The 56700-nt window shown below is 61.2% G+C and carries 51 protein-coding genes and 1 pseudogene (1 of these 52 only partly in view); 20 read left to right on the top strand and 32 right to left on the bottom strand.

Going from position 1 to position 56700, the window contains the following annotated elements; all coding sequences use genetic code 11:
* Together J1G35_RS18025 and glyA are read left to right on the top strand one after the other, a co-directional pair.
* Nucleotides 1-3090: the 3' portion of a bifunctional diguanylate cyclase/phosphodiesterase gene (locus tag J1G35_RS18025; RefSeq protein WP_223015610.1), read on the top strand. 762 nt of this gene lie to the left of the window's left edge; the window shows 3090 of its 3852 coding nt (coding positions 763-3852); its start codon lies beyond the left edge, outside the window; the stop codon is at nucleotides 3088-3090.
* 230 nt (nucleotides 3091-3320) lie between these two features.
* A complete protein-coding gene (glyA, locus tag J1G35_RS18020) occupies nucleotides 3321-4574 on the top strand; it encodes a serine hydroxymethyltransferase (protein WP_053137906.1) in 1254 nt (417 codons plus the stop codon).
* Between the two features lie 126 nt (nucleotides 4575-4700).
* Here the strand turns inward: glyA and yjiA are convergent, their stop codons facing one another.
* From yjiA to J1G35_RS18005, 3 genes are all read right to left on the bottom strand, one after another.
* A complete protein-coding gene (gene yjiA, locus J1G35_RS18015; protein ID WP_223015609.1) occupies nucleotides 4701-5660 on the bottom strand; it encodes a GTPase in 960 nt (319 codons plus the stop codon).
* A gap of 135 nt (nucleotides 5661-5795) precedes the next feature.
* Nucleotides 5796-5993: a YbdD/YjiX family protein gene (locus J1G35_RS18010; RefSeq protein ID WP_003176208.1), complete on the bottom strand. Its 198-nt coding sequence runs from the start codon at nucleotides 5991-5993 to the stop codon at nucleotides 5796-5798.
* Between the two features lie 15 nt (nucleotides 5994-6008).
* On the bottom strand, nucleotides 6009-8075 hold the full coding sequence (locus J1G35_RS18005; RefSeq protein WP_053137912.1) for a carbon starvation CstA family protein: 2067 nt from the start codon (nucleotides 8073-8075) through the stop codon (nucleotides 6009-6011).
* A 174-nt stretch (nucleotides 8076-8249) separates the two neighbouring features.
* Here J1G35_RS18005 and J1G35_RS18000 point away from each other — a divergent pair, with 174 nt between their 5' ends.
* Entirely contained in the window at nucleotides 8250-8618 is a 369-nt protein-coding gene (locus tag J1G35_RS18000; protein WP_053137915.1) for a PilZ domain-containing protein, read from the top strand.
* 4 nt (nucleotides 8619-8622) lie between these two features.
* Here the strand turns inward: J1G35_RS18000 and J1G35_RS17995 are convergent, their stop codons facing one another.
* Genes J1G35_RS17995 through katB form a run of 4 tightly spaced genes read right to left on the bottom strand, consistent with a single transcriptional unit; the run spans nucleotide 8623 to nucleotide 12903 of the window.
* Entirely contained in the window at nucleotides 8623-9348 is a 726-nt protein-coding gene (locus J1G35_RS17995) for a hypothetical protein (RefSeq protein ID WP_223015608.1), read from the bottom strand.
* Between the two features lie 16 nt (nucleotides 9349-9364).
* The gene (gene radA, locus J1G35_RS17990; protein ID WP_053137919.1) at nucleotides 9365-10732 is read right to left on the bottom strand and encodes a DNA repair protein RadA; all 1368 of its coding nucleotides are present in this window, start codon (nucleotides 10730-10732) and stop codon (nucleotides 9365-9367) included.
* A gap of 35 nt (nucleotides 10733-10767) precedes the next feature.
* Entirely contained in the window at nucleotides 10768-11307 is a 540-nt protein-coding gene (locus J1G35_RS17985) for an ankyrin repeat domain-containing protein (RefSeq protein WP_053137922.1), read from the bottom strand.
* Nucleotides 11308-11361: 54 nt separating this feature from the next.
* Complete coding sequence (gene katB, locus J1G35_RS17980; protein ID WP_223015607.1) at nucleotides 11362-12903, bottom strand: catalase KatB; 1542 nt, start codon at nucleotides 12901-12903, stop codon at nucleotides 11362-11364.
* 287 nt (nucleotides 12904-13190) lie between these two features.
* Here katB and mscL point away from each other — a divergent pair, with 287 nt between their 5' ends.
* Nucleotides 13191-13607, top strand: a complete 417-nt coding sequence (gene mscL, locus J1G35_RS17975; protein WP_053137928.1) for a large-conductance mechanosensitive channel protein MscL — start codon at nucleotides 13191-13193, stop codon at nucleotides 13605-13607.
* Between the two features lie 44 nt (nucleotides 13608-13651).
* Here mscL and J1G35_RS17970 read toward each other — a convergent pair whose 3' ends face one another.
* Nucleotides 13652-14428 (bottom strand): ferredoxin--NADP reductase, encoded by a 777-nt coding sequence (locus J1G35_RS17970; RefSeq protein WP_223015606.1) that lies wholly within the window; start codon nucleotides 14426-14428, stop codon nucleotides 13652-13654.
* Nucleotides 14429-14812: 384 nt separating this feature from the next.
* On the opposite strand from J1G35_RS17970, the gene J1G35_RS17965 reads away from it, so the two are divergent.
* A complete protein-coding gene (locus J1G35_RS17965) occupies nucleotides 14813-15523 on the top strand; it encodes a LuxR family transcriptional regulator (RefSeq protein WP_053137933.1) in 711 nt (236 codons plus the stop codon).
* Between the two features lie 164 nt (nucleotides 15524-15687).
* Nucleotides 15688-16812: a class I SAM-dependent methyltransferase gene (locus J1G35_RS17960; RefSeq protein WP_223015605.1), complete on the top strand. Its 1125-nt coding sequence runs from the start codon at nucleotides 15688-15690 to the stop codon at nucleotides 16810-16812.
* Between the two features lie 66 nt (nucleotides 16813-16878).
* Here the strand turns inward: J1G35_RS17960 and J1G35_RS17955 are convergent, their stop codons facing one another.
* Genes J1G35_RS17955 through J1G35_RS17945 form a run of 3 tightly spaced genes read right to left on the bottom strand, consistent with a single transcriptional unit; the run spans nucleotide 16879 to nucleotide 19507 of the window.
* Nucleotides 16879-17046 carry a DUF2474 domain-containing protein gene (locus tag J1G35_RS17955; protein WP_010562540.1) on the bottom strand — a complete coding sequence of 56 codons (168 nt, stop codon included), beginning with the start codon at nucleotides 17044-17046 and terminating at the stop codon, nucleotides 16879-16881.
* Between the two features lie 12 nt (nucleotides 17047-17058).
* Nucleotides 17059-18066, bottom strand: coding sequence for a cytochrome d ubiquinol oxidase subunit II (gene cydB / locus J1G35_RS17950; protein ID WP_053137939.1), 1008 nt, complete (start codon nucleotides 18064-18066; stop codon nucleotides 17059-17061).
* Nucleotide 18067: 1 nt separating this feature from the next.
* Complete coding sequence (locus J1G35_RS17945; RefSeq protein WP_223015604.1) at nucleotides 18068-19507, bottom strand: cytochrome ubiquinol oxidase subunit I; 1440 nt, start codon at nucleotides 19505-19507, stop codon at nucleotides 18068-18070.
* A gap of 318 nt (nucleotides 19508-19825) precedes the next feature.
* Here J1G35_RS17945 and J1G35_RS17940 point away from each other — a divergent pair, with 318 nt between their 5' ends.
* The gene (locus J1G35_RS17940) at nucleotides 19826-21073 is read left to right on the top strand and encodes an MFS transporter (RefSeq protein ID WP_053137944.1); all 1248 of its coding nucleotides are present in this window, start codon (nucleotides 19826-19828) and stop codon (nucleotides 21071-21073) included.
* Between the two features lie 75 nt (nucleotides 21074-21148).
* Here the strand turns inward: J1G35_RS17940 and J1G35_RS17935 are convergent, their stop codons facing one another.
* The 4 genes from J1G35_RS17935 to J1G35_RS17920 form a co-directional block, all read right to left on the bottom strand.
* Entirely contained in the window at nucleotides 21149-23332 is a 2184-nt protein-coding gene (locus tag J1G35_RS17935) for a xanthine dehydrogenase family protein molybdopterin-binding subunit (RefSeq protein ID WP_053137948.1), read from the bottom strand.
* Entirely contained in the window at nucleotides 23329-24318 is a 990-nt protein-coding gene (locus tag J1G35_RS17930; protein WP_223015603.1) for a xanthine dehydrogenase family protein subunit M, read from the bottom strand. Before J1G35_RS17930 ends, J1G35_RS17935 begins: the two co-directional genes overlap by 4 nt.
* A complete protein-coding gene (locus J1G35_RS17925; protein ID WP_053137953.1) occupies nucleotides 24315-24839 on the bottom strand; it encodes a (2Fe-2S)-binding protein in 525 nt (174 codons plus the stop codon). The genes J1G35_RS17930 and J1G35_RS17925 overlap by 4 nt, the downstream gene beginning before the upstream one ends.
* Nucleotides 24840-24935: 96 nt before the next feature.
* Nucleotides 24936-25382 (bottom strand): DUF4879 domain-containing protein, encoded by a 447-nt coding sequence (locus J1G35_RS17920; RefSeq protein WP_053137956.1) that lies wholly within the window; start codon nucleotides 25380-25382, stop codon nucleotides 24936-24938.
* A 188-nt stretch (nucleotides 25383-25570) separates the two neighbouring features.
* On the opposite strand from J1G35_RS17920, the gene J1G35_RS17915 reads away from it, so the two are divergent.
* Both J1G35_RS17915 and trmA read left to right on the top strand, forming a co-directional pair.
* Nucleotides 25571-26866: an NCS2 family permease gene (locus J1G35_RS17915; protein WP_053137959.1), complete on the top strand. Its 1296-nt coding sequence runs from the start codon at nucleotides 25571-25573 to the stop codon at nucleotides 26864-26866.
* Entirely contained in the window at nucleotides 26863-27942 is a 1080-nt protein-coding gene (gene trmA / locus J1G35_RS17910; RefSeq protein WP_223015602.1) for a tRNA (uridine(54)-C5)-methyltransferase TrmA, read from the top strand. The genes J1G35_RS17915 and trmA overlap by 4 nt, the downstream gene beginning before the upstream one ends.
* On the opposite strand, the gene J1G35_RS17905 is transcribed toward trmA, so the two are convergent.
* From J1G35_RS17905 to J1G35_RS17865, 9 genes are all read right to left on the bottom strand, one after another.
* Nucleotides 27939-28388 (bottom strand): DUF2442 domain-containing protein, encoded by a 450-nt coding sequence (locus tag J1G35_RS17905; RefSeq protein ID WP_223015601.1) that lies wholly within the window; start codon nucleotides 28386-28388, stop codon nucleotides 27939-27941. The two genes, trmA and J1G35_RS17905, sit on opposite strands and share 4 nt — an antisense overlap.
* Entirely contained in the window at nucleotides 28385-28813 is a 429-nt protein-coding gene (locus J1G35_RS17900; RefSeq protein WP_223015600.1) for a DUF4160 domain-containing protein, read from the bottom strand. Before J1G35_RS17900 ends, J1G35_RS17905 begins: the two co-directional genes overlap by 4 nt.
* Nucleotides 28814-28949: 136 nt before the next feature.
* Nucleotides 28950-30278 carry a TolC family outer membrane protein gene (locus tag J1G35_RS17895; RefSeq protein ID WP_223015599.1) on the bottom strand — a complete coding sequence of 443 codons (1329 nt, stop codon included), beginning with the start codon at nucleotides 30276-30278 and terminating at the stop codon, nucleotides 28950-28952.
* Nucleotides 30275-31594 (bottom strand): HlyD family type I secretion periplasmic adaptor subunit, encoded by a 1320-nt coding sequence (locus J1G35_RS17890; protein WP_223015598.1) that lies wholly within the window; start codon nucleotides 31592-31594, stop codon nucleotides 30275-30277. Before J1G35_RS17890 ends, J1G35_RS17895 begins: the two co-directional genes overlap by 4 nt.
* Entirely contained in the window at nucleotides 31591-33327 is a 1737-nt protein-coding gene (locus J1G35_RS17885; protein ID WP_223015597.1) for a type I secretion system permease/ATPase, read from the bottom strand. The genes J1G35_RS17890 and J1G35_RS17885 overlap by 4 nt, the downstream gene beginning before the upstream one ends.
* 174 nt (nucleotides 33328-33501) lie before the next feature.
* On the bottom strand, nucleotides 33502-34125 hold the full coding sequence (locus tag J1G35_RS17880) for a heme acquisition protein HasA (RefSeq protein WP_223015596.1): 624 nt from the start codon (nucleotides 34123-34125) through the stop codon (nucleotides 33502-33504).
* A 103-nt stretch (nucleotides 34126-34228) separates the two neighbouring features.
* On the bottom strand, nucleotides 34229-36979 hold the full coding sequence (locus J1G35_RS17875; RefSeq protein WP_223015595.1) for a TonB-dependent receptor: 2751 nt from the start codon (nucleotides 36977-36979) through the stop codon (nucleotides 34229-34231).
* A gap of 151 nt (nucleotides 36980-37130) precedes the next feature.
* Nucleotides 37131-38129: a FecR family protein gene (locus J1G35_RS17870; protein WP_053137986.1), complete on the bottom strand. Its 999-nt coding sequence runs from the start codon at nucleotides 38127-38129 to the stop codon at nucleotides 37131-37133.
* Between the two features lie 63 nt (nucleotides 38130-38192).
* Nucleotides 38193-38714 carry an RNA polymerase sigma factor gene (locus tag J1G35_RS17865; protein ID WP_053137989.1) on the bottom strand — a complete coding sequence of 174 codons (522 nt, stop codon included), beginning with the start codon at nucleotides 38712-38714 and terminating at the stop codon, nucleotides 38193-38195.
* A 207-nt stretch (nucleotides 38715-38921) separates the two neighbouring features.
* Between J1G35_RS17865 and aroQ the strand changes: the two genes are divergently transcribed.
* Together aroQ and J1G35_RS17855 are read left to right on the top strand one after the other, a co-directional pair.
* Nucleotides 38922-39371: a type II 3-dehydroquinate dehydratase gene (gene aroQ / locus J1G35_RS17860; RefSeq protein WP_053137992.1), complete on the top strand. Its 450-nt coding sequence runs from the start codon at nucleotides 38922-38924 to the stop codon at nucleotides 39369-39371.
* Nucleotides 39368-40216, top strand: coding sequence for a shikimate dehydrogenase (locus J1G35_RS17855; RefSeq protein ID WP_053137994.1), 849 nt, complete (start codon nucleotides 39368-39370; stop codon nucleotides 40214-40216). Before aroQ ends, J1G35_RS17855 begins: the two co-directional genes overlap by 4 nt.
* 48 nt (nucleotides 40217-40264) lie before the next feature.
* Here J1G35_RS17855 and J1G35_RS17850 read toward each other — a convergent pair whose 3' ends face one another.
* On the bottom strand, nucleotides 40265-40930 hold the full coding sequence (locus tag J1G35_RS17850) for a TetR/AcrR family transcriptional regulator (protein WP_053137997.1): 666 nt from the start codon (nucleotides 40928-40930) through the stop codon (nucleotides 40265-40267).
* A gap of 80 nt (nucleotides 40931-41010) precedes the next feature.
* Nucleotides 41011-42912, bottom strand: a complete 1902-nt coding sequence (gene quiC, locus J1G35_RS17845) for a 3-dehydroshikimate dehydratase QuiC (protein ID WP_223015594.1) — start codon at nucleotides 42910-42912, stop codon at nucleotides 41011-41013.
* A gap of 223 nt (nucleotides 42913-43135) precedes the next feature.
* Here quiC and J1G35_RS17840 point away from each other — a divergent pair, with 223 nt between their 5' ends.
* Nucleotides 43136-44470, top strand: coding sequence for an MFS transporter (locus tag J1G35_RS17840; RefSeq protein ID WP_053138003.1), 1335 nt, complete (start codon nucleotides 43136-43138; stop codon nucleotides 44468-44470).
* On the opposite strand, the gene J1G35_RS17835 is transcribed toward J1G35_RS17840, so the two are convergent.
* A complete protein-coding gene (locus J1G35_RS17835) occupies nucleotides 44471-45349 on the bottom strand; it encodes a DMT family transporter (RefSeq protein WP_053138005.1) in 879 nt (292 codons plus the stop codon). It lies immediately after the preceding gene.
* A 199-nt stretch (nucleotides 45350-45548) separates the two neighbouring features.
* Between J1G35_RS17835 and J1G35_RS17830 the strand changes: the two genes are divergently transcribed.
* The 4 genes and pseudogenes from J1G35_RS17830 to J1G35_RS17820 all read left to right on the top strand — a co-directional run bounded on the left by J1G35_RS17830 (nucleotide 45549) and on the right by J1G35_RS17820 (nucleotide 47987).
* Nucleotides 45549-45962, top strand: a complete 414-nt coding sequence (locus tag J1G35_RS17830; protein WP_223015593.1) for a membrane lipoprotein lipid attachment site-containing protein — start codon at nucleotides 45549-45551, stop codon at nucleotides 45960-45962.
* A gap of 23 nt (nucleotides 45963-45985) precedes the next feature.
* Nucleotides 45986-46090: pseudogene (locus tag J1G35_RS30975) on the top strand (outer membrane lipoprotein carrier protein LolA); the annotation flags it as partial.
* A gap of 25 nt (nucleotides 46091-46115) precedes the next feature.
* A complete protein-coding gene (locus J1G35_RS17825) occupies nucleotides 46116-47003 on the top strand; it encodes a neutral zinc metallopeptidase (RefSeq protein WP_223015592.1) in 888 nt (295 codons plus the stop codon).
* The gene (locus J1G35_RS17820; protein ID WP_223015591.1) at nucleotides 47004-47987 is read left to right on the top strand and encodes an alpha/beta hydrolase; all 984 of its coding nucleotides are present in this window, start codon (nucleotides 47004-47006) and stop codon (nucleotides 47985-47987) included. It abuts the gene before it with no gap.
* Nucleotides 47988-48030: 43 nt separating this feature from the next.
* Here J1G35_RS17820 and J1G35_RS17815 read toward each other — a convergent pair whose 3' ends face one another.
* From J1G35_RS17815 to J1G35_RS17805, 3 genes are all read right to left on the bottom strand, one after another.
* The gene (locus J1G35_RS17815) at nucleotides 48031-48618 is read right to left on the bottom strand and encodes an HAD family hydrolase (RefSeq protein ID WP_223015590.1); all 588 of its coding nucleotides are present in this window, start codon (nucleotides 48616-48618) and stop codon (nucleotides 48031-48033) included.
* Nucleotides 48615-49484, bottom strand: coding sequence for an acyl-CoA thioesterase II (tesB, locus tag J1G35_RS17810; RefSeq protein ID WP_223015589.1), 870 nt, complete (start codon nucleotides 49482-49484; stop codon nucleotides 48615-48617). Before tesB ends, J1G35_RS17815 begins: the two co-directional genes overlap by 4 nt.
* A 160-nt stretch (nucleotides 49485-49644) precedes the next feature.
* Nucleotides 49645-50214, bottom strand: a complete 570-nt coding sequence (locus J1G35_RS17805) for a GNAT family N-acetyltransferase (protein ID WP_053138018.1) — start codon at nucleotides 50212-50214, stop codon at nucleotides 49645-49647.
* A 75-nt stretch (nucleotides 50215-50289) separates the two neighbouring features.
* Between J1G35_RS17805 and J1G35_RS17800 the strand changes: the two genes are divergently transcribed.
* Both J1G35_RS17800 and J1G35_RS17795 read left to right on the top strand, forming a co-directional pair.
* The gene (locus J1G35_RS17800; protein WP_223015588.1) at nucleotides 50290-51210 is read left to right on the top strand and encodes a histone deacetylase; all 921 of its coding nucleotides are present in this window, start codon (nucleotides 50290-50292) and stop codon (nucleotides 51208-51210) included.
* Nucleotides 51211-51381: 171 nt separating this feature from the next.
* Nucleotides 51382-52608, top strand: a complete 1227-nt coding sequence (locus J1G35_RS17795) for a TIGR03862 family flavoprotein (protein ID WP_223015587.1) — start codon at nucleotides 51382-51384, stop codon at nucleotides 52606-52608.
* A 137-nt stretch (nucleotides 52609-52745) separates the two neighbouring features.
* On the opposite strand, the gene J1G35_RS17790 is transcribed toward J1G35_RS17795, so the two are convergent.
* Both J1G35_RS17790 and yedA read right to left on the bottom strand, forming a co-directional pair.
* Entirely contained in the window at nucleotides 52746-54083 is a 1338-nt protein-coding gene (locus tag J1G35_RS17790) for a DEAD/DEAH box helicase (RefSeq protein ID WP_053138025.1), read from the bottom strand.
* 48 nt (nucleotides 54084-54131) lie between these two features.
* Nucleotides 54132-55028, bottom strand: a complete 897-nt coding sequence (gene yedA / locus J1G35_RS17785; RefSeq protein ID WP_223015586.1) for a drug/metabolite exporter YedA — start codon at nucleotides 55026-55028, stop codon at nucleotides 54132-54134.
* 161 nt (nucleotides 55029-55189) lie between these two features.
* On the opposite strand from yedA, the gene J1G35_RS17780 reads away from it, so the two are divergent.
* Together J1G35_RS17780 and J1G35_RS17775 are read left to right on the top strand one after the other, a co-directional pair.
* The gene (locus J1G35_RS17780; protein WP_053138029.1) at nucleotides 55190-55645 is read left to right on the top strand and encodes an Lrp/AsnC family transcriptional regulator; all 456 of its coding nucleotides are present in this window, start codon (nucleotides 55190-55192) and stop codon (nucleotides 55643-55645) included.
* On the top strand, nucleotides 55635-56333 hold the full coding sequence (locus J1G35_RS17775) for a cyclase family protein (RefSeq protein ID WP_223015585.1): 699 nt from the start codon (nucleotides 55635-55637) through the stop codon (nucleotides 56331-56333). Before J1G35_RS17780 ends, J1G35_RS17775 begins: the two co-directional genes overlap by 11 nt.
* The last annotated feature ends 367 nt before the right edge of the window (nucleotides 56334-56700 follow it).

The following is a 56700-nucleotide window of genomic DNA, read 5'->3' as shown; positions in this document are numbered from 1 at the left end:
CTGGAACAACTGCTGCCCGCGTTTATCGGTAAATGCCTGCTGGGCCTGGCCTTCTCGTTGATCCCGGTGATCGTGCTGCTGAATATGCGTCGCCGTCAGCGCCAGGTGCATGAAGGCCGGCGCCGCTACCAGGATATTTTCGAAGGCACCGGCGTGGCCCTGTGCGTACTTGATCTGTCGGGCCTGAATGCGTTTTTTGCCAAGGTGCACTTGCACACCCGCGAGCAACTTCACGACTGGCTGCAAAACGCCCCCGAGGAATGCCAGCGGTTGCTCACCGAACTGCGCATCACCGAGATCAACCAGGTGGCAGTGCGCCTGCTCAGAGTGGGCTCCTGCGAGGAGGCTTGGGAACGGCTGATCAGTGATTGCCCGCGCAACACCACATCCATCGGGCATCAGATACTCGAAGCGGTGCTGACCCAACAAAACCAGCTTGAGTTGGAAATCCAGCTCAAGGATGCAGCCGGCAACGAGCAATACCTGTGGCTGGTAATGCGCCTGCCGGAGCAGCAGGACGACTTCAAGGCGGTGATCCTCAGCATCAGCGATATCACCAGCCGCAAGCTGATCGAGCTGTCGTTGGTAGAACGCGAGGGTTTCTGGTCGGATGTGGTGCGTACGGTGCCCGACCACCTGTATGTGCAGGATGTGATCAGCCAGCGCATGATCTTCAGCAACCACCATCTGGGTCACACCCTCGGTTATACCAAGGCCGAACTGCAGCAAATGGGCGAGTACTTCTGGGAAATCCTGCTACACCCCGAAGATGCCGAGCATTACCACGATTTGCGCCAGCAGCAACGTCATGTCGGCTACACCACCCAGCTGCACTGCCAGTTGCGCTTTCGCCATCGCAATAACCAATGGCGGCGCTTTGATATTCGCGAGCAAGCCCTGGCGCGGGACAAGACTGCGCAAGTCACGCGCATCATCGGTGTGGCCAAGGACATCACCGACCAGATCGAAGCCAGCGAGTCCCTGCGCGACAGCGAGAAGCGCTATCGCATGCTGGCCGAAAGCATCAGCGACGTGATCTGCTCCACCGACAGCCAACTGGCCCTGAACTACGTCAGCCCGTCGGTCAACGCCGTGCTGGGTTACGACGTGGACTGGGTATTCAAGAACGGCTGGCAATCGATCATCGCCAACCCTCAGCAATTGACCGGTATTTATAGCCTGGTGGAACAGGTCAGCCGCGCACTGGGCGATCCCGAGGCGCTGAATAAACTGCGCGATCAAGTGCAGACCCAATTGTTCCTGTTCGACTGCCTGCGCGCCGATGGCCGCAAGGTGCCGATCGAGTTGCGCCTGGTACTGGTGTGGGATGAGCACGGCGCCTTCGAAGGCATCCTCGGCGTGGGCCGCGACATCAGCCAGCAACGCCGCGCCGAAAAAGACCTGCGCATGGCCGCCACCGTATTCGAGCACTCCACGTCGGCGATCCTGATCACCGACCCCGCCGGTTACATCGTGCAGGCCAACGAGGCCTTCAGCCGGGTCAGCGGTTATGCAGTGGCGGATGTACTCGACCAGTTGCCAAACATGCTGACCGTCGACGAACAACAGGAAGCGCACCTGCGCTACGTGCTCAAGCAACTGCACCAGCACAGCACCTGGGAAGGCGAAGTGTGGCTCAAGCGCCGCAACGGCGAGCATTACCCGGCCTGGGTGGGTATTACGGCGGTGTTCGACGACGAAGGCGACCTGGCCAGCTATGTTTGTTTCTTCAGTGATATCAGCGAGCGCAAGGCCAGCGAACAGCGCATCCACCGCCTGGCCTATTACGACGCCCTGACCCACCTGCCCAACCGCACCTTGTTCCAGGACCGCCTGCACACCGCGTTGCAGTCGGCCGAACGGCAGAAGTCGTGGGTGGTGCTGATGTTCCTCGACCTTGATCGCTTCAAGCCGATCAACGACTCCCTGGGCCACGCCGCCGGCGACCGCATGCTCAAGGAAATGGCCACCCGCCTGCTCGGTTGCGTGGCCGAAGACGACACCGTGGCGCGCATGGGCGGTGACGAGTTCACCTTGCTGCTGCAACCGCGGGTCAGCCGCGAAATGGCGCTGAACCGCGCGATTCATGTGGCCGAGCAGATCCTTGCGAGCCTGGTGAAGCCGTTTGTGCTGGAGGGTCGCGAGTTCTTTGTGACCGCCAGTATCGGCATCGCCCTCAGCCCCCAGGATGGCAACGAGCTGAGCCAGCTGATGAAGAACGCCGACACCGCGATGTATCACGCCAAGGAGCGTGGCAAGAACAACTTCCAGTTCTACCAGGCCGACATGAACGCCAGTGCCCTGGAACGCCTGGAGCTGGAAAGCGACCTGCGCCACGCGCTGGAGCAGGACGAATTCGTGCTCTATTACCAGCCGCAGTTCAGCGGCGACGGCAAACGCCTGACCGGCGCCGAAGCCCTGCTGCGCTGGCGCCATCCACGTCGTGGGCTGGTGCCGCCGGGGGACTTCATTCCAGTGCTCGAAGAGTTGGGCCTGGTCGTGGACGTGGGCGACTGGGTGATCAGCGAAGCCTGCCGCCAGCTCAAGACCTGGCACCAGAACAAGGTGCGGGTGCCGAAAGTCTCGGTGAACATCTCCGCGCGGCAGTTCTCCGATGGTCAACTGGGCACGCGCATCGCCACCATCCTCAAGGACACCGGCCTGCCGCCGGCGTGCCTGGAACTGGAGCTGACCGAAAGTATCCTGATGCGCGAAGTCAACGAAGCACTGCATATACTCGACAGCCTGAAAAACCTGGGCCTGAGCATTGCGGTGGACGACTTCGGCACCGGCTATTCGTCGCTCAATTACCTCAAGCAATTCCCCATCGACGTGCTGAAAATCGACCGCACCTTCGTCGATGGCTTGCCCTCCGGCGAGCAGGACGCGCAAATCGCCCGCGCCATTATCGCCATGGCCCACAGCCTCAATCTGGCGGTGATCGCCGAAGGTGTGGAAACCCATGAGCAATTGGACTTCCTGCGCGAGCATGGTTGCGATGAAGTGCAGGGTTATCTGTTCGGGCGGCCGATGCCGGCGAATCGGTTCGAGGCGCAGTTCAGCAATGATGCCCTCTTCATGTTCGACTGAGATTTTGTGGTGAAGCCACTGGCCTCATCGGGGGCAAGCCCCCTCCCTCATTTGAATGTATCCACAAGTCAAAAGGTGGGAGGGGGCTTGCTCCCGATGAGGCCAGTGGCTTCACCACCCATCCCGAGATGAGCCCCACTTGTCCGCGACATGATGTCCTTTCATATGCCATCTAAAACCCATTGGGTTAGAATGCCCTCCTTTTCTGCCCCCGATCCTTGAGGACCGCCATGTTCAGCCGTGATTTGACTATTGCCAAGTACGACGCCGATCTCTTCGCCGCCATGGAGCAAGAAGCCGTGCGCCAGGAAGAGCACATTGAGCTGATCGCTTCGGAAAACTACACCAGCCCTGCGGTGATGGAGGCTCAAGGTTCGGTTCTGACCAACAAGTACGCCGAAGGCTACCCAGGCAAGCGCTACTACGGTGGCTGCGAGTACGTCGACGTGGTTGAGCAACTGGCCATCGACCGTGCAAAAGAACTGTTCGGTGCCGATTACGCCAACGTCCAGCCACACGCCGGCTCCCAAGCCAACAGCGCCGTCTACCTGGCCCTGCTGCAAGGCGGCGACACCATCCTGGGCATGAGCCTGGCCCACGGCGGTCACCTGACCCACGGTGCCAGCGTTTCCTCCTCCGGCAAGCTGTACAACGCCGTTCAATACGGCATCGATGCCAACGGCCTGATCGACTACGACGAAGTCGAGCGCCTGGCGGTTGAACACAAGCCAAAAATGATCGTGGCCGGTTTCTCTGCCTACTCGCAGATCCTGGACTTCCCACGCTTTCGCGCGATCGCTGACAAGGTGGGCGCATACCTGTTCGTCGACATGGCTCACGTGGCCGGTCTGGTCGCCGCTGGCGTCTACCCGAACCCGGTGCCTTTCGCTGACGTGGTCACCACCACCACCCACAAGACCCTGCGCGGTCCACGTGGCGGCCTGATCCTGGCTCGCGCCAACGCCGAGATCGAGAAGAAGCTGAACTCCGCCGTATTCCCGGGCGCCCAGGGTGGCCCACTGGAGCACGTGATCGCCGCTAAAGCGATCTGCTTCAAGGAAGCACTGCAACCTGAGTTCAAGACCTACCAGCAACAAGTGGTGAAAAACGCCCAGACCATGGCCAGCGTGTTCATCGAGCGCGGCTTTGACGTAGTGTCCGGCGGTACTGAAAACCACCTGTTCCTGCTGTCCCTGATCAAGCAGGACATTTCCGGTAAAGATGCTGACGCTGCCCTGGGCAAAGCCTTCATCACCGTGAACAAAAACTCCGTGCCGAACGACCCACGTTCGCCGTTCGTCACCTCGGGCCTGCGCTTCGGCACCCCGGCTGTGACCACTCGTGGCTTTAAAGAAGCAGAGTGCAAGGAACTGGCCGGCTGGATCTGCGACATCCTGGCAGACCTGAACAACGAAGCCGTGATCGACGCGGTACGTGAGAAGGTCAAGGCCATCTGCAAAAAACTGCCGGTATACGGCGCGTAATACAAAAAAGCCCACTGTAGGAGCGAGCTTGCTCGCGAAAAACGTCAACGATAACGCGTGCATCTTGGGTGCACGCGTTGCCTGTGAGTTCTTCGCGAGCAAGCTCGCTCCTACAGGTGGGCTTTTTTATGCCTGATAGACCCGCTCAAAGCCTTCTCGGATCTTGTCCTCCGGCAACTCATCGGCAATAAACACGATCACACTCTCCCGCGCCTCGCCTTCGGCCCACTCGGTATCCCAGTCGAAACCATAGAGCTTGAGCACGCCTTGGAACACCATGCGGCGGTCTTCGCCGGCGATGTTGAGCACGCCTTTGTAGCGCAGCAGCTGCTTGCCATGGTCTTCCAGCAGTTCGTTCATGAACTCACTGAGACGGTCGATATCCAGCGGCTGGTCGGTGCGCAGCACCAGGCTGGATATACGGTCGATGGACGGCGCCTTGCTCACCGGGCGCAGGCTCATGCCCGCGTTGAGGTTGAAACCACGCACGTCGAGCAGTTCGGCCAAATCAATCTTGCCGTGCTCGACCACGCGAATCGGCGCGCGGCGGTTGATGCGTGTCAGGCGCTCACTGAGTGCCTCGAAGGTGGCGTCATCCACCAGGTCACGCTTGCTCACCAGCAGGCGGTCGGCGAAACCGATCTGCGCCTGGGCGATGGTCTGGGTCAGGTGGTGCTCGGCGTGGGCCGCGTCCACCAGGGTGATGATGCCGTCGAGGATGTAGCGTTCGCGCAGTTCCTCATCGATGAAAAAGGTCTGGGCCACCGGCGCCGGGTCGGCCAGGCCAGTGCACTCGATCACCAGGCGGTCGAAGGCGATCTCGCCACTGTCCAGGCGCTCTAGCAGCAGATACAGGGCTTTGGTGAGGTCGGTATGGATGGTGCAGCACACACAGCCGTTGGACAGGGTCATGACTTGCACCGGTTCTGCGCCCAACAACTGGGTGTCGATACCGGCATCGCTGAATTCGTTTTCGATCACGGCGATTTTCAAGCCGTGTTCGGCCTTGAGCAGATGGCGCAACAAAGTGGTCTTGCCGGCGCCGAGGAAGCCACTGAGGACGGTGACTGGAATGGGAGAGGACAAAGAAATTCTCCTTGAAGGAACACAGAAACAAATGTGGGAGGGGGCTTGCCCCCGATAGCAGTGTGTCAGGCACTGATCTGTCACTGACACACCGCTATCGGGAGCAAGCCCCCTCCCACAGGGAGTTGCGTTAAATCAACAGCACTTGGGCCCACCCTTGCCGCCGTATCGGGCCTCCTGGCGTTCCCGGAAGAACGCCTTGTAGTCCATCATCGGCTTGTCCGGGTGCTTGGTTTGCATATGCTCGACGTACGTGTCGTAGTCGGGCATGCCGACCATCAGGCGCGCGGCCTGACCGAGGTATTTACCGAGGCGACTGATGTCATTGAACATGTTTGCAATCCTCGGTTATGCGTCCGGTACGGCCTGGAACGGGGCTTCTTTATCCGTACGTTCTTTGTTGCCCCAGGCGGCGACGCCGACCTTGAGCGCATAGAACAGGATGCTGAACACCACGAACAGGAACAGCACCGTCAACGTTGCGTTGGTGTAGGCGTTCCAGATCACATGTTGCATCTGGTCCACGCTCTTGGCCGGGGCCAGGATCTGGCCGTTCGCCAGGGCATCGCTGTACTTCTTCGCCAGGGACAGGAAGCCGATCGCCGGGTTGGCGTCGAACAGCTTGATGAAGCCTGCGGTGGTGGTGCAGATCAGCAGCCATACCGCCGGCAGCATGGTCACCCAGATGTAGCGTTGGCGTTTCATTTTGATCAGCACAACCGTAGCGAGCATCAGCGCGATACCGGCCAGCATCTGGTTGGAGATACCGAACAGCGGCCACAAGGTATTGATACCGCCCAATGGATCGATAACGCCCTGGTACAGCAGGTAACCCCACATGGCCACGCAACCGGCGGTCGCGATCAGGTTGGCGGTCCAGGACTCAGTGCGCTTGAGCGCCGGTACAAAGGAGCCGAGCAAATCCTGAAGCATGAAGCGACCGGCACGGGTTCCCGCATCGACGGCAGTCAGGATAAACAGCGCTTCGAACAGGATCGCAAAGTGGTACCAGAACGCCATGGTGTTTTCACCCGGCAGCACACTGTGCAGGATCTGCGCGATACCCACCGCCAACGTCGGCGCACCACCGGCACGCGCCAGGATGGTGGTTTCACCGATGTCATGGGCCACGGCCGACAGCGCCTCAGGGGTAATTGCAAAGCCCCAGCTGCTGACGGTTTGCGCCACGGTGACCACGTCGGTGCCGACAATTGCCGCCGGGCTGTTCATGGCGAAGTACACGCCTGGCTCGATCACCGAAGCGGCAACCATCGCCATGATCGCCACGAAGGACTCCATCAGCATGCCGCCGTAACCGATGTAACGGGCGTGGCTTTCGCTGGCCAGCAGCTTGGGCGTGGTGCCCGAGGAGATCAGCGCGTGGAAGCCCGAGACTGCGCCACAGGCAATGGTGATGAACAGGAACGGGAACAGGCCGCCCTTCCATACCGGGCCGGTACCATCGATGAACTGGGTCAACGCCGGCATTTTCAGGTCGGGCATGGTGACCAGGATGCCAATCGCCAGGGCGATGATGGTGCCGATTTTCAAGAAGGTAGAGAGGTAGTCACGGGGCGCGAGGATCAGCCACACCGGCAGCACCGCTGCCACGAAACCGTAGCCGATCAGCATCCAGGTGATCTGGATCCCGGTGAACGTGAAGGCCTTGGCCCAGACCGGATCAGCGGCAATCTGCCCGCCCAGCCAGATCGAACCGAGCAGCAACAGCACGCCGATGATGGAAATTTCACCAATGCGGCCCGGGCGGATGTAGCGCATATAGATGCCCATGAACATCGCGATCGGGATGGTCGCCATCACCGTGAAGATGCCCCATGGGCTCTCGGCCAGGGCCTTGACCACGATCAGCGCCAGCACCGCGAGGATGATGATCATGATCAGGAAGCAGCCGAACAGCGCGATGGTCCCCGGGATACGGCCCATCTCTTCGCGGACCATATCCCCCAGGGAACGGCCATTACGACGAGTGGACAGGAACAGGACCATGAAGTCCTGCACCGCACCGGCCAGCACCACGCCGGCAATCAGCCAGAGCGTGCCGGGCAGGTAGCCCATTTGCGCCGCCAGTACCGGGCCGACCAGAGGGCCTGCACCGGCAATCGCCGCAAAGTGGTGACCGAAAAGGATGTGTTTGTTGGTCGGCACATAGTCCAGACCGTCATTATTGACCACTGCGGGGGTGGCCCGCCGTGGATCGAGTTGCATCACATTGTTAGCGATGAACAGGCTGTAGTAGCGGTAAGCAACCAGATAGATGGCCACGGCCGCGACCACGATCCACAAGGCGTTGATCGCCTCGCCGCGGCGCAAGGCCACTACGCCCAGGGCGCACGCTCCTACGATTGCCAGCACCAGCCAGGGTAAGTGGCGTAGCAGGCTATTATTATTTTTCATTTTTATATTCCAGCCAGGGTGGACAGAAAGGACAGCCATCCGGAGTTTAGCGCTACTGGCCCTAAAGGCCACCCCCCTACGTTGGTCTAGAGCCTTGCAGGGGCAAAAAAAGCAGAAAAAATCGCCCAATGATGGCGCAGGGCTACAATCCTGTTATCCACAGAGGGTTTCACCATGACCGAGCAAGCGTCTGATCGTCGCCGTTTTCGCCGGATCGCCTTTGATGCCAAGACCGAACTTCGGCAAAACGGCAACGAATGGCCAGTGCAATTGGTGGATTTGTCGCTCAAGGGCCTGTTGGCGCAACGGCCTGAAGAGTGGAAGGGAAATAAGGCGCTGCCCTTTGACGTCGATATTCGTCTGGATCCAAAGGCCCATATAAAGATGCAGGTGAAGCTGACCCACGAGGATCCTGGCCAGTTGGGTTTCGTATGCCAATACATCGACCTGGACTCGATCAGCCACTTGCGGCGGCTGATCGAGCTGAACCTAGGCGATCAGGAAGAACTGGATCGGGAGCTGGCGGCGTTGCTGGAAGTGTGATGGCTCAGGGGAACGCGGTACGTGCGGGAAATTCGCTTTCCGTGTCCCAGTAGCCCTTCTTCTGACTTGAGGCGCTGTGCCACTGCCCGTCGACAAACCGATAAGTCTGATAACGGGTGGCAAAGTCGTCCTCGCCGTCGCCGTCCATAAATGACGACACCTGCAGCAGTTCATCCGCGCCGCCACTGGCTGGCGTTGCGATCATCCACGCAGCCTTGCCGGTGTGAGCCAGGGTCAGCACCTGGACTTTGCCGTCGGCCCCCTGGTAACTCAACGGTTTGAGCTGCTGCTTGCCAGGCAGCAACAGCTGCGTGGCAGGCCCGCTGTAGCTGCCCATGGGAGCGGTCTGGTCGATGGTCAAAAAATACACAGGTTCGGGCAGCCCTTTGAGTGGGCCGTTCTTGACCTCGGCCAACGGGTAGCCGAGGTCTTCGTGAGCTATCACCTCGCCAGAGGCCGACACCCAGCGCACCTGGGCTTCGAGCAGCGGGTTGTCGACCAAGTCGCCGGGCTCGTCGAACGAGTCTTCATCCAGCCCACTGCCCCAACTGTCCTTGTGCAGTTGGGGGCTGATGCGCTGGTCTTCGAGCACCTGCAGCACACTGCCATCTGGCGTCACCAGCGTTTGCGCCAGGCGGTAGCCCGTTGGCAGCTCAGCCCAGGCCATGGCGGGCAAGCCGGCCAAGGCGATAAACAGGGCGACTACACCCCAGCGATTCGATCGTTGCATGGCGTCCATCCCTGAGTTATTCGAAAAGTGCATCCAACGCCTGTTCCAGGCGCGTGACCCCAATCACCTGCAATCCTGGCGGCATTTCCTTCGGCGCATTGCCCTTGGGCACGATCGCGCGCTTGAAACCATGCTTGGCCGCTTCCTTTAAGCGTTCCTGGCCGCTGGGCACCGGGCGCACTTCGCCCGACAGGCCTACCTCACCGAACACCAGCAGGTCGTGGGGCAATGGCCGGTTGCGCAGGCTGGACATCACTGCCGCCATCAACGCCAGGTCGGACGCGGTTTCCAGCACCTTGACCCCGCCCACCACGTTGAGGAACACGTCCTGGTCGTGGGTCGGGATGCCACCGTGACGGTGCAGCACCGCCAGCAGCATCGCCAGGCGGTTCTGATCCAGGCCAAGCGTGACGCGGCGCGGGTTGGCCAAATGGCTGTCATCCACCAGCGCCTGGACTTCCACCAGCATCGGCCGGGTGCCTTCCCACGTCGCCATGACCACACTGCCTGGGACTTCTTCCTGGGCACGGGTCAGGAAAATCGCCGATGGGTTGGAGACTTCTTTCAGCCCTCGGTCAGTCATGGCGAACACACCCAGTTCGTTCACCGCGCCGAAGCGGTTCTTCACCGCCCGCAGCAAGCGCAAACGACCATCGGACTCGCCTTCGAAATACAGCACGGTGTCGACCATATGCTCCAACACCCGTGGCCCGGCCAGCGCGCCCTCTTTGGTGACGTGGCCGACCAGGAAGATCGCCGTGCCGCTCTGCTTGGCGTAGCGCACCAGCAACGCCGCACTTTCGCGCACCTGGGACACACCGCCCGGCGCCGACTGCAATTGCTCGGTGAAAATCGTCTGGATCGAGTCGATCACCATGACCTTGGGTTTTTCGATCCGGGCCGTGGCGATGATGCTTTCGATGCAGGTTTCGGTCATGACCCGCAGTTGGTCCTGGGGCAAGCCGAGGCGGCGCGCGCGCATGGCCACCTGTTGCTGAGATTCTTCGCCGGTGACGTACAGCGCCGGCATGCGGCTGGCGATGCTGCACAGGGTTTGCAGCAGAATCGTCGATTTGCCGATGCCGGGGTCGCCGCCAATCAACACCACCGAGCCGTCCACCAGGCCGCCACCCAGAACCCGATCCAGCTCGCCGGAAGCCGTCGAGAAACGCGGGATCTCTTCAACGCTGACTTCGGCCAGGGTCTTGATCTGCGCCTGCTGCCCGGTCCAACCGGCACGCCCGGTAGGGGCAGCGGCGCCGCCGCTTTCGATCATGGTTTCAGTCAGGGTATTCCACGCACCACACTCGGTGCATTGGCCGGCCCACTTGGGAAAGGTCGCGCCGCACTCCGTGCAGCCGTACATGCGCTTGGCCTTTGCCATTTGAGAACCTCCAACCGAAAAACCGCGATGATAGCTCAGCGCGACGCCGGGGTCCGGATTTCACCGCTGGCCAATCGTGAAGCACTATTGCCGACCGGGTCTTCGGCGTTGAGATCGGCGCCCTTGGCCTTGAGTTCGTCGAGCAACTCGATGCGCTTGAACAGCCCGGCATACATGGCCGCCGTCTGACCGGCACCGTTACGCTGGTCGGGGTTGCAGTCGGTCGCCAGCAGGCGCTGGGCGATTTTCAGTTCACCCTTGAAGATCGCGCCCATCAACGCGGTGTTGCCGCGCTTGTCCTGCACGCAGGCGTCGGCACCGGCGGCGAGCAAACGCTCCACGTAAGCGCTTTCGCCATGGTAAGCAGCGAGGATCAGCGCGGTGTAACCCTTATCGTCCTGGGTGTTGAGGGAGAAACCGGAGTCGATAAAGGTGTTGAGCATGTCGAGGTCGCCACGGCGGGCGGCGTCGAAGTAATAATCCTGGAGCTGCGCCTTGAGTGCGACCGGGTCGGGCGACTCGGCATGGGCGACAAAGGCCAGCATGGCCATCAGTAAGCCGATAGAAATACGCATGGGTTCTCTCCTGCCAGAGGTCGACGCCCGCATGGGCGTCGACCAAAACCAACATCAGTCAGTGAGTTTTTCGGCCAGCGCCTTCACGCGCGCCAGATCACCCTTGGCGACCTTGGCCACGCCGGTGCCGTATTCCGGATCAGCCTTGTAGAGGAACGACAGGATGATGTGCTTGCTCTCGTCATCGGTCGTGGCCAGGGAGCCGCCGAAGTTGTCGATCAAGTCCTGGCGCTCTTTCTTGCTGTAGGAGCGATACAGATCGCCGGCCTGCTTGAAGTTCTGCTCACGCTGGATCTTCGCCTGCTGGGTGCTGCCCGACAGTGCCGTCTGGCTGTAGCGCGCGGTTTGCGGCTCTTCACGGTTTTCCAGGCGGCTTGGCTGGTAGTTCACGCCGCTGGTGGTCTTGCCGAAGTTCAGCGCGCCGTCCTGGTTCCCGTTGTTGACGGTCACCCGTGGGGCGTTGATCGGCAATTGCAGGGCATTGGCGCCCAGGCGATACATCTGCGTGTCGGCATACGAGAACACCCGGCCTTGCAGCAGGCGGTCTTCCGACGGCTCGATACCCGGTACCAGGTTGGCCGGGGCCATGGCCACTTGCTCGGTTTCCTGGAAGACATTCGCCGGGTTGCGGTTCAGCACCATCTGCCCGACTTTGCGCTCGGGCACATTCGGCCAGATCTTGGTGGCGTCCAGCGGGTCGAAATCAAACTTGGCCAAGTCTTCTGGCTTGAGTACCTGCACATACAGGTCCCACTTGGGGAAATCGCCCTTGTTGATATGGGTGACCAAGTCGTTGGTCATATGGCTGTAGTCACGCCCCTGCACTTCGGTGACTTGCTTGGGGTCGAGGTTCTTGATGCCTTGCAGGCTCTTCCAGTGGAACTTGACGTAATGCACTTCGCCCTTGGCGTTGATCAACTTGTAGGCATGTACGCCATTGCCGTCCATTTCCCGGTAACTGGCCGGGGTGCCAGAGTCGGAATACAACTCGGTAAGTGTGCGAGTGGCCTCGGGAACATGAGAGAAGAAGTCGAAGCGACGGGAGTCATCGTCCAGGTTGGTGCGCGGGTCCGGCTTGAAGGCGTGGACCATGTCCGGGAACTTGATGGCATCGCGAATGAAGAACGTCGGGAAGTTGTTGCCCACCAAGTCCCAGTTGCCATCGGCGGTATAGAACTTGGTGGCGAAGCCGCGCGGATCACGCAGGGTTTCCGGGGAATGGTTGCCGTGCACCACGGCCGAGAAGCGCACGAACACCGGGGTGGCTTCGCCTGCCGCAAAGACCTTGGCCTTGGTCAGGTCGCTGAGGTTGTCGGTGACGGTAAAGGTGCCATGGGCGCCGGTGCCACGGGCATGCACCACGCGCTCAGGGATGCGCTCACGGTCGAAGCGCTGCAGCTTCTGGATCAGTTGCACGTCCTGCAACAGCACCGGACCATTGGCACCCGCGGTTTGCGAGTTCTGGTTGTCGCCGACGGCAGCGCCGTTATCGCGGGTCAGGTTGGCGGCTTGTACGGAGAGGGAAAGCAGGCTGGCGGTCGCCACTACCAGCACATGACGCGCCAATAGCGGGCCGCGATTGATTGGATTCTTCATCAAGGTTTCCTCTGGTTTTTTTAATGCACATTCAGTTGTGCTTGCCAGAGGCTAGTGACCCGCGAGTCAGAAGATAAATAGAAAAAGACCACCAGGTCGATTGAGAAAATAATGTGGTAAGCCACTGAAACAGCGCGTATTTCGCGCGCGATTAGTGGCACTTTGCAAACTATTTGCGATTTGATGTGTCGATAAAAGCTGACAGTGTTAGCAGTTGTGTCGGGCAAGCCCTCTGCGACTGACTTACACTAAGCGGCACCCTTCTCATCTGTAACAAGGAATAACCTATGGGCGTGATCAGTGAGTTCAAGGCCTTCGCGGTCAAAGGTAATGTCGTCGACATGGCCGTCGGTATTATCATCGGCGCCGCCTTCGGCAAAATTGTTTCCTCGTTCGTAGGCGATGTGGTGATGCCGCCCATTGGTCTGTTGATCGGTGGCGTGGACTTTGGTGACCTGGCGATAACGCTCAAGGCGGCACAAGGCGATGTGCCCGCCGTCGTCCTGGCGTACGGCAAGTTCATCCAGAGCGTGATCGACTTTGTGATCGTCGCGTTTGCGATCTTCATGGGCGTCAAGGCCATCAACCGCCTCAAGCGCGAAGAAGCCGTGGCACCTAGCCTGCCACCGACACCAAGCAAGGAAGAAGTGCTGCTGGGTGAGATTCGCGACCTGCTCAAGGCACAAAACGACAAGCCGCTTTAAGCCGCTCAGGTCGTTAAAAAGGCGCCCTCAGGGGCGCCTTTTTATTACCAGTAGTTTTCCACCGCCACCTGCCCTGGCCGGCGGCTCAGGCTCAGTTGCATGTCGCGCTGCTTGAGCAACTGGCGCGTGTCATCGACCATCTGTGGGTTACCGCAAATCAGTACTCGGGAATGCTCGGGGCTCAACGCCACGCCAGCGGCGCGCTCCAGCTCACCGTTTTCAATCAGCGTGGTAATGCGCCCATTCAGCGCCCCCGGATGCTGTTCACGCGTAACGGTGGGGATGTACGTGAGTTTATGCGCGTATTCGGCGAGGTACTCGCGCTCGCCCAGTTCCTTGATCAGCGACTGATAGGCCAACTCTTTGGACTCCCGCGCGCTGTACACCAGGATGATGCGTTCGAATTTCTCCCAGACTTCGAAGTCCTGCAGAATCGACAAAAACGGTGCCACCCCGGTGCCGGTGCCTAACATCCACAAGTCGCGGCCATCGACGAAACGGTTCAGGGTCAGGAACCCGGTAGCCTGGCGCTCCACCATCAAGGTATCGCCCACCCGCAGTCGGCTGAGTTCACTAGTGAATTCGCCGCCAGGGACAACAATCGAGAAGAAGTCCAGGTGTTCATCAAATGGCGAGGACACCACGGAATAGGCGCGCCACACCGTGCTGCCATCCGCCTTGGTGACCCCCAGGCGCACGAACTGACCAGCCGTAAACCGGAACCCCGGGTCGCGGGTGGTTCGCAACGTAAACAGGCTTGGGGTCAGCGATTGCACATCGAGCAAGGTCTGGCGGGTAAATTTCTCAGCACTGGCCGTCATGGGGGACTCCGTTCAACAGGTGCACTAGTGTCCCCCAAAGTTACCTGCGGAAACACCGCTGGTTTGTAGTGGCATCGCCTGGGCCCCGACGGTGACCTGTCGATACGCGCACTAATCAATTGGCTATTAGGCGCTCTACGGGGGTTCTAACTTCGCTGTAAGTGAGGCTTTACACAGGATTCAACTCTTTAAAAAACCGTGAAAAACCAACGAAATCGTGTCGACGTCAACTGATGGCTTCGTAGAAAAAATTCTTAAACCCCGCCGTACAAGAGCAAAAAATCTCCTCTTCATCTGTAGCTCGTGTCCTACACTCAATTCCGTGCAGTTTTGGGAGTCGAGGACGTATCCCATATAAAAAAGAACCTCACGGAGAGTTACCGAATGGTTAACTGGCGCAATACAAGGTTGCCCAAACTGGAAGGCGAGAACGAAATCACCAGTGCTTTCGAAATGGTCATCAACCACACCTATGAGCTTGGCTTCCAATTCTGTTCATTTACGATGAGTTCCCAACGACCCAACAATCATACGAAACCTGTCAACTTCAACAACTATCCAAACGAATGGAACACGCTGTACCAAAAGGCGCACTTCTTCGACGTGGATCCCGTGGTTAATCACAGCAAACGTAGCGTACTGCCGATTGTCTGGGAGGAAAAAGCCTTCGGCGCTGCCCCTAATCTGTGGGAGCTGGCCCAAACATACGGCGTGCACTTGGGCTGGACCCAAGCGGTGCATGACTTCCAGGGCGTGTTCAGCATGCTGACCCTGAGCCGCGGCAAGGGTGAGGTCAGCCCACAAGAGTTGTACGAAAAGGCCGGGAGCGTCCTGTGGTTGTGCCACGCAATGCATGCAGTCGTGGTTCAGACGTATGCCGGCCAGCCTAGCCTTGACCCTGCGAGCAAATTGACCCCGCGCGAAACGGAAATCCTCAAGTGGTCAGCCATGGGCAAGACTGCGGCGGACATCGCCACCATCCTCTGCCTGTCCGAACGTACGGTGGGGTTTCATATCTGCAGTTGCTTCAAAAAGCTGGGGGTCAACAACAAGATCGCCGCAGTGCTCTGTGCCTCGAAAGCGGGGTTGTTTTAAGCCTCGTTGAAACACCGCATGTAATCCCTCCGGAAAAAAAGTAACATTTACGGCCAGTTCTGAGTGTTGAAGCAGCCTCCTTGAAATGGCGCCTCGAAGTTCACTCAGGCCGTTCCGCAGCCCCCCTGCCGAACACCCATCGATTACCCAGAGCCTCCCCCGCCATGCCCCTGCTCGACAGCCCCTTCGCCCAGCTCGATCTGATCCGCCAGCCAGAGCAACATAACGATCCGCTGCAGGCCTTCGACGCCGCCGACGAATACCTGCTCAGCTATCTGGCCGAACAGCAACCGACCGCCACGACCCGCGTGCTGGTGCTCAACGACAGTTTCGGGGCGCTGGCGGCCAGCCTTGAAGGCCAGGTGCAAGTAACCTCCAGCGGTGACTCGTTTCTCGCCGCCCTTGGCCTTGAGAAAAACCTGGTGCGCAACGACAAGGCCTTTGACGCAGTGCCGTTCATCCCCGCCAGCCAGTTGGCCCGTGGGCCGTTCGACCGCGTGCTGATCCGCGTACCCAAGACTCTGGCACTGCTGGAAGAGCAGTTGATTCGCCTGCAAGGCCAACTGGCGCCAGGTGCCGAAGTGATCGCCGCAGCGATGGTCAAGCATTTGCCCCGGGCGGCCAGCGAGTTGCTGGAGCGTTACATCGGGCCGATGCACGCTTCCCTGGCAGTCAAGAAAGCCCGTTTGCTGATTGCCACCCAGGCCGACCGTCCGGCCGCTGTCTCGCCCTACCCGACGCGCTACACCCTGGACGCGCCGGCTATCGAACTGCTCAACCATGCCAATGTGTTCTGCCGCGAAAGCCTCGATATCGGCACCCGCGCCTTCCTGCCGCACCTACCCAAAAACCTGGGCAGTGCCCGCGTGGCGGACCTGGGTTGCGGCAACGGTGTACTGGCGATCGCCAGCGCCCTGCAAAACCCCGACGCCCAGTACACCTTGGTGGACGAGTCCTACATGGCCGTGCAATCGGCGCTGGAGAACTGGCAAGCCGCCCTCGGTGAGCGCGCCGTCAGCGTACGCGCGGATGACGGCCTGGCCGGCCAGGAAGCCGACTCCCTGGACGTGGTGTTGTGCAACCCACCGTTCCATCAGCAACAGGTGGTGGGCGACTTCCTTGCCTGGCGCATGTTCCAGCAGGCCCGGGAAGCCCTGGTGGTGGGCGGCGCACTTTATATAGTCGGCAACCGTCACCTGGGTTATCACAGCAAGTTGGCGCGCTTGTTCCGTGGCGTAGAGCAGGTCGCTGCCACTCCCAAGTTCGTGATTCTCAAAGCACGCAAATAAAAAAAGCCCTGCCCTTCCAAAAGAAGAGCAGGGCTGAAAACCGGGCGTGAAGCCCGGATCGGGATGTCAGTGAGTGGTCAGGCCGGCCGCATTCATGAACATGCGCATCAGGCTGGCCACGACGAACAGGGCCAGCACACTGCCGGTCCAGATCATCGCCAGCCACCCCAGGCGCCGCCACAACGGCTGTTTCTCGGCCTGTTCGATCTCGTGCAACGTAGGTTTGCCGGACATGCAACGACCCTCCTAGTGATAGCCGTCTTCGTGGGTGACCTTGCCGCGGAACACGTAGTAGCTCCAGAAGGTGTAGCCCAGGATGAACGGGATGATGAACAAGGTGCCCACCAGCATGAAGCCTTGGCTCTGCGGCGGCGCAGCGGCATCCCAGATCGACACGGATGGCGGGATGATGTTCGGCCACAGGCTGATCCCCAGGCCGCTGTAGCCGAGGAAGATCAGCACCAGCGTCAGCAGGAACGGCGTGTAGTGAGCATTACGCGCCACGGCGCGGATCAGCCCGTACATGGTCACCAGCACCAGGATCGGCACCGGCAGGAACCAGAACAGGTTCGGCAGGGTGAACCAGCGCGAAGCGATTTCCGGGTGCGACAGCGGAGTCCAGAGACTCACGATACCAATCACCGCCAGCACCACGAAGGCCAACGGCCGCGCCAGGTTGTGCATCTTCTCCTGCAACGGGCCTTCGGTTTTCATGATCAGCCAGGTGCAGCCGAGCAAGGCATAGGCCACGATCAGCGCCACGCCGCAGAACATCGTGAACGGCGTGAGCCAGTCCAGCGAGCCGCCGGCAAACTGGCGATTGACCACCGGAATCCCATCGATAAACGCGCCCAGCGCTACCCCCTGGAAGAACGTGGCCGCCAGCGAACCGCCGATGAATGCCTTGTCCCACAGGTGACGCTTGTGGTCCTTGGCCTTGAAGCGGAACTCGAAGGCCACGCCACGAAAGATCAGGCCAATCAGCATCAGGATCAGCGGCAGGTACAGCGCCGACAACACCACCGAATAGGCCAGCGGGAACGCGCCGAACAACGCCGCGCCGCCGAGTACCAGCCAGGTTTCGTTACCGTCCCAGACCGGGGCCACGGTGTTCATCATCACGTCACGGTCGGTCTTGCCCGGGATAAACGGGAAGAGGATGCCGATGCCCAGGTCGAAGCCGTCCATGACCACGTACATCATGATCCCGAAGATGATGATCACGGCCCAGATCAGCGGAAGATCAATACCCATCTCAATTCCCCTTGTGCTGGATGTGGGTGTGGTCGTCATCGCTGCCATCATCGGCGGCGGACAATGGACGGGCCGGTGTGCGTTTCTGGCCGGGACCACCGTGGGTCGGTTCCGTACCTTCGTGGGTCACAGGACCTTTGCGCACCAGGCGCATCATGTAGCCCAGACCCGCACCGAACAGGGCGAAGTACACCACCACGAACAACACCAGGGTGATCGTCATCTGCGCCAGGCTATGCCCGGAAGAAGCATCCGCCGTGCGCATCAACCCGTAGACCACCCACGGCTGGCGGCCGATTTCGGTGGTGAACCAACCGGCGAGAATCGCGATCAGGCCAGACGGCCCCATCCACAGCGCCAGGTACAGGAACGGTTTGGACGTGTACATCTTGTCGCCCCGGCGCAGCCAGAGGCTGAACAGACCGGTGAAGATCATCAGGAAGCCCAGGCCGACCATGACCCGGAACGACCAGAACACGATGGTCGAATTCGGGCGGTCTTGCGGCGGGAATTCCTTGAGCGCCGGCACCTGTTTGTCCAGGGAGTGGGTCAGGATCAGGCTGCCCAGGTACGGAATCTCCACCGCATACTTGGTTTTTTCGGCCTTCATGTCCGGCCAGCCAAACAGGATCAGCGGGGTTGGCTCATTGCCTTTGTTTTCCCAATGGCCTTCGATGGCGGCGATTTTTGCCGGCTGGTGCTTGAGGGTGTTGAGGCCATGGAAGTCACCGATCACCGCCTGGATAGGCGCCACGATCAGGGCCATCCACATCGCCATCGACAACATCTTGCGGATCGCCGGGTTGTCCTTGCCGCGCAGCAGGTGCCAGGCCGCCGAGGAACCGACAAAGAACGCCGTGGCCACAAAGGCCGCCGTCGCCATGTGCATCAGGCGGTAAGGGAACGAGGGGTTGAAGATCACCGCCAGCCAATCGGTAGGAATCACGCGGCCGTCGATGATTTCAAAGCCTTGCGGCGTCTGCATCCAGCTGTTGGACGCCAGGATCCAGAAGGTCGAGATCAACGTACCGACGGCCACCATCACCGTGGAGAAGAAGTGCAGCTTGCGCCCCACCTTGTTCCAGCCGAACAGCATCACACCGAGGAAACCGGCTTCGAGGAAGAAGGCCGTGAGCACTTCGTACGTAAGAAGCGGCCCGGTGACGGCGCCGGCGAAGTCCGAGAAGCGGCTCCAGTTGGTGCCGAACTGGTAGGCCATGACCAAACCGGAGACCACGCCCATGCCGAAGTTGACGGCAAAGATCTTCGACCAGAAATGGTAGAGGTCACGGTAGGTGTCGTTATGGGTCTTGAGCCACAAGCCTTCCAGCACTGCGAGGTAACTGGCCAGGCCGATGGTGATCGCCGGGAACAGGATGTGGAATGAGATGGTGAACGCGAACTGAATTCGGGCGAGATCTAGCGCCTCCAAACCGAACATAAGTCTTCCTCTGTCAGGTAATACCGGCTGCTGGCGGGAGCCTGCACCCACTGCCCCCACGGATATGGAGTCTGGCGAATTTCAATTCGTTTCTTTTTTTAACCAGCCACGTAGGGAATCTGGCCTTGCGGCCGCCAGAACAAATTTTGAAATGACTTTGATCTGGATCAATCACAGTCAAAAGAGTAGTCCCATTTTCGCGGTTGGTCCGTGTGGTCTTTTGCCGCGTGACAGACTGCCTCAGCGCAGTTCTTGCAACCATCTGTTACAACTTGATGATAATCTCGGCCCTTCCTCCGGCCTTGACCAGAATTCCCGATGCCCAGTGAACCCGCGTTGCTGTTACGTCACCACCGCCCTTTCATCGCGTTCTGGCTGGCACGTATCTTTACCGCCAGCGGCTTTCAGATGCTCACCGTGGCCATCGGCTGGAACCTCTACCAACTCACCGGCAACGTGCTGGACCTGGGGTTGGTCGGCCTGGTGGAATTCGTGCCGCGCGTGCTGTTCATGCTGCACACCGGGCATGTGGCCGACCGCTATGAGCGCCGCAAAGTCGCGGCCATCTGCCAGACCGTGCAGGCGCTGATTGCCCTCTCCCTCGCCATCGGCGGCCTGACTGGCAACGTGACCCGCGAGATGATCTTTATCCTCGCCTTCCTGCTCGGCGCCGCACGTTCGTTTGAAATGCCCACCACCCAGGCCCTGCTGCCGAGCATCGTGCCCAGCGCGCTGTTTCCGCGTGCGGTGGCCTCGTCGCAGTCTGCCCAGCAACTGGCGACCATTGTCGCCCCGGCGCTCGGTGGTTTGCTTTACGCCTTCGGCAGCGTCTGGGTGTATGGGCCCACAGTGGTGCTGTACCTCATCGCCTGTGTGCTGACCCTCAACCTGCCCGCGCGCCAGACTCCGCTCAATAAAGGCAAGGCCACCCTCGATTCGCTGCTGGCCGGGATTCGTTTTATCCGCAGCCGTCCGGACATCCTCGGGGCGATTTCCCTCGACCTGTTCGCCGTGCTGCTGGGCGGAGCCACCGCGTTGCTGCCAGTGTTCGCCAAGGACATCCTGCTGACCGGTGCCTGGGGTCTGGGCCTGTTGCGCTCGGCACCGGCAGTGGGCGCCTTGTTGATGTCACTGTGGCTGGCGCGCTTTGCGGTGGACCGCAAGGTTGGCCGGGTGATGTTCACCGCTGTTGGCGTATTCGGCGTGGCGACCATCGCCTTCGGCCTGTCCACCTCGTTCTGGTTTTCCCTGGCAGTGCTGGTGGTGCTGGGCGCGGCGGACATGATCAGCATGGTGATCCGCGCGTCTTTTGTGCAGCTGGAAACGCCGGATGAAATGCGCGGCCGGGTGAGTGCGGTCAACGGCCTGTTTATCGGCGCATCCAACCAACTGGGCGAGTTCGAGTCCGGTATCACCGCCCATTGGTTCGGCACCGTGCCCGCCGTGGTCATGGGCGGGATCGGTACGCTGGTGGTGACCGGGGTGTGGATCAAACTGTTCCCGACCCTGGCGAATCGGGATCGTATGCATGTGCCGGTGGAAGAAAGCATCAAGCCCGCTGCATGATTCAATGTGGCAATAAGGTCAATGTGGGAGGGGGCTTGCTCCCACATTTGGATCTTCAATGTTTGCTGGACCGCGTCAGAGCACCTTGTCCAGGGTGATCGGAAACTCCCGCACCCGCTTGCCGGTGGCATGGTAAATCGCATTCGCCACCGCCGCCGCCACCCCGACAATGCCAATCTCACCCACGCCTTTTGAGCCCAGGGCGTTGACGATCTCGTCGTGTTCTTCGACAAACACCACGTCTATGTCGCCGATATCGGCATTAACCGGAATGTGGTACTCGGCCAGGCTGTGGTTCATGTAGCGTCCCAACTGATGGTCGACCTGGGTCTCTTCATGCAGGGCCATGCCGATGCCCCACACCACCCCGCCGAGGATCTGGCTGCGCGCCATCTTCGGGTTGACCACCCGCCCGGCCGCAATGGCGCTGACCACGCGGCTGACCTTGATCGTGCCCAAGTCCTCATCCACCCGTACTTCGACGAACACCGCTGAATGGGTGGCGGTGGCGTAACCTTCGCGCTTCTTGTCCGGTTCGCTGTCGACCTGGACGTCCAAGGCCTCTTCGCCACTGTCCTTGACCAGTTGTGCCAACGACACACTCACGTCACCGGTGTGCAGTTGGCCGTCTTCAAAGCGTACGGATTCGGCATCCTTGAACACCGGATAAGTCTGCCGGGCAATGGTCAGCAGTTTGGCGCTCAACGCTTCGCAGGCTTGCTGCACGGCGGTACCGACGGACGACACGGTGAACGAACCGCCTTGCAGCGGTGCGGTAGGCAGTGAGGAATCACCGAGCAGAAACACCACGTCCTCCACCGCCACACCACTGGCCTGCGCCGCGATCTGGGTCATCACTGTGTAGGTACCGGTGCCGATGTCCGTGGTGGCGCTGCTGACGGTCAGTTTGCCCTCGGCGTCGATGCGCGCCTTGGCGCTGGCCTTCATCTGCATGGCCTCCCACACGCCACCGGCCATGCCCCAGCCGATCAACTGGCAGCCGTCGCGCATGCTGCGCGGTTCCGGGTTGCGCTGGCTCCAGCCGAAGCGCTCGGCACCCTCGCTGTAACACTCGCGCAGGGCCTTGCTCGACCAGGGTTTGTCTTCGTTCTGGTTGCGCTCGGCGTAGTTGATCAGCCGCAGTTGCACCGGGTCCATCCCCAAGGCGCACGCCAACTCGTCCATGGCGCACTCCAGGCCGATCACCCCCAACGCGGCGCCGGGCGCGCGCATGTCCAGGGGCGTGAACACATCCAGCGGCACCAGCTTGTAGGTCAGTTGCACGTTGTCGCAGTGATAGAGCATGCCGCTCCACTCCACCACGTGCTCGCTGAAATCTTCGAAGCGTGAGGTCTGGCCAATCGCCGTATGCCCCAGCGCCAGCAGGCGACCATTGGCAGCGGCGCCCATCTGCAAACGCTGCAAGGTGCGCGGGCGGTAGCCGAAGGTGAACATCTGCTGGCGGGTCAGGGTGACGCGCACCGAGCGCTTGAGCGCCAGGGACGCCATCACCGCCAGGGGCAATTGATACTGCGGACGCAAACCCGAGCCAAAGGCACCGCCGACGAATGCAGCAAAAATCCGCACCTGGCTTTTATCCAGGCCGAACACTTTTTGTACATAGGCCTGGCAGTTCTGCGGGCCCTGGGTCTTGTCGTGGATATGCAGGGTGCCGTCCGGCTGATACAGGACGGTGCTGGCGTGGGGTTCCATGGGGTTGTGGTGTTCGATGGGGGTGCTGTAGTGCAGGTCGAGGCTGACGGCGGCGGCGGCCCATTCGGCCTGGAAGTTGCCGCGCGGCGCGGGCGGCGTCTGCGGTGAAGCATAGGCCTGTTCCTGTTGGGCGAGCAGATCAGTCTCGAAGTCTTCGCGCGCGTATTCGATCTCTACCAGCGAGCCGGCATGCCGCGCCAGTTCCAGGTTGTCGGCGATCACCAGGGCCAGAGGCTGGCCGCTGTAGAGCACACGGTCGTTATACAGCGGGCGAAACGGAGAGCCGTCCGCCGCATCGTCATCCTGGAAGGCATCGTCGTAACTGGCGATTTTCGGCCGGTTGAGGTGATGGATAACCGCCACCACGCCGGGCAGGGCCAGTGCCCTGGCCGCGTCGATAGCCAGCACGCGGCCCTTGGCGATGGTGCTGGACACCACACTGCCGTGGAGCAGGCCGGCCTCAGGAAACTCACCGGCATAACGCGCCTGGCCGGTGACCTTGAGCAGACCGTCGACACGGTCCAGGGGTTTGCCAATAGCGGTCATGGGCGATCTCCTGCGACGGCGGCGTCGCTCAGGGCGCGGATAATTGCGCGGCGCGCCAGCTTGATCTTGAAGCCGTTGTGTTCCAGCGGCTCGGCGTCTTGCAGCAGGGCGTCGGCGGCGTTGCTGAAGGTTTCGCGGCTGACCACCTGGCCGATCAGCGAAGCTTCCACCGCACGGTCACGCCAGGGTTTATGGGCCACGCCGCCAAGGGCCAGGCGCGCGTCGACGATTTGGTCGCCCTCCAATTCGAGAGCAGCGGCGACAGACACCAACGCAAACGCATAAGACGCGCGGTCACGGATTTTCAGGTAGTGGCTGTGGCGGGCCAGGTGGTCGGCGGGCAATTCGATGGCGGTGATCAACTCATCGTCGGCCAATTGGTTGTCGCGTTGCGGCGCATCACCGGGCAAGCGATGGAAGTCGGCAAACTCGATAATCCGCGCGCCGCCTCGGCCTTCGACATGCACCCGCGCCTCCAGCGCTGCCAGGGCCACGCACATGTCCGAAGGGTGAGTGGCAACGCACTGTTCACTGGCGCCGAGGATCGCGTGGATACGGTTCAACCCGGTGCGCGCCGGGCAACCGCTGCCGGGCTCACGCTTGTTGCACGGCACTGTGGCGTCATAGAAGTAGTAGCAACGGGTGCGCTGCAACAGGTTGCCGCCGGTACTCGCCATATTGCGCAGTTGCGGCGAAGCACCGGCAAGGATCGCCTGGGACAGCAGCGGGTAACGCTGTTCGATCAGCGGGTGCCAGGCCAGGTCGGCATTGCTCACCAGCGCGCCGATCCGCAGGCCGCCCTCGGCGGTTTCTTCAACCTCATTCAGCGGCAGGCCGGTGATATCGATCAGGTGTTCGGGGCGGCTGATGTTTTCTTTCATCAAGTCCAGCAGGTTGGTGCCGCCGGCAATAAAACGCGACACGGCGCTGCTCAGGTGCACGGCTTCGTGGATATCCGCCGGCTTGCTGTACTGGAAGGGATTCATTGCTCGCCTCCCTGGGCGCGGCACGCTGGCAAGGCCTCTTCGATGGCATCGCGGATATTGCTGTAGGCACCGCAGCGGCACAGGTTGCCGCTCATCAGCTCCTGGATCTGCGCGGTGTCGTGGGCGCGGCCTTCATTGGCCAGGCCGACGGCGGAGCAAATCTGGCCGGGCGTGCAGTAACCGCACTGGAAGGCGTCGTGCTTGATAAAGGCTTGCTGCATTGGGTGCAGTTGGTCGCCATCGGCCAGGCCTTCGATCGTGGTCAATTCGGCGCCGTCGCACATCACCGCCAGGGTCAGACAGGCGTTTACGCGTTTGCCGTCGCGCAATACCGTGCACGCGCCGCATTGGCCGTGGTCGCAACCTTTTTTGCTGCCGACCAGGTCGAGTTGCTCGCGCAGCAGGTCCAGCAACGTGGTCCAGGGCAATACGTCGAGTTGGCGGTGCTGACCATTGAGGGTCAAGCGTATGGAGTGGGCGACGAACGGTTGGGCCGCCGCGCCATTGGGGGTCGCGCTCATAAACACCTCACGGGTTGGTGTACATCCGCGGCGTTCAGGAAAGTCGCCGTCTCAGGGGTACGACTTCCCGGTTTTTTGAGCGTTCAAGATGATTGATCAGCGGATATTGAGCAGGGTCTTCAGGGTGTTCTGCGGGCCATTGATCGAGGAGTTGCTGTATTCGAACCAGCCTTGGGCTTCGACATTCAGGTCAAACACATAGATGTAGCCCATCAGGGTGCCAGCGCCGTTGCAGGCCTGGCTGATGTTGCCGACCTGGCAGACGGGCGTCCGTTGCCCGTTAAGTTCGGCGCCGTTGAAACGGCCCATCGGGTTGTTGCCCAGGCCGACTTCCATCACCGAGACTTTGGTGGGCCCACGGTGCGTACACATCTGGGTGCTTTGCGCGCGCTCCGGGATGGTTTCCGTGCAGCGAGCCGATTCGACCTTGAACACGCGCACCTCGCTCAAGGGCGGTGCAGTCGCGCCCCACACCGGTGCCGCGCCCCACCACAGGCCGAGACAAGGGATCAGGGCTAGACTCCACGCGTTGGCTTTTTTCATGCTGTCGATGACCCGCTATTGAACGTCGCCGCAGTATGCCTCAAGGCCATGCGCCACACAGCCTCGGCTGCTGGTATGATGCGCCGCTTTTTCCGATCCTCTCTGGAACCACAGGCGCTTGGCGCAGTTTGTGCTTTGACTTAGAGGTCAACAAATAACGACGCAACATAGCGTCACAGGGAGCAGGCATGCTGGAAAAGCTGTTTCAACTCAAGGCACACAACACCAACGTGCGCACCGAGATCCTCGCGGGCATCACGACATTCCTGGCCATGGCCTACATCCTGTTCGTGAATCCGAGCATCCTCGGCGAGACGGGCATGGACAAGGGTGCGGTATTTGTCGCGACCTGCCTGGCGGCGGCCATCGGTTCAACCGTGATGGGCCTGATCGCCAACTACCCGATCGCGCTGGCACCGGGCATGGGCCTCAACGCCTTCTTCACCTACACCGTGGTGTTGCACATGGGCCACACCTGGCAGGTTGCGCTGGGGGCGGTGTTCATTTCGGCGGTGCTGTTCTTCCTGCTGTCGATCTTCCGAATCCGTGAGTGGATCATCAACAGCATCCCCCTGCCCCTGCGTTCGGCGATTGCCGCCGGTATCGGCCTGTTCCTGGCCTTGATTGCCCTGCACAACGCCGGGATCGTGGTCGGTAACCCGAACACCCTGGTGGGCATGGGCGACCTGACCAAACCGGCGCCTATCCTGGCTATCCTGGGCTTCATGCTGATCGTTGCGCTGGAAGCCCTGGCCGTGCGCGGTGCAGTGCTGATCGGCATCCTGGCGGTGACCATCGTCTCCATCCTGCTGGGTGTGACCGCGTTTGGTGGCGTGATGTCGATGCCGCCGTCCCTGGCCCCGACCTTCCTGCAACTGGATATCAAGGGCGCGCTGGACATCGGCCTGGTCAGCGTGATCTTCGCCTTCCTGTTCGTTGACCTGTTCGACAACTCCGGCACCCTGATCGGCGTGGCCAAGCGCGCCGGGCTGATGGGCAAGGACGGCCACATGCCGAAAATGGGTCGGGCGCTGATCGCCGACAGTACCGCCGCCATGGCCGGTTCGCTGCTGGGTACATCGACCACCACCAGTTACATCGAATCCGCTGCGGGCGTGAGCGCCGGTGGCCGTACCGGCTTGACCGCCATCGTGGTGGCGATCCTGTTCCTGCTGGCGTTGTTCTTCTCGCCACTGGCCGCCAGCGTACCGGCCTTTGCTACCGCGCCGGCGCTGCTGTTCGTCGCTGTATTGATGACCTCAGGCCTGGCCGAAATCGACTGGGATGACATTACCGTTGCAGCGCCAGTGGTGATCACCGCCCTGGCGATGCCCTTCACATATTCCATCGCCAACGGCATTGCCTTCGGTTTCATCGCCTGGACCGCCATCAAGCTGCTTTCGGGCCGCTACCGTGAGCTCAACCCGGCACTGGTGATTCTGTCGATTCTGTTCGTGATCAAGCTGGGCTGGTTCAACGCATGACTTTTGATGCCGCACGCTACACCGTTCAACTGCAAGACAAGGTCACGCGCTTGCGTGACCTGCTGGCACCGTTCGACGCACCCGAGCCGCAGGTCTTCGAGTCGCCTCTGCAGAACTTCCGCCTGCGGGCGGAGTTCCGCTTGTGGCGCGAAGGCGGTGAACGCCACTACGCGATGTTTTCCCAGGACGACAAGCGCACGCCGATCCTGATCGAAGAATTCCCCATCGCCAGCCAGCGCATCAACCAGTTGATGCCGCAGCTCAAGGCCGCCTGGCAAGCCAGCGCCGCCCTGAGCCACAAGCTGTTCCAAGTGGAGTTCCTCACCACCCTGGCCGGCGACGCGATGATCACCCTGTGTTATCACCGCCCGCTGGACGAGCACTGGCACACCGCGGCGAATAAGCTGGCGGCTGATTTGAATGTCAGCATCATCGGCCGCTCCAAGGGCAAGCGCGATGTGATCGGCCACGACTACGTGGTGGAAAAACTCGACGTGGGCGGCCGCACCTTCAGCTACCGCCAACCCGAAGGCGCGTTCACCCAGCCCAACGGCACGGTGAACCAGAAGATGCTCAACTGGGCATACGAAGCCTTGGGCGATCGCCCGGATGACTTGCTGGAGCTGTATTGCGGCAACGGCAACTTCACCCTGCCGCTGGCCACCCGTGTGCGTAAAGTGCTGGCCACCGAGATCAGCAAGACCTCGGTGAATGCGGCCCTGAGCAACCTCGATGAAAACGCGGTGGATAACGTCACCCTGGTGCGCCTCTCCGCCGAAGAACTCACCGAAGCACTGAATGAAGTGCGCCCGTTCCGCCGCCTGCACGGCATCGACCTCAAAAGCTACGAATTCGGTAGCGTGTTCGTCGACCCGCCCCGCGCCGGCATGGACCCGGACACCTGCGAACTGACCCGGCGCTTCGACAACATCCTGTACATCTCCTGCAACCCGGAGACGCTGGCAGCGAATATTGCGCAACTGCATGACACCCACCGCATTACCCAGTGTGCGATGTTTGACCAGTTCCCGTGGACGCACCATATGGAATCCGGGGTGTTATTGAGCCGCCGTTAAACGTCCTCAGGCTCCTTGCGTGGCCGGCCGCCCTTCTTGCCATTGGCGCGGGCGGCGGCGGATTTGGCGGCGCTGCTTTTGCGACCGTTGCGTGACGCTACCAGGCTCGTGGCCAGGTCCATCAGCGGCTGGCTTGTGGCGATCAGGCCAGTGATCGAAACATCCAAATCCTGAGCCTCACAGCTAATGGCCTTGCCACCGAAACTGACTTCCAACTGCTGGAAATCTTCCTCTGAAAACCCTTCGAACTCCGGCCGGCCGGCCACCGGCAACATGACGCGGCTGCCGTCGCTGAAGCCGATGGAGATGCAGTCGTTTTCATAACGCACAGAACTGGCGTTGGCATACAAACGCTTCAATTTGCGACCACGGGCTATTGCCTTGTCAATATCGGCGTCAGTAAGCGGTACATAGGGCACGACTTTGGCTTTTACGATTTTTTTCATAGCTCAATCTCCACGTAACCTGGCGCCCTCACCAGATTCAAAATAGTCAGCTGCCCCACTGCATCGTGCCGAGCATTGGCGATCACATAGACACCACGCCGAATGACTAAACCCGGCACCAGTTCGTCGGCATCCCAGTCCCAAGAATGGTTTTCCAGACAAACCGTTTGCAGTTTCTCCCACCAGATCCTTCGTGCCCGTGCCAAGTAATGCGGCTGCATCAGGGTCTGGCGAAGTTCTTTGAGGACCGACTCTGGTGGGCGGCGTCTTTCTGGATTCACATCCCACAAATCCACTTGCCCATTCAGAAAGCTGAAACGAAAACGCGCATCCCATGCATTCCCCCTGACATGCACATGAGGCGGGCAATGCTCGCCCCTGATAAACACCGAGATGACATATCCCTTGTAGGCACCTACTTTCATCGTAACCCATCCGTTAGGTTATTTTCCGCCAGGTAACAATTTCCCTCCTGCCACCCGACAACCGGCTCCATCGTCTCGAAGCTGTTTCACAGATTAGTAACGACAAAAAACCCGGCGAATGCCGGGTTGTAACCACTCATGCCGAAGGCTGGAAATACCCCGCCAACGCCCGCAAGTCCTGCTCACTCAGCAACCCCGCGTAATACTTCAACTGAATCCTGGCCAGCAGATACGCGTGCCGCGCATTCGCCAGGTCACGGCGGGCGGTGAACAATTGTTGCTCGGCGTCCAGCACGTCGAGGTTGACCCGCTCACCACCGCTGACGCTCTTTTTGGTCGCGGTGACCAGCGCGGTGGCGGAGCTGACGGCCATTTCGTAGGCGCGCACTTTCGCCGCGCCGCTGGTGTTGAGGTTGAATTGCTTGCGAAGTTCCACCAGCGTCGCCGAGGTGTGTGCATCCAGCTCGTACTGGGCCTGGGACAGTTGCTTGGCCGCCTGGCGCGTGGAGGCCGACACCGATCCACCGGCAAACAAGGGCAGGCTGACCTGAAGGCCGACGCTGTTGGTGTCGTACTTCTGGTTGTAGCTGCTTTCCGAATCGGAGCTGCTCTGGCGGCTGCTGGCGTACAGGCTGACCTTGGGCATGTGCCCGGCGCGTTTGCGCTCCACTTCGTAGGACGCCACGTCCAGCGCGTGGTGCTGGGACTTGAGTTCGGGGTTGTTGGCCATGGCCAGTTCACGCCAGGTTTCGAAGCGATTGGGCTCCAGCGGCGGGATGTCGAATTGACGGGTCAGGGGGGCCAACTCTTCGACCTGCAACGGCTGGCCGACAATCGCTTCCAGCTCGCGCAAGGCGCTGTCCTGAGCGTCCAACGATTCGATTTCCTCTGCCTGGGCCAGGCTCAATCGCGCTTGGGTTTCCAAGACATCGGTGCGCGTGCCTTCGCCGCCTTTGAGCAGACGATCATTGAGTTGCAGGCGTTCGGCAAATGCCCGCTTCTGCGCACGGCTCAACTCGATGCGTTCCTGCGCCAGCAGCGCCTGGCTGTAGGCGCTGAGCACGCGCACGGCCAGTTCCTGGCTCTTGCCGCGAAAACGCTCATCGGCCATCAGCGCCTGGGCGGTGCCTTGGCGAAAGCGCGCGTAGGCTTCGTAATCCAGCAACGGCTGCTGCAAGGTCAGGGTCGAGGCGTAGCTGCGGTAATCACGGTCGCTGGTGACATCGCCGACAGCGGTGCTTTGGGTGACTTCGGATTCATTGCGCGAGTTGTTATAGCTCCAGGACAGGTTCGGCAATAACGCTGCACGGCCGATCACGCGGTTCTCTTCGCCGGCTTCACGCTCCTGGATCGCCGCCTGAAAAGTCGGGTCATTGCGTAGGGCGAGATCGTAGGCGTCGAGCAAACCCAAGGCATGCACCGCCGGTGTAACGCTCAAACACAGGGTAAAAAGCAGCGCCTTCATTCTTCCACCAGCGCGATGTGGGTGCGATCCAGCAAAGGTTTGAACAGGTAGTTGAGCATCGAACGTTCACCGGTCTTGATAAAGGTTTCCACCGGCATACCGGGACGGATCTGCACGCCGTCCAGCTGTTGCATGCCCGCCGCGCTGACCTGGGCGCGCACGGTGTAATAAGGCTCGTCGGTGCGCTCATCGACCTGGCGGTCGGCGGAGACCAGCGTCACCTCACCGGCTACCCGTGGCGTGGTGGCCTGGTTGAAGGCCGAGAACAGCAGTTCCACCGGCAAGCCTGGATGCACTTTGTCGACCATTTGCACCGGTACCCGTGCTTCCACCAGCAACGGCTCGCCCTGGGGCACGATGTCCATCAGCGCCTGGCCGGGCTTGATCACCCCGCCTTCGGTGTACACCTCCAACCCCACCACCACCCCCGAAGCCGGCGCACGCACCAGGCTGTTGGCCAGTTCGAACTCGGCCGAAGCCAGGCGGTTGCGCAGGTCGTCGCTGCGGGTGCGGGTCTCGGCCAACTGGCCGCGCAGGTCTTTCTGGAAGTCTTCGCCGAGCTGGCGGATGCGCAGGCGCAGCTCCAGGACCTGGCGCTGCAACTGGCCGATGCGCCCGTAGTCCTCGGCAATGGCGCCGTCGACCTGAGCGTACAGGCGCTCGCTGTCGAGCAGGCGATTGCGTGGGATATAGCCATCACGCGCCAGCTCGCGCAGGCCTTGCAGTTGTTCATTCAATGCCGCGCGTTGCTGCAGCTTGCTCGCTTGGGAATCCCGCGTGCCGCGCAACTGCGCCTCGGCCCCGGCAATGGTTTCGCGCAGGCCTTGTTGCTCAGTGGACAGCGACTGGGCACGGCTGGTGAACAGTTGCCGTTGCAGATTCAGGGTGTTGGCCGCCTCAGGTTCATTCAACAATTCAGGGCCGAATGCGATGGCGGGCAAACCTTCGCTTTCCGCAGTCAAGCGCGCCTCGCTGGCCAGGGACGCCAGGTACTGACTGCGCAGCGACTGCATCTGCCCTCGCAAGGGGGTTTCCTTCAAGCGCAACAGCACCTGGCCGGCCTTAACCACCTCACCGTCACGCACGTCGATGCGTTCGACGATACCGCCGGCAGGGTGCTGCACGGTCTTGCGATGACCCGAGACCATGACCTTGCCCGACACCGCCACGCCTTTGTCCAGCGGTGCCAACGCGGCCCAGCCGATAAATCCGGCAAAGCCACCGAGCACCAGCCACCAGCCCAGGCGCGAATATTTTTTGTCATCCAGCGCCAACACCGTGTGAGGGCGGTCGCTGACCAGTACCGGTTTGCTCATGCCTGTTTTCCTTCACCGAGGCGGTAACTCATGCTCATGGTCGACACCGGCTTGCTGACTGCCGGTTTCTGCCGCGCCTCCAACACCCGCGCCGTAGGACCAAAGGCCTGCAACTGGCCGTCCTTGAGGATCAGCAACTGATCGGTCAGGCTCAGCACATTGGCTTTGTGGGTAATCAGGATCACCGTGCGGCGCTGCTGCTTAAGCTGGGTGATGGCCTGGAGCAGGGCCTGCTCGCCCACTTCGTCGAGGTTGGCGTTGGGCTCATCCAACACGATCAACGCCGGCAGGCCGTACAGCGCACGGGCCAGGGCCACGCGTTGTTTCTGGCCACCGGACAACCCCGCACCGCCCTCCCCCAATTGCGTGTCATAGCCTTGGGGCAGTTGCAGGATCAGTTCATGCACACCGGCCATTTGCGCAGCGGCGAGGACTTTGTCGGCCTCCAGCTCGGCAAACCGCGCGATGTTGTCGGCGATGCTGCCAGCGAACAGTTGAATGTCCTGGGGCAGGTAGCCGATATGCGGGCCGAGTTGCTGTTTGTCCCACTGGACCAGGTCGGCGCCGTCCAGCCGCACCTTGCCGGCCAGCGGTGCCCAGGCGCCCACCAGCACCCGCGCCAGGGTGGATTTGCCGCAGCCCGACGGGCCGATCACGCCGAGCACTTCACCCGCTGGCAGGTTGAACCCCAGGTTCACCAGCGCCGGCCGACGGCTGCCGGGGGCGCAGGCGCTGATGTGTTCGACGCTCAACTGGCCCTTGGGCACCGGCAGGCTCATGCGCGGCGGTCGCGCCGGGTTGGCCGCCAGCAGCTGCGACAAGCGCTCGTAGGCCAGGCGCGCCGAGCCCCATTGCTTCCAGACGCCGATCAGCTGGTCGATGGGGGTCAGCACCCGCCCCATCAGGATGGAGCCGGCAATCATCATCCCCGGCGTGATATCGCCCTGCACCGCCAGCAACGCACCCAGACCCAGTACCAGCGATTGCAACGCCAGGCGCACGCCCTTGGACCAGGCGGTGACAGCGGCGGTCTTTTCACTGGCCAGATTTTGCTCGGCGAGGAACGCTTGGTGCTGGTTGAACCAACGCCCGCGCAAGGTGGCGAGCATGCCCATGGCTTCAATGGTGTCGGCATTGCGCAGGTTGGCGGTGGCCTGCTGGCTGGCGTGGATGGACAGTTGGCTGGCCTGGGCCATCGGCGCCTGGCTGACGTGGTGGTTGATCCACGCCAACGCCATCAATACCAGCGCGCCGCCCAGCGCCAGCAGGCCAAGCCAGGGATGGAACAGGAAGATCACCAGCAGGTACACCGGAAACCACGGCGCATCGAAAAACGCGAACAGCGCCTGGCCGGTGGCGAACTGGCGCAGGGTGGTCAGGTCATGCAACGCCTGGCCCGCCGCCTGGGTGCCGCCCTTGAGTTGCGCTTCGAACGCGGCGTCGTAGACCCGCTGGTTCAGGCGCATGTCCATCTGCGTGCCGAGGCGGATCACCACTTGGCTGCGCACCCACTCCAACGCGCCCATCAGGCCGAACAGGCCGAGGATCATCAACGTCAGCATGAGCAGGGTCATCTGATTGCCCGAGGCCAGCACCCGGTCGTACACCTGCAGCATGTACAGCGCCGGGGCCAGCATCAGCAGGTTGATCACCGCCGAGAACAGGCCGATGTTGAAGAAGCCACTTTTATAGGCCGTGAGGGCGGCCAGGGTTTCGTTGCCGGCGTGGCGCATCTGGGGATTCTCGTGGGGTTGAGCGTGCAGCGTCGCCGCGTTGACAGGCGATACGACGCTGCGCAGAATTCGGCACCGCCGTCGCCGGAAGAGTTAGAAGGCTTGGGCGACGGCGGTGTAATGCAGCGAATGGGAGAGCGATCTTCCATTCGCTTTTTTCATGCAGCAGCAGGTTCAGGCGGCGAGTGCCCAGTCCTGTGCCACGTCCTGCACGCCCACCAAAGCAACGTCGGCGGTGGCAGTGGCAGTCGCGTGGCTGGCGACGGCGGCGGCAATGTCGTCGAAGGTGCTGTTGAGGTTCTCGCCGATCGAACCCAGCAGATCAGTGAGGACGGTCTCCAGGGCGGCAGTGTTGCCCTGCATCAGGCCGTAGATCACGCTCTGCACTTCGTTACCGACGCGACCGGCATCCGAAGCGGCGCTCAGGTCGAGGCCGTTGAAGGCGACCTTGAAGTCGGTCAGGCTGAAATCGCTGCCGCTACCGCCGCCGAGGCCGGTGCCCAGTTGAACGTTATCCAACTCGCCCCACAGGAAGTGGTTCTGGTTGCTGCTGGCCGGCAGCGAAGGGTTGAACACGTAGTGCAGGCCATTGCTGGTGTCGCTGTCGGCGATGAAGGCGTAGTCGGAGCTGTTGGCGCCGTGGGTAGCGTACTGGTCACCGCTGAGGGAGCCGTTACTGAAACCACCGGTATTGCTGCTGCCGTGGCCGGCGGTGTTGAAACCCAGGGCCCATGCGCTCAGGTATTCCCCGACAGTGAAAGAACCCAGGCCAGAATCGTAGCTAACAGAAATAGTCATCACTAAACCTCGTTAAACAACGCTATTGATGAGTACGCACAAGCGGCGCACTTTTTTACCCACCGTTGGGTAAAACCGTTAATCACGTGCCGATGCACGTTGATCAGAATTTGTATTCCAGCATCCCGCTCAGCGTGCGACCGCGGGCCAGGCTGAGGTTGTTGGCATCGCCCATGGCGACGAAATAGGCTTCATCGGTGGCGTTTTCCAACGCCAGTGCAATGTTCAAGTGATCGGTCATCCAGTAACTGGCGTACAGGTCGTAGAGGGTGTATTGCGGCCACATCGCCTGGTCGAGCAAGTCGTAACCCTGTTGATTGAGGTTTTCGCCATTGCCCGCGCTGTAGCGCACGCGCACGCCGGTATCCAGGCGCTTGTCCAGAAAGCGCGCGCCCAAGGTCAAGGAGCCACGGTCGGCAGGCATATAGGTGGCGTTGCCCATGATCCGGCCACAGCTCTCCTTGTTGTTGGCGACGTCATCGTCCAGCACTTCATAGCTGGTCACGAAGCGGATGCGGGAAACGCCGTTCGCGTCGACATAGCGCTCGATACGCGAAGTACTGGGGCCATTCTTCTTCGCGCCCCCCAGGTAATAGTTCTTCGAGCAGAACTCATTGCTGCCGATCATGTGGGTGTAACTGAGGTTGGCGTACGCGCGGCCCATGTCGTAGTTGAGCTGGTACTCAAGCCCACGAAAACGCGTGGGATTGGTGTTGTTGACGTAGGCCATGTTCCCGAGAAAACCACCTGCGGTGGTTTCTGGAAGGCTGACGCTGGTGTTGAGAAAGGAGAAATTTTCAATCCTGGTATCAAAGTAAGCCACCTTGACGCCCAGGCGGTCGTCACCGAACAGCAGCCCTTCCTTGAATACGTTCATCCCCACTTCCCAGTCCTTCGACTCCTCTGGCTTGAGGTAAGGATTGGGGAACACACGCTCACCCGAACCGCCACCATGGGGACGGCCGGTCATGAAGGTTTCGGTCACTGCCGGCGGTCGCCAGCCCTTGCCCCAGCGCGTATAGAGTTGCAGCCAGTCCAGGCCAGGTTTGACGGCGATGCCGAAGGTGGGGGAGAACTGCCCTTCCTCGCGATCAATGTCGTAGACCTCAGCGACACGCTTGGCGCCCACCAGGCTGCTGTAGAAGCGATCACGACGGTACAGGGTCAGCCCGGTTTCGCCTTCGAGCCGATAACGGTCATACCGCAGGCCGCCATCGAGGGTCAGCCAATCGCCGTATTCGTATTGCAGGTTATTGAACAGGCTGGCGATGGTGCGCTTGCCCCCCGGCGTGCCGCCCTCGGCGTAGGGCAGCAAGCCGAGGTTGTTGACGGCTTCGACCTTGTTGGTGCGTGGCTTGAACTCGTCCTGATACAGCTCCATGCCGTAGTTCCAGCTCACATGCCCGCCCTCGCCGAAATCAAAGCGCGAGGTGTTATCGCCCTGCAGGCCCCAGGTATCGGTCTGGAAGTGGTCGGTATAGGCCCCTACATAGTTGCCCGTGCCTACCGTTGCCCCATTGGCTGCGTTGCTTCGATCCAGCTGGGTGGTGACGTAATACACCTTGGCCTTGAGGTCGATCAGCGGGTTATCCGGCGTATAGCTGTAGTCCAGCGCAAAGTTCTTGGCGTTGAGGTTGTTCTTGCTGACCCGTTGGTAGAAGACGCTCTGGTTATCGTCGCTGGTATAGGCCCAGGCGTCGTTGCTGTCACTGTCGCTTTCCAGGTAGCTCAGCTGTACGCGCTGGTCATTGGGCAGGTTGAGGCCCAGCTTGAGGATCTGCGAGCGGGTCACGCTGCCCATATCCCCGACTTCGCTGTTCAACCAATCATCGAACGCGCCGGGCATGGCCTTGCGGGCACGCATGTTAGTGCCCAGTTTCTGGTCGTTGTGGGTACCGGCGCGGTAGTTGCCGAAATGCCGCTCGCTGTAGCCCAGCAATACATCGCCGCGCTCATCACCAAAGGCAAACACGCCGCTGCCGTTGAAGTCGGTGCCGTTACCCAGCTCACCGATGCCGCTGCCGGCGCGAAGGCGGCCGCCGTAGTCCTTGCCGTCCTTGAGAAACTCACTGGCATCCAGAGTCTTGAACGAAGCAATGCCACCCAGCACCGCCGCACCGCCCTGCCCCGACTGACTGCCCTTGTCGATCTCGATGCTGGAGATGAACTCCGGGTCGATCAGCATGGTGCCGTTGCGTTGCTGGTGGCCGTTGACGTTGAAGTTCTGGCGCATGCCGTCGATGTTCATGTTCACGCGGCCATAGTCCTGCACACCGCGAATATTCACCGACAGGCCGGGGTCGCGCTGGTTGACGGCGGTGTAGACGCCGGCGGTTTCTTCAAGCATGTCGGCGGCGTGACGGGGCGGGCGTTTGTCGATCATGTCACGGCTGATCACCGCCACCGACTTTGGGCTCTGGTACACCCAGTCGCTGGCCTGGCCATTGGTGTTGCCGTTGATGGTGGTGGTGCCGACGGTGATGGCACCCGCGTGGTCGTCGCTGACACGGTTAAGGGTGACCTGGCGCTCGCTGGTAAAGCGATACTCCACCGGTGCGGCGCCGAGCAAACGGCCAAGCCCTTCCTGCACGCTGAAACTGCCTTTGAGCGCGGTGCTGCTCAAGCCTTGCAGGCGCTGACTGTCGAACAGCACCTGCAAACCGGCCTGATCGGCGAAAGCCAATACGGCACTGCCCAAGGATTGCCCAGGGATATCGAACGCCAGCACGGCAGGTTGGGCAGCGCCCGCTTGAGGCTGAGCCGCGTACACGGGAGCTGCCGCGGCGAACAGGCCCAGGTGGATGGCCAGGGCTAACCGGCTACCGGTGATACGCCCCTTGGTGAGTGCTGACATTTCTGGTTTCCCTGCGCTGATCGTATTTTTTGTTTATGCGAATGCTTCTCACCTAGCAAGACGTACGAAGCGCAGGAAGTCAGTAAGACTTTTTCAAAAGTTTTTCAGCAGGGGGTTTTAGGCGGGTGGGAGCGGATCTCCCCCCGGGTCATCAATAGATCAGGCTGAGGCCGGCCAGGTCCAAGCGTTGCACTTGCAGTTCCTGGGTCAGGGTGCCGAGGGCGGTGTCGAGCATGTCGAGGCGGAAGACGCCGCTGACTTCGCGATCGCCCAGCGCCGAGTTGGTCAACACCACTCGCCCAGGACGGTAGCGGTTGAGCTGCTCGACGACCTTGGCCAAGGGTTGCCGGTCGAAGATCAGCACCCCGCGTCGCCAACTGGTGGCGCGCTCTACGTCGAATTGATCCAGCGGCATAATGCCGTCCTCGGGGCTGTAGCGAGCGGCCTGGCCTTCCTTGAGCACGCGGTCACTCGGGCCTCTGCTCGGTGTGGCGTGCAACGAGACCTCAACGCTGTGCTGCAACACGCCCACCCAGGCCCGGCGCTCGTCCTCGCGCTGCACCACAAACCGCGTGCCCAGCGCCCGCGTCTGCCCGCCGGCGCTTTGCACCACGAACGGACGGGACTCCTGCCCTCCCATCGGCGCCACCGCAAAAATCGCCGAACCCTGGATCAGGCGAACTCGCCGTTGCACGCCGTCATAGTCCAGGCGAATGGCACTGGCGGAATCCAGCTCCACCGTGCTGCCATCCGCCAGGTGCACGGTGCGCACCTCGCCCTTTTGGGTGACATAGTCGGCCTGCATGCGCAGCCAGGCGTCCGGCCCGCGCATCCAGCCGACGCCGGCCACCACCACGACCAGCGCGACCGCCGCCGCACGTTGCCAGGGCCTTCGTCGTGGGGTTCGGCGCACCGGCATCGCCGCCGCAGACGGACGCTGGCGATACACCGGCTCGTCCTTATGCACCTCGCCCAACGCCGCCCAGGTCTGCTCGGCAAAGCGCAGCGCCGCTTCGTGGCGACTGTCGCAGGCGATCCAATGGCGCAGCTCGGCCTGTTCCTGGTCGGTCAGGGCACCGGCGTGCAGGCGCACCGCCCACTCGGCGGCCTCCTCGGTAATGCTGTGCTGTTGCTGACCCTGGCTATTCACGTGTGAATCTCGAATTTTTCGTTATGTAACGCTGTGACGTCTGACCTGAGGTTTTTCCGTAATTCATTCGTCGGATGGCGCCACCTCACCGTCCTGCAAGCGCTGCATCACATACGCCAGCGCCTTGGCCAAGTGCTTTTGCACGGAACTGTCAGAGATGTCCAGGTGCCGGGCGACCTGGGCGTGGGTCATGCCCTCTATACGGTTCAGATGGAAGATCTGCTGGGTTCGTTCCGGCAGCTCCGCCAACGCCTGCTTCAATGCCTGTCGCTGTTGCTGCGCCATTGCCTGAGCCTCCAACCCGGCGACTTCATCTTCAATCTCGGCCAGCGCCTCATGGGGCACGGAATCGGTCTTGCGCCGCGCTTCCTGGCGAATATGGTCGATCAGCAGATTGCTTGCCGTTCGATACAGATAGCCCTGGGAGTTGTCGATACGCTCGCCGGCCGGTTTTTCTGCCAGGCGCAGGAAGCTCTCCTGGACCAGGTCGGCCGCCAACTGCGGGTCCCGCACCTTGCGCGCCAGATACCCGCGCAGGGTATCGGCGTGCTTGAGAAACAGGCCTTTGAGATCCACGTCCGACAAACCGACTCCCTGGAATGTAAAGGAAACAGGCGGGCATCTTAAGCGTTGTCGAGAATGATTTTCAATTGATATCTAATCTGATTCGAGTGTCGGACACGCCTGATTAACAGTTCGATAATCGAACACATCCGCCGCCATCAATTGACCAAATTAACCAACCAGTACATTTTATCCCCACAACGAACAAGAACTGTGGAGATACCCTTTATGCCGCCCATCGTGCTGGTGCTCAACGGCCCCAACCTCAACCTGCTCGGCACCCGCGAGCCTGCGACCTACGGCCACGAAACCCTGGCCGACGTGGCCGCTCTGTGTGGCCGCAGCGCCGAACAACTGGGGCTGAAAATCGAATTTCGCCAGACCAACCACGAAGGTGAACTGCTGGACTGGATCCACGGCGCCCGCGCCCGCTGCGCTGGCATCGTCATCAACCCGGCGGCCTGGACGCACACCTCGGTGGCGATTCGCGACGCCCTGGTGGCCAGTGAAGTGCCGGTGATCGAGGTGCATTTATCCAATGTGCATGCCCGTGAAGCGTTTCGTCACCACTCCTTTGTATCGCCCATCGCCAAGGCGGTGCTCGCGGGTTTCGGCAGCCATGGCTACCACCTGGCCCTGGAACATTTCAGCCAGTTGTTGAAGGGGTCGAACCGATGAAAACGCGCATTCTCGCCGGGCTGATCGGCGCCGGCATCCAGGCGTCCCGCACCCCTGCCCTGCATGAGCAGGAGGGTGATGCCCAAGGTTTGCGCTACCTGTATCGGTTGATCGACCTTGAGCCCTTGCACCTGGACATCAACGCCCTGCCCGATCTGCTGCACGCTGCCGAGCTGATGCACTTCACAGGATTGAACATTACCTACCCATGCAAGCAGGCAATCCTGCCGCTGCTCGACGATTTGTCCGACGAGGCCCGAGGCATCGGCGCGGTCAACACCGTGGTCTTCAAGGACGGCAAGCGTATCGGCCATAACACCGACTGCCTGGGATTTGCCGAGGGTTTTCGCCGCAACCTCAATGATGTGCCGCGCCAACGCGTGGTGCAGATGGGCGCGGGCGGCGCCGGCGCAGCCGTGGCGCATGCGCTATTGGCGGAAGGAGTGGAGCACTTGAGTATTTTCGACGTGGACGCCAGCCGCGCCCACGACCTTGTGGATAACCTCGCCCAGCGTTTCGGCACCGGCCGCGCACAGGTTGGCACCGACCTTGAAAACGCCATGGCCGAGGCCGATGGCCTGGTCAACACCACGCCCATGGGCATGGCCAAACTGCCCGGCACACCGGTGCCTGCGGCCCTGTTGAGAGCCGAACTGTGGGTGGCTGAAATTGTGTATTTCCCGCTGGAAACCGAACTGCTGCGCGACGCCCGCGCCTTGGGCTGCCGCACTCTGGATGGCGGCAACATGGCAGTGTTCCAGGCGGTGAAGGCGTTTGAGCTGTTCAGTGGCCAGGTACCGGATGCGCAGCGCATGCTCGCGCACTTCAAGAGCATGAATACCTGAAATGTGGGAGGGGGCTTGCCCCCTCCCACATTGGGTTAGGCGATGGACTCAGGCCTGCAGGTAGCGCATTACCGACTCACAAATCATCTCGCGATGCCGCTGTTTAATTGCCTCGTCCGACAACTCGATCTGAAAGATCTCACTGAACGTATGCCGGTTGGACACCCGATAAAAGCTGAATGAGTTGATCAGCAGGTGCACGTCCAACGGTTCCAGCCCCTCGCGAAACAGCCCCATCTCAGCCCCTCGGCGCAAGGTGACACCCAGCGCTTCGAGGATGTTGCTGTTCATTGCCTTGATCGAGTCCGAGCGTTTCACGTATTCGGCGTTGTGGATATTTTCGATGCTGACGATGCGCACGAAATCGACGTTCTGATCGTGGTGATCAAAGGTGAACTCCACCAGCCTGCGGATCGCTTCACGCGGTTCCAGGGCGGTGAGGTTCATGCGCGTTTCGGTGTTGCGGATATCGCCGTAGAGCTTCTCCAGCACTTCGACGTACAACTGCTCCTTGCTACCGAAGTAGTAATAGATCATGCGTTTGGAAGTATGGATGCGCTCGGCGATGGCATCCACGCGAGCGCCGGACAGGCCCTGCTGAACAAACTCGACGACGGCTTCCTGGAGAATGTTCTCGCGGGTCTTTTCCGGGTTGTTCTTGCGACTCTTGCGCGGTGTGTCTGACACAGCGGAGAGATCGGGAGTCAGGGTCATGGTGCACTCACGGCCATTTTTATTTTGCAGGCCGCGATTATGGGCCGAGGCGCTCCCCGAAGGAAGCACCTGGCCAGCGGTTATAACCGTGACTGGCGCACTGCGCCGCTGCGGGATTTGGCCATCGCCGCCAGGCGCACCGCCACATTGGCCGCGCCGTAGCCGGCATAGCCATTTTTGCGCTGGATGATCTCGAAGAAAAACCGTCCTTCGAACGCCTCGGTGTACACATGAAACAACTCACCGCCTTGGGCATCACGGTCGTACAACACGTTGTAGTACGCCAGTTCGCTGAGGAACTCATCATCGAAATCAAAGCGCGCAGCCAAGTCGTCGTAGTAGTTGAGCGGGATATCCAGCAGCGGCACCCCGGCCTCCTTGGCGCGGCGCACTTCGGCGAAAATATCCGCACAGTCGAAGGCAATGTGATGCACACCCGAGCCGCGATAACTCGATAGCGCGTGGGAAATCGCGGTGTTGCGGTTCTCGGAAATATTCAGCGGTAAGCGAATCGAGCTGCAACGGCTGCGCAGCGCACGGCTTTTCACCAGGCCGTAAGGGTCGGGCAGCACCACTTCGTCATCGGCTTCGAAATCCAGCAGGCTCTTGTAGAACAGCACCCAGCTGTCGAGGCTGTCGGCCGGCAAGGCCATGGCCATATGGTCGATGCGCAGCAAACCACCGCTGGCAGCGCTGGACGCTTGCAGATTGAAGTCGGTGTCGTAGATCCCCCCCTCACTCTGATCCACCAGGTAAATCAGGCTGCCATCCGGCGCGCGCACCGCCGCCAGCTCCAGCTCGTTGGGCCCGACCAGGCCGCGATAGGGCTGGCCCTTGTAGGCCACCGCGCGTTCCAAGGCCTTGGCGCTGTCCTTGACCCGAATCGCCGTGGCGCACAACGACGGCCCATGAGCCTCGAAAAAGTTATGCGCAAAGGAATACGGTTCGCAGTTGAGGATCAGGTTGATATCGCCCTGGCGCAGCAGGCTCACACTCTTGGAGCGGTGCTGGCCGGCCTTGACGAAACCCAGGCGCTCCAGCCAATGGGTGAGCTTGGCGCCGAGATTTTCATCCACGGCGAATTCGAGGAACTCGATACCGTCGTACTCGCTGGCCGCGGGGGTATCAAACAGAATCTCGACAGGTTGCGCGGGCGCCTCCTGTTGCAGGCGCTCGCGGGTTTTCTCTTCCAGGTACAGCAAGGAACGCAGGCCATCCGCCGCATTCGCGCGGGTCGGCGCGGCGCGGAAGCCATCGTTGAAAATTTCCAGGGACAACGGCCCGGTGTAGCCACTCTTGATGATCGGCGCGAGGAACCCCGCCAGGTCGAATTCGCCTTGGCCGGGGAAGCAGCGAAAATGCCGGCTCCACTCCAGCACATCCATGGCCAGGATTGGTGCGTCGGCCATTTGCACAAAGAAGATCTTGTCGCCGGGGATCTGCGCGATGGCACTCGGGTCGCCCTTGAGCGACAGCGTATGGAAGCTGTCGAGCAACACGCCCAGGCTCGGGTGATCGACCTGGCGCACCAGGTTCCATACCTGCTGCCAGGTGTTTACATGCTTGCCCCAGGCCAACGCTTCATAGCCAATGCGCAGGCCGCGACGACCGGCGTGTTCGGCCAACAGGCTGAGGTCGTCGAGCAGGATGCGTTCATCGCCGACGCAATCGGCCGAGGCATTGCTGCACACCAGCACCAGGTCGGTGCCCAGCTCCTGCATCAGGTCGAACTTGCGCTCGGCGCGCTCCAGGTTGCGCGCCAAGCGATCGCGGCGGCAGCCTTCAAAGTCGCGAAACGGCTGGAACAAGGTGATGGCAATGCCGAGGTCGGCGCACATCTGCCTAACTTCCCGAGGGCTGCCGTCGTAATACAACAGGTCGTTCTCGAAGATCTCAACCCCATCGAACCCGGCGGCGGCAATGGCTTCGAGCTTCTCCGGCAGGGTACCGCTCAAAGACACGGTGGCGATGGAACGTTGCATGGGTGACTCCCGGCAATTGTTGTTTATGGCAAATTATTCGCCCCCAGACTACCCGCAGCAATTAAAATGTACGAACCGGTTAGTTTTTGGTGCGATTATCGAACACTAAGCCTCTTTGGCGAATTGACGATTTTTTAGCCACTGCGCACCATCAATCACGCAGCGACACCCAAAAGAAGACCCACAACACCTCATAAAAATTTCAAAAAACGGGTACAACCACATGCCTTCGCAAAATTCCGCCCTGGCCGCGCGCCCGGGCACCCCGCACGCCGGCATCGGCGACAAGATCCGCGGCGCCATGGCCGTCGGTAAAACCCGCTGGGGCATGCTGGCCCTGGTGTTCTTCGCCACCACCCTCAACTACATCGACCGCGCCGCACTGGGCGTGATGCAACCGATCCTGGCCAAGGAAATGAGCTGGACGGCGATGGACTACGCCAACATCAACTTCTGGTTCCAGGTCGGCTACGCCATCGGTTTTGTGCTGCAAGGTCGACTCATCGACCGAGTGGGCGTCAAGCGCGTGTTCTTCTGCGCCGTACTGTTGTGGAGCCTGGCCACTGGCGCCCATGGCTTGGCCACTTCGGCGGTCGGTTTTATGGTCTGCCGCTTTATCCTCGGGCTGACCGAAGCCGCCAACTACCCGGCCTGCGTGAAGACCACCCGCCTGTGGTTCCCCGCCGGTGAGCGTGCGGTGGCCACCGGTATCTTCAACGCCGGTACCAACGTCGGCGCAATGATGACGCCGATGCTGCTGCCGCTGATCCTGCATGTGTGGGGCTGGCAGGCTGCGTTCCTGTGCATGGCCTCGCTGGGCGCGATCTGGCTGGTGTTCTGGGGTTTGAAGTACTACAACCCGGAAGACCACCCGAGCGTCAAACAATCCGAACTGGACTACGTGCAACGGGAAGTCGAACCGGAACAACCCGGCGTACCGTTCAGCCGCATCCTGCGCATGCGCGGCACTTGGGCCTTTGCCATCGCCTATGCCCTGACCGCACCGGTGTTCTGGTTCTACCTGTATTGGCTGCCGCCGTTCCTGAACCAGCAGTACAACCTGGGTATCAACGTGACCCAGATGGGTATCCCGCTGATCATCATCTATCTGACAGCCGACTTCGGCAGTGTGGGTGGGGGGATTCTGTCGTCATTCCTGATCGGTCGGGGGATGAACTCGATCAAGGCGCGGTTGCTGTCGATGCTGCTGTTTGCCTGCTGCATCGTCGGCGTGATCATGGCGGCCGGCTCCAGCCAGCTGTGGGTCGCGGTGTTTGCCATCTCCCTGGCCATCGGTGCGCATCAGGCGTGGACCGCCAACATCTGGAGCCTGGTGATGGACTACACGCCCAAGCACATGATGAGCACGGTGTTCGGTTTCGGCGGCATGTGTGCAGCCATCGGCGGCATGTTCATGACCCAGATCGTCGGTCACATCCTCACCGTGACCAACAACAACTACACCGTGTTGTTCACCCTGATCCCGGCGATGTACTTCATTGCGCTGACCTGGATGTACTTCATGGCACCGCGCAAGATCCCTACCGTAGACGTCTGATCACCTGCGCCGCTGCTGCCAGGCAGCGGCCAACCCGCTCATGCAGATCACCCCGATGCCGACCACCGTGGTCACATCGGGGGTATGGTTGAACACCAGCCAGCCCAGCAAACCCGCAAACACGATCTGGCAATAGCCGAACGGCGCCAGCAACGCCGGTGCCGCAAAGCGGAACGCCTGGGTCAGCATCAAGTGTGCGGTCATCCCAAAGGTGCCCAGCGCCAGCATCAACACCCCATGCCACAGCGTGGGAACCTGCCAGAAGAACGGCACCATCGCACTCATCACCAAGGTATTGCACAGCCCGGCGAAGAAGTTGCTGGTGGTCGGGGTATCGTATTGGCTGAGGATGCGCGTGAGCAGTTGGTAGAAGCAGAAGAACAGCGCCGAGCACAGCGGCAACAACACCGCAGGCGTAAACAACTCACCGCCTGGATGAATGATCACCAGCACCCCGACAAAACCGCAGATCACCGCCAGCCATTGGCCGCGTGTCACGTGCTCGCCAAGCAGCGGCACTGACAGTGCTGTCACCAGGATCGGTGCGAGGAAGTTCACCGCGGTGGCTTCCGCCAATGGGATGTAATGCAACGCCGTCGTGAAAAACAGGCTGGTGCCCAGCAAGCACAAGGCCCGCACCACCTGCATCCCCGGGCGTTTACTGCGCAGCACGCGCAACCCCGATTGCGGCAGGAAAATCCCGGCCATCAGCAAGGTGTGCACCACGTAGCGCACCCACACCACCATCACGATCGGGTAGAACCCGGCCAGGTATTTGGACAAGGCATCGTGGCTGGAGAACAGGAATGTCGCCAACACGATCAGCAAAATGCCTTTGAAGGGGTGGTTGACGCCGGAAAGGGGGGTGCTGACAGTCATGGAATTCTCTTGCGTGGCGGGCGGAACGCTGAGCACTGAACGAAGCAGCGCTCAACCCGGTAATCTAGCAGCCGGGCTGGAGTCTGCCCCGAGAGCATAACCAAACACCGGGCGAACAGCGCACTAAATCACCGCATTCGAGTCCAACGCTGCACCTTAGCCCCCGCATTGCATACTTTTTAACCAAGGCCTTGCCGCAATGAAAAAAATTCTTTTTGTTCTTTCTGCCCTTGCCCTGCTGACCGCCTGCAACCAGGAGTCCAAGCCAGCGCCCAAACCCGCGCCGCCTTCCGTGCAGGCCACCCTGGTACCCGAAACCCCACCCACCGATCAATGGGTCGGCAAATGGATCGGTGTCGAAGGCCTGAACCTGACCATCGCCAAGGACAACAGCATCGGCCGTGGCCACTACATCCTCACCATGCAATACGGCCTCGACGCCGATGACTCAGGCACCTTCAAGGGTGAAGCCAGCGAAGACGGCATCGCCTTCACCCGCCCGGACGGCCCGCAATTGCTGCGCGCCGGCGATGGCGAAGCGACCGGACTGAAATGGCTGGCGGATAAAAAAGACTGCCTGATCGTCGCCACCGGCGAAGGCTATTGCCGTTAATACCGACCATACTCAGACACTAAATTAGTGTAGGAGCGAGCTTGCTCGCGAAAATCGTTAACGATAAAGCGGGCAATCTGGTTAAACGCGGTGTTTGTGCGTTTTTCGCGAGCAAGCTCGCGCCTACAGAAGGCTGATCAAGAGGATTGCCCCATGCTATGGAAAAAAGGCCGACGCAGCGACAACGTGGTGGATGCCCGCGATGACAGTGGCGGCGGCGGTGGTGGGATGCGCTTTGGTGGCGGCAAGGGCCTGAGCCTGACCGCGATTGTGCTGATCGTCGGCATCGGCTGGCTGACCGGCCAGGACCCGATGCAGATCCTCGGCCAGTTGACCGGCCAAATGGAGCAGGCACCGTCGGTGAGCCCCCAAACGCGCCAGGCGCCGCCGGCCAACGATGAGCAAGCCGACTTCGTACGGGCGGTACTGGGCGATACCGAAGACACCTGGGGCCAGGTGTTCAAGGAAAACGGCTTGGTCTACAAAAACCCGAAACTGATCCTGTTCCGTGGCCGGGTCAATTCCGCCTGTGGTGGCGCCACCTCGGCCAGCGGCCCGTTCTATTGCCCGGCGGATCAGCAGGTTTATCTGGACCTGGATTTCTTCCGGGAAATGTCGCAACGCTTCCAGGCCGCCGGCGATTTCGCCCAGGCCTACGTGATCGCCCACGAAGTCGGGCACCACGTCCAAACATTGCTGGGCATTTCGTCGAAGCTCCAGGCCGCCCGCCAGCAAGGCCGCCAGATGCAAGGCGACGGTGGCCTGCTGGTACGCCAGGAGCTGCAAGCCGACTGCTTTGCCGGTGTGTGGGCCAATCGTGCGCAAAAGCGCCTGAACTGGCTGGAACCCGGCGATATTGAAGAAGCATTGAACGCCGCCAACGCCATCGGTGATGACCGTTTGCAGCAACAGGGTCAAGGGCGCGTGGTGCCGGACTCGTTTACCCACGGCACCTCGGCACAGCGGGTGCGCTGGTTCAAGACCGGCTTCGCCCAAGGCCAGATCACTCAATGCGATACGTTTACGGCCAAGAGTCTTTAGATGAATAAGCTATCGGGAATAATGCTGAGCTTGATGTTGACCTGTTCCACGACCTGGGCCGCCGAGAAGGAACACGGCGTCAAGGTGGTCAGTCCCGATCGTTTTCACCTCGACGCTGGCGACCTCAGCCTCGGCTTGAGCCAGGACTGGCGCCAGCCACTGCCCAACGTCACCCGCGCCTTGATCATCGTGCATGGGCGCCTGCGCAATGCGCAGACCTATCTGCAAAGCGGTATCGATGCCGCCGAACACGCCGGGGTTGCCGCCAACACCCTGGTGATCGCGCCGCAGTTTCTGAACGGGTCCGACATGCAGCGCAACCACCTGGACAACCAAGTGCTGCGCTGGAAAGGCAATGACTGGATGGCCGGCGACGCCTCGACCGGCCCGGGCCAGATCAGCTCTTTCGGCGCCCTCGACCAGATCATCAAGCACCTGGGCAACCGCACGCTGTTCCCGGCGCTGAAGGAAATCGTGGTGGCCGGCCATTCCGGCGGCGGCCAAGTGGTGCAGCGCTTCGCCCTCACCCGCCACGCGCACCCTACCCTGCAAACCGAGGGCGTCAGCTTGCGCTATGTGGTGGCCAACCCCTCGTCCTATGCCTACTTCAGCCCACAGCGGCCGGTGAAGTTCGAGACCGCCAGTTGCCCAGGCTTCAACGACTGGAAGTACGGCATGCAGCACCTGCCGACCTATGCCAAAGGCCAAAGCGCCGAGCAGCTTGAGCAGGGCTACGTGTCACGCAACATCACTTACCTGCTGGGCCAGCAGGACACCGACCCGAACCACCCGGCGCTGGATAAAAGCTGCGAAGCCGAGACCCAGGGCGCGTATCGGCTGATTCGCGGGCACAACTACTTTGACTACCTCAAGCAGCGCCATCCGCAGTTGCGCCAGACGCTGGTGGAAGTGCCGGGGGTGGGGCATGACGGGGATGGGATGTTTACGTCGCCCGAGGGCCAGAAGGTACTGTTCAAGCAATAACTGACGAAACCGCCCCTCCCACATTTGATCTCTATTGCTTGGGTTAGATCATCCGGCGCAATGCAGCGCAGTCTGCAGCATGCCAATCCGCCAGCTCCGGCCACGGGTTCTCCGGCAGGTTGACCAACACCGTCCGCGCCCCTGCCGCCCGGCCGCAATCCAGGTCAAAGCGGTAATCGCCGACCATCACCATCTCGCTGGGCGATACAGCCCACGCCGCCGCCAATTTCAACAACCCACCTGGGTCCGGCTTGGGCGGCGCATCATCACGCCCCAGCACATCCTCGACCGCAAAGCAGTCCGCCAGGCCGATCGCCTCCAGGGTGATATGCGCCAACTCCCGCGCATTGCGGGTCAAGATACCCAGGCGATAACCCCGCCCGGCCAGCTCGCGCACCAGCTCCACCGCACCGTCCGCCGCGACGGAGCCCAGCGCCAGCTCGCGCTCATGCTCCAGCAACCAGGCATGCTTGGCCGCCGCGATGTCCGCCGGCAAAGCGGCGAGGTGAGTGAGGATGTCGTCCTCGGGGGGAATGTCCAGGGCCACGCGAATCGCTGCAAAGTCATGCACCGCTACCGTCAAGGTACCGTCCATGTCGAACACCCAGTGCTTAACGTCCGTCAGGCTCATGCCCAATCCTTGCGATGGCGGATCAAGCCTTCCTGGGTCACCGACGCCACCAGTTGCCCGGCGCGGTTATACACGCTACCGCGGGAGAAACCCCGGGAATTGCCCGCCCATGGGCTGTCCATCGCATACAGCAACCAGTCATCGGCACGCAGGTCGGCGTGGAACCACAGCGCGTGGTCAAGGCTGGCGACCTGCATGTCTTTCTGCCACACGGTCTTGCCATGGGGCAGCAACGAGGTGGTCAGCAGGCCGAAGTCCGAGGCGTAGGCCAGCAGGTATTTGTGTAGCGCCGGCGTATCCGCCAGGGCACCATCGGCCCGAAACCACACGTACTTGACCGGGTCGGACGGCTGCGGGTTGAACGGGTCTTTTTCGGTAACCGGGCGCACTTCGATCGGCTTGGGGCACAGCAGCTTGTCGCGCATATGCTCGGGGATCAGGTGCGCGCGCTGCTGGGTCAGTTCCAGCTCCGACGGCAGGTTTTCCGGGCCGACTACCATGGGCATGGTGGTCTGGTGCTCGAAGCCGGCTTCGTCGTATTGGAACGAAGCGCTGCAGGTAAAGATCGGGTGGCCCTTCTGGATCGCCGTCACGCGGCGCGTGCTGAAACTGCCGCCATCGCGTACACGGTCGACCGAATACACCACCGGCAACTTCGCATCGCCGGGGCGCAGGAAATAACCGTGCAGGGAATGCACGTGGCGCGCTTCTTCGACGGTCTGGCTGGCGGCCGACAGCGACTGGCCGAGCACCTGGCCACCGAACAGTTGGCGAAAACCCAGGTCCTGGCTGCGGCCGCGAAAGAGGTTTTCCTCGATCGGCTCCAGGGTCAGCAAGTCCACCAGATCTTCCAATACTTGGCTCATTCAAACTCTCCTCAGAGCAAAACGGTATCTACCTGTAGGAGCGAGCTTGCTCGCGAAGATCGTTAACGATAACGCAGCGCTTCTGGTTTAAAGCAGCGCTCTTGCGTTCTTCGCGAGCAAGCTCGCTCCTACAGGGGGTCTATTGGGCATTCCGGGCTGCTTATCCGTGCAGCGTGTCCAACCATTGGGCGCGGGTGATGCGGTACAAAACGTGGGGCCGCAGCGGGTCATCGGCTGCAACCTTGGGGTGTTCAAAATCAGCCAGCGGATCGTAATGCATACCGATGGCCTGCATGACTTTTTGTGATGGCTGATTGGCTTCAGTGGTGAAGGCGACAATTTCGTCCAACTGCAAACGGTCGAAACCACAGCGCAGCGCGGTCCAGGCCGCCTCACTGGCATAACCCAGGCCCCAATGCTCACGGGCCAGGCGCCAGCCGATTTCCACCGCCGGGGTAAAGCCCGCTTCAAAGCTGACATTCTGCAACCCGGTCAGGCCGATAAACTCACCGGTGTCTTTGCGCTGCAGCGCCCACAGCCCAAAACCGTATTCGGCGAAGTGGCCGCGAATCCGGCCGATCAACGCGGCGCTTTCCAGGTGGCTCAATTTGGCCGGGAAATAGCGCATCACCTGCGGGTCGGCGCACATGCGCGCGAACTCCGTCAGGTCGGCATCGCGCCATTGGCGCATGACCAGGCGTGCGCTTTCCAATTGCAGTATCGGCTCCATGGGTCCCCTCCCTTGCCATGTGCGTGAGTGTACAGCGCTGGTAAGATCCTTCGCAGGTTCCCGTCAGAAATTCCCATGCCCCTGCCATTGATCTACCACGATGACTACAGCCCTGAGTTCCCGGCAGACCACCGGTTCCCCATGGACAAGTTCCGCCTGTTGCGTGACCACCTGGTGGCCAGCGGCCTGACCGAGGACAGCCAATTGCTGCGCCCGTCGTTGTGCCCACCGGAGATTCTGGCCCTCGCCCATGAACCTGGGTATATCGAACGCTACATGAGCGGCGAGTTGTCCCGCGAAGACCAACGGCGCATTGGCCTGCCCTGGAGCGAAGCCCTGGCGCGGCGCACCGTGCGCGCGGTCGGCGGCTCGATCCTGGCGGCGGAGCAAGCCCTGGAACACGGCCTGGCCTGCCACCTGGCGGGCGGCACCCACCACGCCCACTACGATTACCCGGCGGGCTTTTGCATCTTCAATGACCTGGCAGTGATCAGCCGTTACCTGCTGGCCAGCGGCCGGGTCAACCGCGTGCTGATCTTCGACTGCGACGTGCACCAGGGCGACGGCACCGCGCGCATCCTCCACGACACGCCGGAGGCGATCACCGTGTCCCTGCACTGCGAAAAGAACTTCCCCGCCCGCAAGGCCCAGAGCGATTGGGACATCCCGCTGCCCATGGGCATGGGCGATGCCGAGTACCTCCAGGTGGTGGACGACGCGCTCAACTACCTCTTGCCGCTCTACCAGCCGGACCTGGTGCTGTACGACGCCGGCGTCGATGTGCATAAGGATGACGCCCTCGGCTACCTCAAGCTGACAGACGCCGGCGTAGCCGCCCGCGATGAAAGCGTGATGCGCCATTGCCTGGGCCGCGACATCCCGGTGATGGGCGTGATCGGTGGCGGCTACAGCAAGGATCGTCCCGCCCTGGCCCGCCGTCACGGCATCCTGCACCACAGCGCGCAGCGGGTGTGGACGTCATCAGGTTGTCATTGAACGGTGGGCGTTACCCACAATGCCTGTGGAACGGCCTGTGGATAACTTGAGCGTAAGCGTCTGAGAGCCTGTATCCGTATAGCCTGTAGGAAGGTGTACGTTTTTTGATCAGGCAGCGCCGCGCTCCTCGGGTAGAATGCTCGGCTTATTTCCGCGATCGTAGCCCTGCCCATGCCCGACATCTCCTCACGACACGTCACCATCATCGGCGGCGGCCCAGCCGGGCTGATGGCCGCCGAAGTCTTGAGCCTGGCCGGGGTGCAGGTTGACCTGTACGACGGTATGCCGTCAGTGGGGCGCAAATTCCTGCTGGCTGGCGTGGGCGGCATGAACATCACCCACTCCGAAGCGTACCCGGCGTTCCTGTCGCGCTACGCCGAGCGCGCACCGAACATCGCCCCACTGCTGCGGGCATTTGGGGCCGAGGCGTTGTGCGAATGGATTCACGGCCTGGGTATCCAGACCTTTATCGGCACCTCCGGCCGCGTGTTTCCTACGGATATGAAAGCCGCCCCGCTGCTGCGCGCCTGGCTCAAGCGCCTGCGTGACCAGGGCGTGGTTATCCACACCCGGCATCGTTGGTTGGGGTGGAATGCCGACGGCGATTTACTTATCCACAGCCCGGAAGGCGAGAAAACCGTCCACAGCGATGCGCTGCTGCTGGCCCTCGGCGGCGGCAGTTGGTCGCGGCTGGGTTCCGACGGCGCGTGGCTCAAGCTGCTGGAGGATAAAGGCGTACCTTACGTGGCATTGCAACCGAGCAACTGCGGCTTCGAAGTGTCGGCCTGGAGCGAATTGATGCTCAGCAAATTCGCCGGCGCGCCGCTGAAAAACGTCGCCATCGGCCTGGGGGATGACAAGCCTCGACTCGGCGAATGCGTGATTACCGCCACCGGCATCGAGGGCAGTTTGATCTACGCGCTGTCGGCGCCTATTCGTGAGGCGATCAATCGCGACGGTTCGGCCACGGTGCATATCGACTTGCTGCCCAGCAAGCCGCTGGACAAGGTTCAGGCGGCGTTGGCCAAGCCACGCGGTTCACGCTCGATGAGCAAGCATTTGCACAGTCAATTGGGCCTCGATGGGGTCAAAGCGGCGCTGTTGCGCGAGTTGGCGCCTGCCGAACACTTCAATGATCCGGCGCAGTTGGCGGGGGCTATCAAGGCGTTGCCGCTGACATTGGTGAAGACACGGCCGATGGATGAAGCCATCAGCACCGCAGGCGGCGTGCCGTTTGAAGCGTTGGATGAGCGCTTGATGCTCAAGCAATTACCGGGGGTGTTTTGTGCGGGGGAGATGCTGGATTGGGAAGCGCCGACCGGGGGGTATTTGCTGACGGGGTGTTTTGCCAGTGGCAGAGCGGCTGGGCGGGGGATGTTGGAGTGGCTCAACCGCTGAGATCTGCGGTGAATTCAAAGCCGCCATCGGGGGCAAGCCCCCTCCCACAGTTTGATTTGTGAATACATTCAAAATGTGGGAGGGGCGGTGCGACGATTCGACTTGCCCCCGATGAGGCCATCAGCCACCCCGAAAAATCACTTCTTCTTACGCGGCCCGGTATTAAACACCGGCACCTTACGCACCGGCTTGATCGAAGGCTCCGACGGCGCCACTTCACCACTGTCCACCCACTTGCCGAGGTTGCGCTTACCACCGCCACCACCGGACGCCTTAGGCTTCTTCGGTTTTTTCGGCTTCTTCACCACCTGACCGCTGGCATCGGTGTCCGGCACACGATGCTCCGGCTCGAAGTCCTGTTCCATCTTGCGGGTCAAGGTCTGGCGGGTCAGCATCTCGATGGCCGAGAGCATGTTGACTTCATCGGCACACACCAGGGAAATCGCCTCACCGGTGTTGCCTGCGCGGCCGGTCCGGCCGATGCGGTGGATGTAGTCCTCGGCCACAATCGGCAGGTCGAAGTTGATCACCAACGGCAAGTCTTCAATGTCCAGGCCGCGGGCGGCGACGTCAGTGGCCACCAGGATCTGCACTTCGCTCGACTTGAAACGGTCCAGCGCACGCTGGCGAGTGGCTTGCGGCTTGTCGCCATGGATGCCATCGGCATTGATGCCCAGGCCCTGCAACTTATCCACCAGCGCATCCACGCCGTTACGGGTCTTGGCGAACACCAGCACCTGCTTCCAGCGGCCTTTGCGCATCAGGTGCACAAACAGCTCCGCCTTGCGCTTCTTGTCCACCGGCACTACCCATTGCTTGACGGTATTGGCGGCGACGTTGCGCGGGCTGACTTCGATGGTCAGCGGGTCGTTGAGCATCTGCCCGGCGAGCTGGCGGATGTCATCGGAGAAGGTCGCGGAGAACAGCAGGGTCTGGCGTTTTTTCGGCAGCATGCGGTAGATGTTCGCCAGTTCTTCGGAGAAGCCCAGGTCGAGCATGCGGTCGGCTTCATCCAGCACCAGGGTTTGCAGTTGGTTGAGTTTCAGCGCGTTCTGGCGGAACAGGTCGATCAGGCGGCCCGGCGTGGCGACCAGGACATCGACGCCCTTGCGCAGCTTCATCATCTGCGGGTTGATGCTTACGCCGCCGTACACCGCGTAGGTGGTCAGCGGCAGGTTTTGGGCGTATTCGGCAACGCTGGCGTGAACCTGTTCGGCCAGCTCGCGGGTCGGGCACAGGATCAGCGCGCGCGCCGAGTTAGCGGCGACTTTCGGCCCTTCCATGGTCAGCAGTTGCAACAATGGCACGGCAAAACCGGCGGTTTTACCGGTACCGGTCTGGGCCGCAGCCATCAGGTCGCGACCGGCCAGCACCGCCGGAATGGCTTGCGCCTGCACCGGCGTCGGGGTCTGGTAGCCAAGCGTCTCAAGGGCGCGCAGCAAGGGTTCGATCAGGCCAAGTGTGGCGAAAGTCATGTGTTTACCGTAGGAAAAATTCAGCGCAAGGGCGTAATGCGCGGCAGTTTACCTTATTTCCGGCTTGGGCTTTCGCCACTGGGGCAGACTGATCAACAGCACGGCGCTGATAATCACCAGCATGGCCAAGCCCTCTTCCAGACCGATGGATTCACCCACGAACACAATCCCCAGTAACACCGCCACCGCCGGGTTCACATAGGCATAGCTGGTCGCGGCCGCCGGGCGCACATGCTTGAGCAGGTACATATAGGCGTTGAAGGCGATGATCGAGCCGAACACCGTTAGGTAGGCCAGCGCCAGCCACCCCTCCAGCGGCGGCATGGCCTGCAGGTGCTCACCGGAAATCGCGCTGCCGATCAGCAATGTCACGCCCGCCACCAGCATTTCCGCAGCGCTGGCCATCGCGCCCTGGGGCAGCGGCAACTGCCGACTCCACACGGACCCGAATGCCCACGAGGCCGCCGCGAACAACAACAAGGCGGCGCCCACCGGGCTCGATTGCAGGGTGCTGCCCATGTTGAGCATGGCGATGCCGACAATCCCCAGGATCACCCCGGCCCATTCCAGCCGCGTATTGCGCGCCCCCCAGAAAAACCCGCACAGCAAGGTGAACAGCGGCACGGTCGCCACCGCCAGGGCAGCCACACCGGACGACACGCCCGCATGTTCGGCCAACGTGACGCCGCCATTACCGAAGGTGAGCAGCAAAATGCCGATCATCCCGGCGGCCTTCCATTGTGGCCACGTCGGCGCTGGCACCCCGCGCCATCTGAGGTAGCCATACATCAGCGCACCCGCTGTGCAGAATCGAATCCCCGCCAGCAGCAACGGCGGCCAGTAGTCCACGCCGATGCGAATCACCAGGTAGGTGGACCCCCAGATGACATACAGAGCAAAAAAAGCGGCGATCAACGGTAAGGGAAAGCGACGTGTGCCAGGCATTGGGCGGCTCGAAGGCAGATATAAGAGAGGCTTATTCTAAAAAGACAGGCCGTTAAACATAAGTTACAAAACCTGTTTAAACCGCCAGTACACTTTCCAAAGCATGGTTATGAAGGCTATAAATCGTGTTTTCGAAAGCCATCCCCGAGTAGAGCCTTATCATGGACAAATACGACCGCATGCTCCTCAGCGCCCTGCTCGAAGACGGCCGCGCCTCCTACGCGCAACTGGCCCGCACGGTAAACCTCTCCGCCCCCGCCGTGGCCGAGCGCGTCGCCAAGCTGGAAGCCAGCGGGGTGATCACCGGGTACCAGGCCAAGGTGGATCTGTCGAAAGTGGGCCTGCCGATTCAATGCGTGATTGAGCTGAGGTTGACCAACCATGGCAGCCAGAAGGTGTATGACGCACTGGCCGAAATCCCCGAACTCACCGAATGCCACCGGGTCACGGGCGATCCGTGCGTGATCATGCAAGCGGCGGTGGGCTCGATGCCGGAGCTGGAGAACCTGATTAATCGAATAGCGAAGTTCGGGTTCAGCAAAACCTCGATTATTTTGTCGAGCGCGATAGAGCGGCGGGTGCCGTTGGGGCAGTTGGAGGGCAAAAATGGTGGATAAGCACAGCAAGGTCTTGAGCCTAAGTCACCCGATCACCCCGCGTATTCCGCTGTGGCCGGGGGATCCGCCGGTGGCGTTTGAAGGCGTCGCGTCATGGGATAAGGACGGCTATTTCCTGCGGCGTTTCAGCATGGGTGAACACAGCGCCACGCACATGAATGCGCCGAACAGTTTTTATGCCGACGGGATGGGCATTGATGGTTATCGACCCGAAGACTTGGTGCGGCCCGCCGTAGTGATCGATGTGCACGGTAAAACCCAGAGCAATCCAGATTACGAAATCAGCCCACTGGATATTGAAGCGTGGGAACGTCAGCACGGGCTTATCGAAGCTGGCTCGGTGGTGCTGATGTACACCGGCTGGCAACACCTCTGGAACGACCCGATAGCGTTTTTTAGGCAGGACGCACAAGGCACACACTTCCCTGGGGTTGGTGAAGCGGCGATTCGGTTTTTACTCGAACAGCGCCAGATTGCCGGGGTTGGCATTGATACCCACGGGGTCGATCCAGGGCAAAGCACCGCCTTCGCGACAAACCATGCCGTGTTGGCGGGAAATGGGATTGTGCTGGAATGCCTGACCCACCTCGACCGGCTTCCGGCCAAGGGCGCCACGTTAGTGATAGGTGTACTGGGACTGGAAGGCGGTTCGGGATCACCAGCCTCAGTGATGGCATTTATTCCCTGACTTGCAGGTAGGCCCTACCGACGCCATCGCAGGCAAGCCAGCTCCCACACTAGACCGCATACAGTCCGGGCAACTCGTCACCTGTGGCGAGCGGGCTTGCCCCGCGTTGGGCTGCGCAGCAGCCCCAATAAGAGCACTGCAGTGTGCCAGACAGCTCCGGGGGCTATGTTTTGGGGCTGCTTCGCAGCCCCAGCGCGGGGCAAGCCCGCTCGCCACAGGTGACGAGTTGCCCGGACTGTATGCGGTCTAGTGTGGGAGCTGGCTTGCCTGCGATGGCGTCAGTTGCTTCAACACAGTTGTGAGCGTTGAACAATCAAATCGACCACTTGCTCAAGGGTGGTGATGTGATCCCAATCTTCCTGGGTCG

The organism is Pseudomonas sp. SH10-3B (assembly GCF_019891415.1).
Taxonomy (GTDB): Bacteria; Pseudomonadota; Gammaproteobacteria; order Pseudomonadales; family Pseudomonadaceae; genus Aquipseudomonas.
The sequence above is the reverse complement of the archived record's forward strand: the minus strand, read 5'-3'. Positions and strand labels throughout refer to the sequence as shown.

Bases quoted from the DNA above. Each gene is read 5' to 3' on its own strand.
- glyA (WP_053137906.1), top strand. From the start codon at position 3,321: ATGTTCAGCCGTGATTTGACTATTGCCAAGTACGACGCCGATCTCTTC.
- J1G35_RS18010 (WP_003176208.1), bottom strand. From the start codon at position 5,993: ATGTTCAATGACATCAGTCGCCTCGGTAAATACCTCGGTCAGGCCGCG.
- J1G35_RS18005 (WP_053137912.1), bottom strand. From the start codon at position 8,075: ATGAAAAATAATAATAGCCTGCTACGCCACTTACCCTGGCTGGTGCTG.
- J1G35_RS18000 (WP_053137915.1), top strand. From the start codon at position 8,250: ATGACCGAGCAAGCGTCTGATCGTCGCCGTTTTCGCCGGATCGCCTTT.
- J1G35_RS17995 (WP_223015608.1), bottom strand. From the start codon at position 9,348: ATGCAACGATCGAATCGCTGGGGTGTAGTCGCCCTGTTTATCGCCTTG.
- radA (WP_053137919.1), bottom strand. From the start codon at position 10,732: ATGGCAAAGGCCAAGCGCATGTACGGCTGCACGGAGTGCGGCGCGACC.
- J1G35_RS17985 (WP_053137922.1), bottom strand. From the start codon at position 11,307: ATGCGTATTTCTATCGGCTTACTGATGGCCATGCTGGCCTTTGTCGCC.
- katB (WP_223015607.1), bottom strand. From the start codon at position 12,903: ATGAAGAATCCAATCAATCGCGGCCCGCTATTGGCGCGTCATGTGCTG.
- mscL (WP_053137928.1), top strand. From the start codon at position 13,191: ATGGGCGTGATCAGTGAGTTCAAGGCCTTCGCGGTCAAAGGTAATGTC.
- J1G35_RS17970 (WP_223015606.1), bottom strand. From the start codon at position 14,428: ATGACGGCCAGTGCTGAGAAATTTACCCGCCAGACCTTGCTCGATGTG.
- J1G35_RS17965 (WP_053137933.1), top strand. From the start codon at position 14,813: ATGGTTAACTGGCGCAATACAAGGTTGCCCAAACTGGAAGGCGAGAAC.
- J1G35_RS17960 (WP_223015605.1), top strand. From the start codon at position 15,688: ATGCCCCTGCTCGACAGCCCCTTCGCCCAGCTCGATCTGATCCGCCAG.
- J1G35_RS17955 (WP_010562540.1), bottom strand. From the start codon at position 17,046: ATGTCCGGCAAACCTACGTTGCACGAGATCGAACAGGCCGAGAAACAG.
- cydB (WP_053137939.1), bottom strand. From the start codon at position 18,066: ATGGGTATTGATCTTCCGCTGATCTGGGCCGTGATCATCATCTTCGGG.
- J1G35_RS17945 (WP_223015604.1), bottom strand. From the start codon at position 19,507: ATGTTCGGTTTGGAGGCGCTAGATCTCGCCCGAATTCAGTTCGCGTTC.
- J1G35_RS17940 (WP_053137944.1), top strand. From the start codon at position 19,826: ATGCCCAGTGAACCCGCGTTGCTGTTACGTCACCACCGCCCTTTCATC.
- J1G35_RS17935 (WP_053137948.1), bottom strand. From the start codon at position 23,332: ATGACCGCTATTGGCAAACCCCTGGACCGTGTCGACGGTCTGCTCAAG.
- J1G35_RS17930 (WP_223015603.1), bottom strand. From the start codon at position 24,318: ATGAATCCCTTCCAGTACAGCAAGCCGGCGGATATCCACGAAGCCGTG.
- J1G35_RS17925 (WP_053137953.1), bottom strand. From the start codon at position 24,839: ATGAGCGCGACCCCCAATGGCGCGGCGGCCCAACCGTTCGTCGCCCAC.
- J1G35_RS17920 (WP_053137956.1), bottom strand. From the start codon at position 25,382: ATGAAAAAAGCCAACGCGTGGAGTCTAGCCCTGATCCCTTGTCTCGGC.
- J1G35_RS17915 (WP_053137959.1), top strand. From the start codon at position 25,571: ATGCTGGAAAAGCTGTTTCAACTCAAGGCACACAACACCAACGTGCGC.
- trmA (WP_223015602.1), top strand. From the start codon at position 26,863: ATGACTTTTGATGCCGCACGCTACACCGTTCAACTGCAAGACAAGGTC.
- J1G35_RS17905 (WP_223015601.1), bottom strand. From the start codon at position 28,388: ATGAAAAAAATCGTAAAAGCCAAAGTCGTGCCCTATGTACCGCTTACT.
- J1G35_RS17900 (WP_223015600.1), bottom strand. From the start codon at position 28,813: ATGAAAGTAGGTGCCTACAAGGGATATGTCATCTCGGTGTTTATCAGG.
- J1G35_RS17895 (WP_223015599.1), bottom strand. From the start codon at position 30,278: ATGAAGGCGCTGCTTTTTACCCTGTGTTTGAGCGTTACACCGGCGGTG.
- J1G35_RS17890 (WP_223015598.1), bottom strand. From the start codon at position 31,594: ATGAGCAAACCGGTACTGGTCAGCGACCGCCCTCACACGGTGTTGGCG.
- J1G35_RS17885 (WP_223015597.1), bottom strand. From the start codon at position 33,327: ATGCGCCACGCCGGCAACGAAACCCTGGCCGCCCTCACGGCCTATAAA.
- J1G35_RS17880 (WP_223015596.1), bottom strand. From the start codon at position 34,125: ATGACTATTTCTGTTAGCTACGATTCTGGCCTGGGTTCTTTCACTGTC.
- J1G35_RS17875 (WP_223015595.1), bottom strand. From the start codon at position 36,979: ATGTCAGCACTCACCAAGGGGCGTATCACCGGTAGCCGGTTAGCCCTG.
- aroQ (WP_053137992.1), top strand. From the start codon at position 38,922: ATGCCGCCCATCGTGCTGGTGCTCAACGGCCCCAACCTCAACCTGCTC.
- J1G35_RS17855 (WP_053137994.1), top strand. From the start codon at position 39,368: ATGAAAACGCGCATTCTCGCCGGGCTGATCGGCGCCGGCATCCAGGCG.
- J1G35_RS17850 (WP_053137997.1), bottom strand. From the start codon at position 40,930: ATGACCCTGACTCCCGATCTCTCCGCTGTGTCAGACACACCGCGCAAG.
- quiC (WP_223015594.1), bottom strand. From the start codon at position 42,912: ATGCAACGTTCCATCGCCACCGTGTCTTTGAGCGGTACCCTGCCGGAG.
- J1G35_RS17840 (WP_053138003.1), top strand. From the start codon at position 43,136: ATGCCTTCGCAAAATTCCGCCCTGGCCGCGCGCCCGGGCACCCCGCAC.
- J1G35_RS17835 (WP_053138005.1), bottom strand. From the start codon at position 45,349: ATGACTGTCAGCACCCCCCTTTCCGGCGTCAACCACCCCTTCAAAGGC.
- J1G35_RS17830 (WP_223015593.1), top strand. From the start codon at position 45,549: ATGAAAAAAATTCTTTTTGTTCTTTCTGCCCTTGCCCTGCTGACCGCC.
- J1G35_RS17825 (WP_223015592.1), top strand. From the start codon at position 46,116: ATGCTATGGAAAAAAGGCCGACGCAGCGACAACGTGGTGGATGCCCGC.
- J1G35_RS17820 (WP_223015591.1), top strand. From the start codon at position 47,004: ATGAATAAGCTATCGGGAATAATGCTGAGCTTGATGTTGACCTGTTCC.
- J1G35_RS17815 (WP_223015590.1), bottom strand. From the start codon at position 48,618: ATGAGCCTGACGGACGTTAAGCACTGGGTGTTCGACATGGACGGTACC.
- tesB (WP_223015589.1), bottom strand. From the start codon at position 49,484: ATGAGCCAAGTATTGGAAGATCTGGTGGACTTGCTGACCCTGGAGCCG.
- J1G35_RS17805 (WP_053138018.1), bottom strand. From the start codon at position 50,214: ATGGAGCCGATACTGCAATTGGAAAGCGCACGCCTGGTCATGCGCCAA.
- J1G35_RS17800 (WP_223015588.1), top strand. From the start codon at position 50,290: ATGCCCCTGCCATTGATCTACCACGATGACTACAGCCCTGAGTTCCCG.
- J1G35_RS17795 (WP_223015587.1), top strand. From the start codon at position 51,382: ATGCCCGACATCTCCTCACGACACGTCACCATCATCGGCGGCGGCCCA.
- J1G35_RS17790 (WP_053138025.1), bottom strand. From the start codon at position 54,083: ATGACTTTCGCCACACTTGGCCTGATCGAACCCTTGCTGCGCGCCCTT.
- yedA (WP_223015586.1), bottom strand. From the start codon at position 55,028: ATGCCTGGCACACGTCGCTTTCCCTTACCGTTGATCGCCGCTTTTTTT.
- J1G35_RS17780 (WP_053138029.1), top strand. From the start codon at position 55,190: ATGGACAAATACGACCGCATGCTCCTCAGCGCCCTGCTCGAAGACGGC.
- J1G35_RS17775 (WP_223015585.1), top strand. From the start codon at position 55,635: ATGGTGGATAAGCACAGCAAGGTCTTGAGCCTAAGTCACCCGATCACC.